The following is a 56420-nucleotide window of genomic DNA, read 5'->3' on the forward strand; positions in this document are numbered from 1 at the left end:
GCAGCGCCGAGCAGTGAGCCCTCGGCCGAGTCGCGGACGCAGACATAGGAGTAGCGGTCGGCCGAGTAGACCCGCACCCCGTCCGTACGGCACTGCCGCATCAGGACCTCGCCCCACTCCTCCGAGACGTCGGCGAAGCCGAGCTCGGTGAGGACCTGGCGGCGGGCCAGGACGGTGCCGCCGGCCACCTCGGGGAGGAACCGGTGCTCGGTCTCCGGCTGGCGCAGCAGGGTCGCGCCGGTCGCCGGCAGGTGGGCGTAGAACGACGCCTTCCCCAGCACCTCGGCGTCGGTGGAGGCGAAGTGGCGGACGAGGTCGGCCAGGTAGTGCTCGCCGTACAGGTCCCTGGCGTCGAGCACGGCCACGTAGTCGCCGTCGGCGAGCCGGACCGCGCGGTCGAGGGCGGCCCCCCGGGTGACCGGCTCCCCCGTGGCGCGGACCACGACGTCGAGGTCCGGGCACGACTGGCGGACCGTCTTGTCCACCAGGCCCGCGTCCAGGCCGTCCGCCACGATCACGATCTGCCCGGGCCGTTCGATCTGACGGGTGATCTGGGCGAGCAGGCGGTCCAGCTCCGCCGGCTCGGAGACGGCGGTGATCGCCGTGATCACGCCGCTGTTCCGTACGCTCGGCACGCCGAGGGTGTCGAGGATCGGGTCGAGCAGCGGGGTGACACTGCCGCGGGCCCGCCAGGCGAGGTGGGCCTCCCTGGCCAGCCGTCCCGCGTCGGCCATGAGGATCTCGGCCGCCGCGAGGACCTCCTCGCCCTTGGCCCCGGCCCGCACCTGGAGCACCGGGGTGCCGCAGGCCGCGACCTCCCCTATCACCCTCGGCTCGGCGTCGGCGCCCGCGATCAGCAGGGCCGGCCGCCGGTAGGCCGTCAGCACGTCGTCGTACGACGTCGGGTCGTCGCCCTGCCCGGCCAGCGGCTGCCAGTCCGCACCGCCGGCCGGCGGGGTGACCGTGCCGAGGGTGACGATCTCCCCGGTCCTGCCGCCCTCGGCGGGGATGGGGTTGTGCACCCGGGGCTGGATCGCGAGCGGGAGCACGCCGACCCGCTCGTGGCGCAGCGCGGAGCGCCACTCGCGGGCGCGGGCCTCGGTGGTGGCCAGCACGTATTCGAAGTGCTCGGCCGCCGGGAACGCCCGCGACACCGCGCCGCTCGAGTGCCAGAAGACCGTCTTGATCCCCCGCTTGCGACAGGCCGCCACCAGGTCGCGCACCGCGCGCGTCTCGCCGGCCAGCGCCTCCAGCCAGCGCCCGCCGTTGCCCTGCCGGGGCCCGGGCCGTACGGACTCGACGAACAGCACGTGCGGCTGCTGCTGGTCGAGCATGGCCTCCCAGTTGTCGGGACCGAAGTTGGTCACCAGCCGCCACTCATACCGCAGCAGCGCCTCGGTCTGCCGGTCCACGATGGCGGCCACGGTCATGTACGGCCGGGCCGTCGGGCCCTTGGGAACCGTGAACGACTCGGCGAGCGGCGCAGAGACCTGCGGGGCCTTGGGCTCGGGCGCGGCGGGGGCCGCCTTCACCTCGGGGACGGTGGGAATCTGCGGCTTGAAGTCCGAGCGCTTGGGCGCGGGGCGCTTCCTGACCGGCGCCTTGAGCGTCCTGGCCACCGTGCCGGGCTTCTTGCTGTGGATCGCGTCGCCGAGCTTGCTCCACCGGCTGTCCTGGAGCGAGGCGAGCTTCCAGTTGGCGACCTCGGTCTGGTACTTCTGCTCCGCGAGCTGCTTGGCGAGCTGCGCGTTCTGCCGCTCTGCCGTCTTCAGCCGCGCCTCGGCCTCGCGCGTCTTCGTCAGCGCCTCGGCCTCCGAGCGCGCCACCTCCTCCAGCCGCCGCTGGTAGTCCGTGATCAGCCGGGCCAGCTCCGCCGCCCCGGAGGCCCGCTCCACCGCCTCCGCCAGCGCCTGCCGCAGCGCCGCCGGGTCGCTCCACTCGGGCTGTCCGGCTGCCGGCTCGCTTACCTCGCTCATAGGGGGTGACTCCGCGGTAGACCTTCAGGACCAGAGTCACAATATTCGCAGAACGCCCTGATCGCTCTCAGCCGGAGCCGAGACCTCGTCCACCTCCCCCGCCCCATCCCCCGGCGACCGGCCGTTCACGGACCCCGCGACCAAACCTCCGGACACCCCGGTCGTCCGCCAAGCCGCGGAGGAGGATCCCTCGGGCTTCGTGGCGTTCCCCGATCTGATGGTGATCGACGAGATCCAGCGCGTACCCGAGCTCATGCTGTCCATCAAGGAACAGGTGGACACCGACCCCCGGCCAGGGCGGTTCCCGCTCACTGGATCGGCGCGAGTGCTCGGCCTGCGGGCCCTCCCCGACGCATTGCCGGGACGCATGGAGACGATCGAGTTGTGGCCGTTCTCCCAAGGAGAGATCGACGGCACTCCCGATCGGTTCGTAGACGCGATCTTCGCCGAAGGCGAGGGCCTCCATCACACGTCCTCGTCGTCGCGCGCCGACTACGCCGAGCGCGTCGTCCGCGGGGGATTTCCGGAGGCGGTGGCCCGGACGAACCCGCGCAGACGCGAGCGCTTCTTCGACTCGTACGTCTCGGACATGATCGCGCGAGACGTGAGCCGGCTGTCCGAGATCGAGCGGACGGCCGAGATGCGCGCCCTGGTGCGGTCGGTGGCCGCCCGTTCGGGACAGTTGCTCGTGACCGGCGCGCTCGGGGCGGGCATCGGGCTGTCCTACGGCACCGCGAATCGCTACCTCGGCCTGCTCGAAGAGGTGTTCCTGATCAAGCGCATCCCCGCCTGGTCACGCAACCTCAGCAACCGAGCGGTCGGCACCCCCAAGGTGGCCTTCGTCGACTCGGGCGTGGCCGCCAACCTACTGGGCGCCGACGCCAGGAGCCTGGTGCGGCCCGACGGCCAGTTCGGACCGTTGCTGGAGGGATTCGTCCTGATGGAGCTCGCCCGCCAGCTCACCTGGTCGGACGAGCGCGTGGAGCTCTTCCACTACCGAACCAAGGACAAGGTCGAGGTCGACGCGGTGCTGGAGAACCGGCAGGGCCGCGTCGTCGGCGTCGAGGTCAAGGCGTCCTCCACGGTCCGCGGCGACGACTTCCGAGGCCTGCGTCACCTCGCCGGCCGCCTGGGCGACTACTTCGTGGCCGGCATCGTCCTCTACACCGGCACCCAGACCCTCCCCTTCGGCCCCCGCCTGCGCGCCATGCCTGTCAGCGCCCTATGGCAGGTCTGACGGGCAAGTCGTGCGCATAGGCGGCCAGGGCGGGCCCGCACTGTCTCAAGGCCGTGCGCTCAGGCGCTGCCGCACGGCCGTGGCGCAGGTGATCGGCGCGACGGTCCCGGGCCACGACTAACCGCGCATTTTTGCCGTCGGCGCCCACATAATCGCCGGCGTTCAACACACCGGCATCCGGCGGCGTTCTTGCGGGCCGCTGTGGCAGACTCCGGTCCCCCTGCCGGCCCCGAGGTCCGTAGACTCGGCTGGGGTTCAAGGGAGGGCAAACCGTGCGCAAGGGTGAGTGGCCGCGATTCCAGGCCAGGCCGTACGTCTGCGGGGCCGTCGGGCCCTTCGAGCAGGCGACGCTCGACCTGCTGGCACGGTCGGGGCCGGCCGTGCAGGCCGTGCACACCGCCCCGGAGGCCGCGCTGCTCGCGTCGGCCCCCCTGGCGCCGTACGCCACGGGAGCCCGGGCGACCGCGTACGCCTGGGGCGACCGGCGGCCCGAGACCGGGGGCGAGCCCCGGGCGAACGCGTGGCTGCGGGTCGCGGAGACGTACGAGACCCCGGGCCTGGTGGACGAGCTCGACACGGTGAGCCTGCACACGGGCGGTCTCGGCCTGGTCGACGTCTACTACCTCCAGGACGGCGACGCCGTCTACTTCTCCTCGCTGATCGAGCCGCTCCTCGCGCTCGCCCGGCGGCCCTACGAGGTGAACTGGGACGCGTGGGCGGCGATCCTCACGCTCACCTACCCGCTCCTCGAGGACACGCCGTACCGCCAGATCCGGCGCCTGCCCGGCGCGACCGCGCTGACCTGGTCGCGGCGCGAGCGCAGGCTGAGGGTGGACCGGCGGGCCCCGCGCTGGGTGCGGGAGGAGCCGGTGGACCGGGGTGTGACGGCCGGCGACCTGGTCGCGCTGCTGCACGACGCGCTCAAGCCGTACGAGCGGGTGCTGGTGCCGGTGAGCGGCGGGTACGACTCGCGACTGCTGGCCAGCGTGGCGGTGGCCAGGAAGATGGACGTCGAGTCGTGGACCACCAGCCCCGACGACGGCCTGGACAACGACATCGACTTCGCCCGCTACATCACCCGCGAGCTGGGCATCCCGCACCGGATCATGCCGCAGGACCCCGCCGCCTACCCGCAGGAGGCGCTGTGGGCGGCCCGGCGCCTGGAGTTCCTCACCAGCCACCACGCCTGGTACTCCCCCTTCGCCCGTGAGGTGCACGGCGCGGGCCGGGCCCTGGTCGACGGCCTGGCGGGCGGCCCGCTGATGAAGAACTTCCTGATCACGGCGGACGCCGTCGGCGCGGGGACGGGCGCGTCCCGCCGCGAGGCGCTGCTGAAGGCCCTGGCGACCGGCGACGCCCACATCCCCGTGCTCGGCGAGGCCGCCGCCGCGTTCATGGGCGACCGGGTCCGCGCGGCGTTCACCCGGGCGACCTCCATGCTGCACGGACACCGGGCCGAGCTGCCGTTGAGCGTGCTCCACACCCGGACCGTGCGGGGCATCGCCAGGTCCCCGGTCAACCTCGTCGGCCCCGAGGCGACCCCGGTCTTCGCGTTCCTGCACCCGGAGTTCTTCGACGCGGCGCTGTCGGTGCCGGTCGTCCGCAAGGAGGGCGGGAAGTTCTACCGGGAGGTCCTGCGGGCCGCCAACCCCCGCGTGGCGGCGCTGCCCTCGACCAACACCCCGCTGCTGCCGAACCGCCGGGTGCCGCTGCGCTCGAACGGGCCGCTCGCCCGCGAGTGGAACCACCCGATGCTGGTCAGGGCCGCGCGGATCCCGGGGCTGATGTCGCCCCAGATGCTGGACGCGATCGCCGGCGGGCCGGACGCCCTCACCGCCTTCGGGTCGTGGAACTCGCGGTTCTGGCTGCGTGCCCTGGTGGCGTTCGGGGCGTGGCTGGCCGACTACGAGGACGTGCTCGGCGACCTCACCCCGCCCTGGCCTGCGCCGTAGGGCGGGTAGTCCGCACAGTCCTAGGGCGCGTCTGTGCGGTAGCACTCCGTGATCACTCGAAAACAGGTAAAAACTGCATGTCAGACCGGCGTCAGCCTTTTCGGTCAGACCACTTCTAGTGGTAGTTTTGGTCAAATAGAGCCAAACATCTTGGCGAGAGCTTCAAAGCTCGGGTGTGACCTGACAACACGCTCCTCCTTCCTCAAGCGAGAACCAGATGAACGCTGCTGCGCCCTGCCCTGACCCGGTTTCCGGGTCGTTCGGCGCCACCACCGGTGCGTACTCCGGCGATCTGCCGGAGATCACCGATTTCACCTCACAGGACCCCCGCTGGTACAAGCGCGCGGTCTTCTACGAGGTACTGGTCCGCGGCTTCAAGGATTCCAACGGCGACGGCACCGGCGACCTGCGCGGGCTGATCGAGAAGCTCGACTACCTCAAGTGGCTCGGGGTCGACTGCCTCTGGCTGCTGCCGCTCTACGAGTCCCCGCTCAAGGACGGCGGCTACGACATCTCCGACTACCTGAAGATCCTTCCGGAGTTCGGCGACCTCGGCGACTTCGTGAAGCTGATCGAGGCCGCGCACGAGCGCGGCCTGCGGGTCATCACCGACCTGGTCATGAACCACACCAGCGACCAGCACCCGTGGTTCCAGGCGTCCCGCACCGACCCGGACGGTCCGTACGGAGACTTCTACGTCTGGTCGGACGACCCGGACAAATACTCGGGCGTCCCCATCGTCTTCGTGGGCTCCGAGGACTCGAACTGGACCTTCGACCCGGTGCGCAAGCAGTACTACTGGCACCGGTTCTTCCACCACCAGCCCGACCTGAACTACGACAACCCGGACGTCCAGGACGCGATGATGGAGGTCATCCGTTTCTGGCTCGATCTCGGTGTGGACGGGTTCCGGCTGGACGCGGTGCCCTACCTGTTCGAGCGCGAGGGCACCTCCTGCTCCGGGCTGCCGGAGACGCACGACTATCTCAGGAAGATCCGCGCCGAGGTGGACCGGCTCTACCCCGACCGGGTGCTGCTCGCCGAGGCCAACGGCTGGCCGGAGGACGTGGTCGAGTACTTCGGCGACCCCACCAAGGGGGGCGACGAGTGCCACATGGCCTTCCACTTCCCGCTGATGCCGCGCATCTTCATGGCCGTACGCCGGCAGAGCCGCGAGCCGATCTCCGAGATCATGTCGCGCACCCCTAAGCTGCCGGAAAGCGCCCAGTGGGGCATCTTCCTCCGCAATCACGACGAGCTGACGCTCGAGACCGTGACGGAGGAGGAGCGCGACTACATGCACGCGGAGTACGCCAAGGACCCGCGCATGCGCGCCTACCTCGGCATCCGCCGGCGCCTGGCTCCCCTGCTGGAGAACGACAGGGACCAGATCGAGCTGTTCACCGCGCTGCTGCTCAGCATGCCGGGCTCGCCGGTCATGTACTACGGCGACGAGATCGGCATGGGCGACAACATCTGGCTGGAGGACCGCGACGCGGTGCGCACGCCGATGCAGTGGACCCCGGACCGCAACGCCGGATTCTCCGAGGCCGACCCCGGCCGGCTCTACCTGCCGGTGGTCATGGACCCGGTGTACGGCTACCAGTCGGTCAACGTCGAGGCCCAGACCAAGAGCGAGTCGTCGCTGCTGCACTTCACCCGGCGGATGCTGCAGATCAGGCGGGAGCACTCGATCTTCGGCACCGGCGACTACACCGAGCTGTGGTCGCCGAACCCGAGCGTGCTGGCCTTCCTGCGGGAGGAGGGCGACGACGTCGTCCTGTGCGTCAACAACCTGTCGCGCTTCGCCCAGCCGGTCGAGCTCGACCTGCGGCGCTTCACCGGGGTGACTCCGGTCGAGTGCCGGGGCGGCGTCCCCTTCCCGACGGTCGGCGACCTGCCCTACCTGCTCACGCTGCCGGGCTACGGCTTCTACTGGCTGTCCCTGCGGCAGTCGTCCTGATCCGGCCGCCCCGGCACACCCCTTCCTCGGGACGTTCGGCACGCCCCGTCCTCGGGCCCTTCGCGGGCCCCTGGGCGGGGCGTCGTCGTACGCCAGACTTGACGCCGTCTTGGCCCACCCCTTTCGCCTGACGTGCCTACCGTGGCGTGGACGGGCGGATTGCTCGCACCGGCGAGAGGGGGAGCCTCATGCCCCGGCATACCTACCTGTCCCTGGCCGCCGCGTTGGTCGCGGGGGCGGCCGTCTCCGGGATCGCCACGGCGCAGACGCCGGCGGCGCCCCGCGACGCCGACGCCTCCGCGACTCTCACGAACGCGCAGGGTCAGAACGTCGGGACGGTCCACGTGGAGAACGACGAGAACGGCGGGACCGAGGTGACGATCAGGACCACCGCGCTGCCGCCCGGATTCCACGGCGTGCACGTCCACGACAAGGGCGTGTGCGACCCGAACTCGAAGGACCCGGCGACCGGCAGCCCCTTCTTCAGCGCGGGCTCTCACCTGGGCTCGGGCTCGCACCCCGGGCACACGGGGGATCTGCCCGATCTCCTGGTCCGCGGCGACGGCGTGGGCCAGGCCTCCGTCGTCACCGACCGGTTCAGGGTGGAGGACCTGCTGGCCGGCGGCGGCAGGTCGATCGTCGTCCACGCCAAGCCCGACAACCAGGCGAACGTCCCCGACCGCTACAGCCGTTCGGGCACGGCCGGGCCCGACGCCGAGACGCTCAAGGCCGGCGACTCGGGCGCCCGGATCGCCTGCGGCGTGTTCAGGAGGGACTGACCGGCGTTCTCACGCGGGACCGAACGGCACCGGCCGCGGAAGACCAGCGGGCCCCGGCCACGTCGGCTCAGGCCGGACGCTCGACGCACTCCGCCGTTCCCTCAGCGGGCGGTGAGGGGCACCTGCGCCCGCGCCGCCCGCCTGGCGGGGATCAGCGCCACCAGCAACGCCGCGCCGATCGCGATGAGGAGGGTCGCGACGAGCATGCCGGAGGTCGGGGCGCGGCCGATGCCGGCGCCGACGCCGCTGCCGCGGCCCTCCAGGTCGATCAGCCACCGTGACCAGGCCGCCCCCGCCGCGGCCCCCAGCACGACCCCGACCGCCGCGGGCAGGCCGGTCGCGGTCACCAGCGTGGCCATCACCTGGCGCGGGGTCAGGCCCATTGCCTTGAGCACGGCCAGGTCGAGGACGTGGTCGCGCAGCCCGAGCGCGCTCGCCGTCAGCAGGCTGGCCAGCCCGATCAGGGCCAGCACGGCGACCAGCGCGACGATGATCACCCGGATGACCGAGAGCCGGTCGGCCGGGTTCACGGCCTGGGCCACCTCCAGCCCCTCCCCCTGCAGGCGGGCCCGCACCTGGGCGGCGTCGGCGCCGGGCCGCAGCACCAGGGCGTAGAACTGGGGCGGCAGCGCGTCCTTGGCGGCCAGGCTGTCCATCCCGAACGACAGCACCTCACCGTCCTGCTCGGGCTCGACCACCCGGCCCACGATCCGGACGATCAGCGGGGTGCCCCCGATCGTCACGCGGACCCGGTCGCCGATCCCCACGCCGAGGAGGTCGAGCAGTCCCTGCCCGGCGACCGCCTCGCCCCGGTCCGCGAACATCCGGCCCTCGACGACCGGAAAGGGATAGGGGTCGGACGACAGGCCGAGGGCCCTGGTCCGCACGGTCCTGGTCTGCCAGGGGACGAGCGCGTCGAGTTCGGCGCCCGGGTAGGCCGCGACCACGTCCTGGTCGGCCATCGCCCGCTGGCGCGCCTCCTCGGCGGTCAGCTCGCCCGGCCGGACGGTCAGGGCCGCCGCCTGCCCCACGCTCTCGGGGTGGCGGATGAAGTCGTCCAGGGTCGTCCAGCAGCCGAGCCCGATCGTGATCATCATCATCGGGATGGCGACGCCGCACAGCGTGAGCGCGGCGGGCGTCCTGCGGGTGAACGCGTCCCTGGCGCCGAGGACGAGCGCGGGCGGCAGCCGTACGAGCAGGGCGACCCGGGCCAGCCGCGACAGGTGCCCGCGTGGCGGCGCCGCCGGGGTGGCCGGGATCGGCGGGGTGCGCCCGCCGCGCCAGGCCGGGATCAGCACCGCGACCAGCACCATCAGCGACGTGCCCACGATGATCGCGGCGAGCGGGCCGGCCGACAGCGGGACGGCGACCGTCTCCCCCATGGCGTACGTCGTGATCAGCCGGGCGACGACCGCGCCGGCGGCGATGCCGAGCAGCCCGAGCGTGCCGTGCTCGGTGACGAGCATCCGGACCACCTGGCCCCGGGTGAACCCGAGCGACTTGAGCGTCGCGATGTCGCGCAACTGCATGAGCACCCGGCCACCGGCGGCGTTGGCGAGCGCCAGCGCGGCCGCGATCAGGCCCGCGCCGCCGAACAGCGCGAGCAGCAGGCCGAGCAGCCGGTTGTCCAGTTCCATGGAGGCCCGCACCTCGCGCCAGGTCGTCACCCGCTGCACCTGGTTGCGCATCGTGAAGACGGCCCTCTGGACGACGAGATCGGTGGTGGCGGGATCGGCCAGCCGCAGCCCCGTCACGGTCTCGGTGCGGCCGGGCGCGGGCTCGACCACGTTCAGCGTCTGCGCGAGCGTCCAGGCCAGGCCGGGGGTCCACTCCGGGTAGAACCCCTGGTCACCGCTTTCCGCCAGCCCGGCGACGGTCAGCGCGTGGGTCGCGCCGTTCAGCCCGGTGACGGTGAACGGGCTGCCCGGCCGCAGGCCGAGCGCGCGGGCGAAGGACCGTTCGACGACCACGCCGTTCGGGGTGCGCACGTCGAGCCACCGGCCCTCACGCAGGAGCGGGCGGGCCACGGCGGGGATGGCCGCCGGCGTCTCCTGCAGGGTGATCGGCACCCGCCGGCCGCGCGCGACCAGCGTGGCGGGCGCGCTGCGGAAGGGCCCGGCGACGTCGGTCACGCCGTTCAGGCTGCGCAGCGCGGACACGTCGGGCACGTCCTTGCTGTGGATCCAGATGTGCGCGCTGTTGCTGCGCTGGAACAGGCCGCGCCAGGGATTGGTGCCGTCCTCCAGCAGCGTGGCCGCGATGATCAGAGCGGTGACGATCCCCGCCACCGCGAGGACCGTGAGCACGGCCTGGCCCCGGCGCGCTCGCAGGTCCGCGCGGATCCACCGCAGCTCCGCGGTCCTCGTCGTGATCAAGCGGCCCCCTCGCGCCGGTCCGGGCTCTCCGGACTCTGCGGACGGGTGGCCGGGGAGGCATGGCGGCCGGACGATCTCAACTGCGCCGATCTCAACTGCGCAGCTCCACGACGTCTCCGGCCCCTCCCAGGGGGCGCCGGCGCGACTTCGGGATCGCGCCGTCGTCGACGATCTGGCCGTCCAGCAGGCTGACGACGCGGTCGGCCATGCTCGCCACCCGCGCGTCGTGGGTGACCAGCGCGATCGTCTGGCCCTGCCCGTGCACCTGGCCGAGCAGGCGCAGCACGTCGCGGGTGTTGCGGCTGTCGAGGTTGCCGGTCGGCTCGTCGGCCAGCAGCAGCCGGGGCTGGTTCGCCAGGGCGCGGGCCAGCGCGACCCGCTGCTGCTCGCCCCCGCTGAGCTGCGCGGGCGACGCCCCGGCGCGATCGGTCAGGCCGAGCTCGCCGAGGAGATACTCACGCCGTTCCCTGGCCTGCCGGGGCGAGACGCCGCCGAGCAGCGCGGGAAGCTCGACGTTGTCGGCCACGGTCATGTTGGCGACCAGGTTGAAGAACTGGAAGACGAAGCCGATCTTCTCCCGGCGGAGCACCGCCCACCCGCTCTCGGAGAGCGTGTCCGCCCGCCTGCCGTCCAGCCAGATCTCGCCGCTGGTGCGCGTGTCCAAACCGCCCAGCATGTGCACGAGGGTGGACTTGCCCGACCCGGACGGGCCCATGATGGCGACGAACTCTCCCGCCTCGACGGTCAGGTCGACCCCGCGTACGGCGGGCACCGGCAGCCCGCCGGTCTGGTAGATCTTCACCAGGTTGACGGCCCGTACGACGGGGGCGTCGCCGCTCATGCCACCCCCTCGCCTGACGGCTCGGGGGCGCATAAGCACAGCACCCTGTGTCTGCCGATTCGCTCGCTCATGGCAGGTCCTCCTGACAACGTTCGAGCCAGTCGAGGTCGGCCTGCAGGTGGAGCATGGCTCCTTCGATGAGCAGCAGCGCGACGCGGTTGGCCGGGTCGGTGCGCTCGGCCAGCTCGCGGAGGTCTCTCATGAGCGCAAGGTAGTGCCGTCGCTGCCGGTTCACCAACGCCATGCGGTCGGAGAGGCCGGTCATCGGAGCCAGCACGAGCTTCATGAAGAACTCGTCACGCACCCGCGGGCCCTCGGTGGGCTCCTCGACCCAGTTCTCCAGCGCCTCCCTGCCGGTGGCGGTGATGTAATAGACCTTCTTGTTCGGCCGGTTGGCCTGCTCGACGTCGACCGACCGGACGTGCCCGTCCTTCTCCAGCCGGCCCAGCGTCACGTAGATCTGGCCGATGTTGGGCGACGGGTAGGCGCCACCGAAGATCGTTTCGAGTGCCTGTTTCAGCTCGTATCCGTGGGCAGGTTCCTTCGCAAGGAGCGCCAGCAGCGACTGCCGCACGCGCCCACCCCCAAGCCGTATCGAGCAGTTATCGGAGCGTTACGAGCTCATCCGTTGACGCTCACATTATCGCTATGCATAACATGCATGCACCTACCTAACACGTATGTAACCGGCTTTTCATACGGAGGCCACATGGTTCGCCGAGCCCTCGCCGCACTTGCCACCCTCCTGGTGGCCGGCTGCGCAGGGCTCGCCGACAGCGGCACCCGGTCCACCGTGGGCAGCGACGGCACCGGGCCGATCACACTGGCGATCGGCAGGGACACCACCGCGTACCTCCGCCCGCTGCTGGACCGATGGAACCAGGCGCACCCGGATGAGCCGGTGTCGCTGCTCGAACTGCCCGAGGCGGCCGACGAGCAGCGCGCCCAGATGGTGGCCAACCTGCAGGCGCACAACGACGTCTACGACGTGCTCGCGCTCGACGTGATGTGGACGGCGGAGTTCGCCGACGCCGGCTGGATCGCGCCGCTCGACCGCAGCCTGTTCCCCCTGAACAAGCTGCTCAAGGGCGTCGCGGACACCGCCATCTACCGGGACAGGCTGTGGGCCGCGCCGTACACCAGCAACGCCGGCCTGCTCTACTACCGGTCGGACATCCTGAAGAAGGAGCACCTCAATCCGCCCAAGACCTGGGCGGAGCTGCGCGAGCAGGCCACGCGTCTGAGCGCGAAGTATCACATCGGGGGATATGCCGGTCAGTTCCTGCCGTACGAGGGACTGACCGTCAACTTCGCCGAGGCCGTCCAGTCGGCGGGCGGGTCGATCCTCAGCCCGGACGCCCGCACGGTCACGATGGACCTCGGCAGCGCACGGGCCGCGCTCGACTTCCTCGTCGGCGGCGTCAAGGAGGGGTGGATCCCCCGCGAGGCGCTGACGTACAAGGAGGAGGAGTCCCGGCTCGCCTTCCAGGAGGGGCGGCTGCTGTTCGCCCGCAACTGGCCCCACGCGTACGGACCGGCCGCCCACTCGAAACTGGCCGGGAAGTTCTCGGTGACCCGGCTGCCCGGCCTGAACGGGCCCGGATCGAGTTCGCTGGGCGGCTACAACCTCGCCATCAGCGCCTTCTCGAAGCGGCAGAAGTCGGCGCTCGACTTCATCCGCTACTTCACCGGCCTCGACAACGAGCGGCTCGTGCTTACCGAGGGCTCGTTCCCGCCGGTGTGGGCGGAGCTGTACGACGACCCGGAGCTCATCAAGCGGTTCCCCTATCTGCCCGCGCTCAAGGAGGCGATCGTCTCGGCCCGGCCCAGGCCGGTCACCGCCGACTACAACCAGATCAGCCTGCTGATCTCCAGCGCCGTCTCCGGCGCGCTCACTCTCGACAAACCCGTAGACGAGACCGTCGCCGACCTGAAGCAGGGGCTCGGCGAGGTCATCCAGTTCGGAGGATAGATAGATATGCGCAAACTTCCCCCCATCATGGTCGCGTGCCTCGCTCTCGCCGCCGCCGCCGCGTGCGGCAGCGACACCGGCAGCGAGCCCGCGGCCTCGGCCAGCGCCCCGGCCGCGGACGGCGGCGCGGCCAAGCCTCTGGAGGGTACGAAGGTCGAGGTCGCCGCGAAGTGGACCGGCGACGAGCAGGCCAACTTCGAGAAGGTGCTCAAGGCGTTCGAGGAGAAGACCGGTGCCACGGTCACCTACGCCTCCACCGGTGAGGACACCGGCGCCTACCTCGGCCCCCGCATCCAGGGCGGCAATCCTCCGGACGTCGCGATCCTGCCGCAGCCGGGCCTGGTGCAGCAGTACGCCGACGAGAACGCGCTCAAGCCCCTGGCACCCGAGGTGCAGACGCAGATCGACCAGAACTACACCCCGTACTGGAAGGAGCTCGGCTCCGCCAAGGGCCAGGTGTACGGCGTGCTCGTCAAGGCGGCGCACAAGTCGCTCGTCTGGTACCGCCAGTCCGCCTTCGACGACGCCGGCGCACAGCCCGCGTCCACCTGGGACGACCTGATCAAGAACGCCCAGACGCTGTCCGACTCCGGCGTCTCGCCGTTCGCGCTGTGCGCCGCCTCCGGCTGGACGCTGACCGACCTGTTCGAGAACGTCTACCTGTCCACCGCGGGCCCGGAGAACTACGACAAGCTCTCCAAGCACGAGATCCCGTGGACCGACGCCACGGTCAAGACCGCCCTGGAGAAGCTGGCGCAGATCTTCGGCAAGAAGGAGTTCATGCTCGGCGGCTCGTCCGGCGCGCTGCAGACCGACTTCCCGACCTGCGTCACCCAGGTGTACGCCCAGAAGAAGGCCGCGATGGTCATCGAGGCCGACTTCGTCGCCGCCTCCCTCGGCCAGTCGGGCGCCAAGGTCGGCGAGGAAGCCAAGATCATGCCGTTCCCGAAGGCCGGTGACACCGCTCCGGTCATCCTCGGCGGCGACGTCGCCGTGGTGATGAAGGACAACAAGGGCGCGCAGGCGCTGGTGGAGTACCTCGCTTCCAAGGAGGGCGGCGAGGTCTGGGCCAAGCAGCCCGGCTACCTGTCCCCCAACCGCAACGTCTCCCCCGACAACTACCCGGACGACCTGACCAAGCAGCTCGCCCAGACGATCATCTCGGCCGGTGAGTCGGTGCGGTACGACATGTCCGACCTCGCCCCCAGCGCCTTCGGCGGCACCGACGGCAAGGGCGAGTGGAAGGACCTGCAGGACTTCCTCCGCAACCCGTCCGACGTGAAGGGCGCACAGGAGAAGCTCGAGGCGGACGCCGCCAAGGCCTTCAAGTAAAGGAAAACGGCCGTGACCGATCGGTTGGACGGCCCGCAGGCCACCGGCGGCGGAGAGTCCGCCGCCGGGGCCTCCTCCGGCCCGCGAGAAACACCCGCAGATCCTTCCACCGACTCCCCCCAGCCGGGAGCGGCCCTCTCCGATTCCGGGGCCGACGCCCCGGCCACCTCGGACTCCCTGACCGTTTCCGAGTCCCCGACAGACGATTCCCCGACCGACCCTGTGGCCGGTTCCGTGACCGATTCCGACGAGCCGCCGGCTGGTCCGGCGGCGGCGGGGTACGCGACGGCGGCCCCGCCCGGCGCGGTCGCCACGGCGGGCGCCGCGCAGGCGGCCCCGCGCCTCGGCCCGTCGCCGAGACTGGCGGTGATGTTCCTGCTGCCCGCGCTGCTGCTGCTCGCCGCGTGGGTCATCTATCCGATCGTCTACTCCATCTGGCGCAGCCTCTACGACTCGGCGGGCGACCGCTTCGTCGGGCTGGGCAACTACCTGTCGATCTTCACCGACTCCTCGACGCTCACCACGATCAGGAACAACATCATCTGGGTCGTGGTGGCCCCGATCATCGTCACCGCGCTCGGCCTGATCTTCGCGGTGCTCACCGAGCGCATCCGGTGGTCGACGGCGTTCAAGCTCGTGCTGTTCATGCCGATGGCCGTCTCCCTGCTCGCCGCCGGGGTCATCTTCCGCCTCGTGTACGAGCAGGACCCCGACAAGGGCGTGGCCAACGCCATCATCACGAGCGTCCACGACGCCTTCTCCTCCAGCGCGAGCTACCCCGGAGCCCGGCCGCGGGAGAACGACCAGGCGCCCGCGGTCGCGCAGGGCGGCGCCGTGGTGACGAAGCAGCAGGTGCAGGCGGGCACTCCGGTGCTGATCCCGCTCGTCGGACTGAACCACGACACGGTGAAGGACGCCCCGGCCGCCAAGGCCGCCCCCGGCGGCGACGGCCTGAGCGGCACGGTCTGGCTCGACGTCGTCCGCGGCGGCGGAGGCACGCTGAACCAGATCGACCCGCAGGAGAAGGGCCTGGGCGGTATCACGGTCGAGGCGGTCTCCGGCGGCGCGGTCAAGGCGACGACCGAGACGGCCGCCGACGGCACGTTCCGCTTCTCCGGCCTCCCGGCCGGCTCCTACGTCGTACGGCTGCCGCAGTCGAACTTCACGGCGCCCTTCAACGGGCTCACCTGGCTGGGGCCGGCGTTGATCACCCCCGCGATCATCGGCGCGTACATCTGGGTGTGGGCCGGATTCGCGATGGTGCTGATCGCGGCCGGGTTGTCGGCGATCCCCCGTGACGCCCTCGAGGCGGCCAGGATCGACGGCGCGACCGAGTGGCAGGTGTTCCGGCGGATCACCGTGCCGCTGCTGTCGCCGGTGCTGCTCGTCGTCTTCGTCACAATGATCATCAATGTGCTGAAGGTCTTCGACCTGGTGTTCATCATCGCCCCCGGCTCGGTGCAGCCGCAGGCCAACGTGATCGCGCTGGAGATGTGGCGCGTGTCGTTCGGCGGCGGCGGCAACCAGGGCCTGGGAAGCGCGCTGTCGATCTTCCTGCTCGTGCTGGTGGTGCCGTTCATGATCTTCAACATCCGCCGGTTCAGGAGGGACGAGGGATGACGACCCTGGCCGAACCCCGGCACGCGCAGCCGCTCGAGCGCAACCTGTTCGGACGGGTGGCCGACCGCCTCGGCGGCGGCCTGGTCCAGGTCTTCATGGTCCTGGTCGCGCTCTTCTGGCTGCTCCCGACCCTCGGGCTCCTCGTCGTCTCGCTACGCGGCGAGACCGAGAACAACTCCTCCGGCTGGTGGACGCTGTTCACCAAACCCGCGCAGCTCACGTTCGACAACTACTCGAACCTGCTCGCGTCGGGCTTCGGCTCGTCGTTCTGGAACACCGTGCTCATCACGGTGCCGGCGACGTTGCTGGTGATCGGCATCGCGGCCATGGCGGCGTACGCGTTCGCCTGGATCGAGTTCCCCGGCAGGGACCTGGTGTTCCTCGTGGTCATCGCCCTGCTGGTCGTCCCGGTGCAGATCGCGCTGATCCCGATCGCCAAGCTGTACGGATTCCTCGGGATCTTCGGCTCGATTCTCGGGGTCGTGCTGTTCCATGTGGCGTTCGGCCTGCCGTTCGCCATCTTCCTGCTGCGCAACTTCTTCGTGGGCATTCCGCGCGAGCTGCTCGAGGCGGCGCGGATGGACGGCGCGCCGGAGTGGCGGATCTTCGCCACCGTGGTGTTCCCGCTGGCCAAGCCCGCGATCGCGTCGCTCGGCATCTTCCAGTTCCTGTGGGTGTGGAACGACCTGCTCGTCGCGCTGGTGTTCGCCGACACCGAGAACCAGCCGATGACGAAGGCACTGCAATCCCAGATGCGGCAGTTCGGCACGAACGTGGACATCCTCGCGCCGGGCGCGTTCCTGTCGCTCATCATCCCGCTGGTGCTGTTCTTCGCCTTCCAGCGGTATTTCGTACAGGGCATGCTCGCGGGCTCGGTCAAGTGACCGGCCGGAGGCCCCGGATCGTCCGGGGCCTCCGGCATCACCGCGGCCGACCCGGGAAATGTCCCGTGTATGGCACAGCATGCCGAAAGGACGTCGGATGCCCGCTTCACGGGGGTAAGCGGGCATCCGATCTTTCCGCTGCCGGGCCGTACGGGGGCGGAAAAGCCGATAGAGTGCGCGGACATGTCAGGACGTCCGTTGCACGAACTCGTGGAAGCCGGGTGGGCCGAGGCCCTCGCACCCGTGGCCGGGCGGATCGCCGCCATGGGCGACTTCCTCAGGCAGGAGATCGCGGAAGGCCGCCAGTACCTCCCGGCGGGGGACAACGTCCTCCGCGCCTTCCAGCAGCCGCTGAGCGAGGTCCGGGTGCTGATCGTCGGCCAGGATCCCTACCCCACCCCCGGGCACCCGGTCGGGCTGAGCTTCTCCGTGGCCCCCGACGTACGGCCGCTTCCGGGCAGCCTGGTCAACATCTTCAAGGAGTACATGGCCGACCTCGGCCACCCCACCCCGCCCTCGAACGGCGACCTCACCCCCTGGACCGAGCAGGGAGTGCTCCTGCTCAACAGGGTGCTGACGGTGATGCCGGGCAAGCCCGCCTCCCACCGGGGCAAGGGCTGGGAAGAGGTGACCGAGCAGGCCATCAAGGCGCTGGTCGAGCGGGGCGGGCCGCTCGTGGCGATCCTGTGGGGCCGCGACGCCCGCAACCTGCGGCCGATGCTGGGCGACGTGCCGTGCATCGAGTCGGCCCACCCCAGCCCGCTGTCGGCGCGCAGCGGGTTCTTCGGCTCCCGTCCGTTCAGCCGGGCCAACGCCCTGCTGGAGCAGCAGGGCGGGGCGCCGGTCGAGTGGAAACTGCCGTGACGGCTTGCCGATAGGATCACCACCATGAGCGATGGAACGGACACCGGTCGCTACCTGCGGCTCACCGTCGACCTGGTGGTCGAGGTCCTCGATGTCGACGCGCTGCAGGCGGCGGCGCTCGCCGAGATCCGCGACCCCCAGGCCGAACTGGACGACGCCGAGCGGCAGGAGCAGATCGAGCTGGTCAACTCCGATGAGACGGGCGCGGCGGCCCTGCAGTGGCTGATCGAGCCCGACCACGTGCTGGGCCTGGTCGAGCACGTGGCCGAGGTCGAGCCGCGAGAGGCGATGCTCGGCGTGGAGCCGTCAGAGGGCGTCCTGGAGGACGAGGACGACCACGAGCACGACCACAACGAGCCGGGCCACATCCACTGAGGCCGAGCCTGTCAGAGGCCCGGCCACAATCACTGGGGCCGGGTCTGCTCAGGCCGACCCACATCTACCGCGCGGCGAGAAAGGCCGGCGCCTGATCGAGACACTTCGCCCGGAACGCCTGCACGACGAAGAGGTGCGGGGCCAGGGCCGGAACCGCGGGTGAGCGCCACGGGACCGCGGGCAGGCGCCGGCACCGCTCACACCGGCCGAAGAGGCTGATGCGATCCGGCCGGGGGCTCCACACGTATGGCATCGCCGGGCCGGACCTCGCCGCCCGCGATGACGATGCCCATGACCCCGGCCTTGCGCACCAGGTTGCCCTCCTCGTCCCGGTCCAGCACGGCCTTCAGCAGCCCGTCCTGGAAACCGTCGAGTTGCACGCAGGGGTTGCGCAGGCCGGTCACCTCGACGACGGCCGTCTCACCGAGGCGCAGCCGCGTCCCGGTGGGCAACGCGAGCAGATCGACGCCTCTGGTGGTGACGTTCTCTCCCATGTCCCCCTCCCGTACGGCGAAGCCCGCCGCGCGCAGTTCGTCGTGCAACTCCGCGTGGACCAGGTGCACCTGGCGCAGGTTCGGCTGGCTGGGATCGCGGGCGACCCGCGACCGGTGCTTCACGGTCACTCCGGCGTGCGCGTCCCCCTCGACGCCCAGGCCGGGCAGCAGCCGGATCGACTCCAGCGGAGTCTTGCTGAAGGTGTGGGTGGCGCTGCGGCTCACCGCCGTCACTCTGCTCGTCATGCCTTCTCCTCTCCGGGCGATCGATCCATTCCGCGCACGAGGGCGAGAAGGCGGTCAAGTAGATATTCGTCACACGGGGCCTGCTCGCTGACCCACGCGATCGCGTTGACCAGCGTGAGGAGGTCGGCGATCTCGATGTCGCCGGGCACCCCGCCGTCCCGTTGCGCGCGTTCGAGCAGGGCGGAGCCGGTGGCCCGGATCCGCTCGTGGCACGCCGCGAGCGCCGCGTCGGCGTCCGGCGCGGGCGGTACGGCCATCCGGGCGGCCACCAGGCCTCGCATCGCGGTCGCGTGCTCGGCCACGGCCCTCAGCCAGGTGCGCAGCGCCTCCGCCGGCGACGGGTGTCCGAGCAGGTCACGTCCTTTCTCGCACAGCGCCGCCACGTCGTCCCCGATGATCGCCACGAGCAGGGCTCCGAGGGTGGGGAAATGGCGATACAACGTGCCGGGGCCCACCCCCGCACTCTGCGCGATCTTGTTGAGCGACGCCTGAGCCCCCTGCTCGGCGAAGGCGGCTCTGGCGGCGCGAAGCACGCGTTCGCGGTTGTCCCGCGCGTCGGCCCGCATCCGCCGGCCCCCGGGAGCGCCAACCGGCGAGCCCGCGCCCGCCGGCCCAGCGGCCGATGAAGCCGCATCGCCCACCGGCCGAGCGACCGATGAACCCCGATCGTCCACCGGCGCGGCGGCCGGTGACCTCACGTCGCTCGCCGTCTGGTCCGCCTGCCGCCGGCGCGCCTCGGCACTCTCAATCGTCACTTCCACCCTCACATTGCCATCCGGAGAGGTTCTCCGTATTCTAACCGCACCCCAACCGGAGAAGTTCTCCGGTTGAGCGTGTGGAGGTGGGACCTTCAATGAAGATCGGTGTTCTCGTCGGTGAGGTGCGGGGGGCCGTGACGGCCGAGCAGTTCGCCGGCCAGGTGCGTGCGGCGGCGGACGCCGGTTTCGCCACCGCCTGGACGGCCCAGGCGCTCGGATGGGACGCGCTGACCGCGCTGGCGATGGCCGGCGCGCAGGTGCCGGGCATCGCGCTCGGCTCTTCCGTGGTGCCGGTGCCCGCACGTCATCCGCTGGTGCTGGCGAGCCAGGCCCTGAGCGTCCAGGCGGCGAGCGGGAACCGGCTCACCCTCGGCATCGGTGCCGGGATCGCGATGATGACGCGGACGATGTTCGGCCTGTCCGCCGAGCGGCCTGTCGCCCGGATGCGTGAATACCTGTCGGTGCTCCGTCCCTTGCTCAGGGGCGAGCACGTGAGCCATCGAGGCGAGGCGTTCACCGTGGAGAGCGCCGTGCACGTTCCCGGCGCCGCGCCGCCGCCCGTGCTGCTGGCCGCGCTCGGCCCGGCCATGCTGCGCCTGGCGGGCGAGCACGCGGACGGCGTGGTGACCTGGATGACCGGTCCTCGCACCCTGGCCGGCCACATCGTCCCGACGGTCACGCGGGCCGCCCATGCTGCCGGGCGTCCCTCTCCCCGCGTCGTCGCGGGGCTGATCGTCTGCGTGACGGACGACGAGGAGGGCGTCCGGCGGCGGATCGCCGGGGAGTTCGGGCTGGCGGGCCAGGTGCCCGAATATCGTGCGGTGCTCGACCGGGAGGGCGCGGACGGCCCGGAAGACGTCGTGATCGTCGGTGACGAACCGGCGGTTGTGCGCCGGATCCGGCGGCTCGCCGAGGCGGGGGTCACCGAGTTCGCCGCGTCGCCCTACGGTGACGCGCGCGAGCAGGAACGCACCCTCGCGGTGCTCGCCGGCCTCGCCGGATCGGCCGGCCACTCGACGTGAGACCCCCGGCCGCTCGGACCACGCAGAGCCGGCCCACGGTGCCGGCGACTTCCCGACCGATCTGGCCGGACGGGACCGGTCAGGAGCCCAGGACCTCCTCGCGCCGCCGGGCGAGGGACTCCTGCTGACGGCTGAGCTCACCACAGCGGTCGGAGACCTGGTTGACCATCGCCGCGACCCACTCGGCCACCTCGCGGACGGCCTCCGCCGTGCGGGCGATCCGCTGGTGCTTGATGGCGTCGGTGATGATGTTGTCGAAGAAGACGTCGGCGAACCAGCGCGTGTCCACCTTCGGCAACTGGGGCGCGGCGCGGACGCCGATGTCGGCCAGCTCGCGGGAGAACCGGTCGAGCGCTCCCTGCGCGTGCCAGGCCGCCTCGTCGGCCTGGCGCAGGTGCCCGTGCTCGACCATATCGGCGAAGCCGCCGCCGCTGCTGAACATGTCCCAGGTCGAGGCGCCGCGGGCGCTGCCCAGATGCCGCATGACGTAGCCGACCGCCTGGCCCGCGGCGACCCCGGCCTGCTGCGCCTCCTGGTGCTCACGCAGGTCGGCGCCGACGTTCGCCAGCCGGGCGGCGATGTCGGCCAGCTCCCGCCCACGCGGATCCCCCGATTCGACCAGCATCCGTTCCTTGCGGGCGAGCAGCACCTCCAGCTCCTGATGTGGGTTGCCGAGCTCCGCGAGGGCCTGGTCGGTGGTCCGCAGATCGCCGCTGAGCCACTCCAGGCGGGTGCGCTGGCCGGTGACCCGCTGACGGGCCGCCGCCGCCTCGGCCCGTTCCCGCGCCAGGCGCTCCTCCTTGCCGCCGGTCAGACCCGCCAGGAGGGCGGAGAAGCCGCCCTGTTCCAGCTTGGCGACGTCGCGATCCTCCTTGGCGAGCTGCCGCTCCAGATCCGCGAGCATGCCACGGACCTCCTCGATCTGAGTCAGGAGAGTGGCACGCTGCCGGGTGAGCTGGTCCCGGCGCCTGGCGCGGTCCCGCGCGTCCCGGATCTCGTCGTCGATAGCAGCAAATGGGGTCACACTTCACAGACGTGCGGTAGACCCCCAAACGTTCCCGTGGCGCTGCCCGATCACGTGGTCAGGTGACCAGCACGATCGTGCCGCTGGTTCTGCCGGGCTGCCCCTGAGTCCGACTCAGGCGACCAGCAGGCCGGGGGTGTGGTGCGGGTGGGGGTTCCCTCCGTGACCGCCGGGCAGGCGGAGCTTGAGGCAGGAGCGGGCGGCGGCGGCCGGCGTGAGGCGCACGCGCAGGAGTCCGTTCTCCAGGCCGGGGGTACCGGGCGGGGACCCGTGCTCGGCGCCGGGGGCGCGGACGGACCCGCTCTGCGGGTCCGCTCCGCCGGACAGCACGGCGAAGTCGATCCCCGCCAGCCGGAGGCGGCGGGCGACGCCGCGCCAGGGCGGCGGCGTTTCGGCCCGCCACTGGGGGCCGACTGTCCACCGGGAGCCGGTGGACAGCCAGGCGAAGTGACCCGCGAGCAACGACTCGGCCACGGCCCGCAGCACGGTGACCGCGCACAGGCTGTGTGCGCAGGCGAGGCCGGTCAACGCGATCTCCGGCAGACCGAAACGCCGCAGGCCGCGCGAGGTCGTCACGAGGCACGAACAGTCCCCGCCGCCATCGGCTCCCGCAGGTGCGGCAGCGCCCAGGTCACACGCGTCGTCCTCGTCGGCGCACGACACCCTCCAGCCCAGCCAGTCGTCTCCGAGGTCGAAGTCGCGCCGCTCCCCCGGGCACTCGGCGCAGTGGTAGACGGCCGCCCCGGTGAGCGGGTCGTACAACGTACCGCGGTAGGCCTCCGCGATCCCGCGCGCGGCCGCCCTGGCGACCTGGGCGGCCTCGGGTTGTTCCTCGACGGGGGCGGTGCTCGTCACCACCACATGATGGCGGGCCCGTCTCACCCGTTTGAGGTCCTCGGCGCTCAGGTCCATGCGCCGCCATGGAGACCGCGCCGACCGGAACGCCTCCAGCTTCAGCCGTGGCGTGCCGAGCGCGTCCCTGGCGGCGCGCCGGTGGGACGGCCCCATTCGCCAGGGGACGATCGACGAGAGATCGGTCGGCGTACGGTCCGTGGCGACGACGAAGACCGACGAGGTCTGCGCGGGCACGGGATAGGTGATTCGCATGGCTCCTCCTCCGCGACGTGCTGCATCTACAACCGCCGAAGCGGCCGCGGGAGGTGCCGCGGGAGCAGGCGGCCCCGCGCCTACCGCTCCCCGCACTCCCGCAGGGCCACAGCCTGCGCGAATCCACCGTCGTCCGGCCCAACCGAACGCCACTCTGTGGACAGCCGACGAACAGAACGGGCGAATCTCCGCGCCGCATCGCCCCGGTCCACAGGTCACGGGTCAACGGCCTGTCCGGCGACCGTCTAACCGGCCCTGCCGAAGATCAGGAGCCGATGGGCCTCCAGGGTCCCCTCCGGCAGGTTGTCGGGCGTGCACCACCGCGCCTCCAGGATCTCCCTGGGGTCGAGCTTCATCGTGCCGCCCACGAACTCGGCCTCGTACGCCACCTCGACCCGCAGCCGGTAGCCGCTTTTGAGCTGGACGAGCTCACCGACGCGCACCTTCAGACCGGTCTCTTCGCGCACCTCCCGGACGACCGTGTCCTGGAACGTCTCCCTCTTCTTGGCGCAGCCGGTGGGCAACCCCCATTGCCGGCCTTCCGGCCACAACCGGTGCCGGAGCAACAGAACCCGCCCGTCTCCGTCGCGAACGATCCCCGTGACGCCGACCATGAACTTCGCCTCCGAAATCCACAGCAGTCGCCACTGCATCGAGCCGCCGATGCTCCGCCACAGCCGGGCGACCAGATCGTCCACGTGATTCCTTTCATCCGCGACACGGCAAAAGGACATCATCACAGGCCCGGCCGCCGGCTCCGCGTCACTTCCCGCCAGAGGGACGCCCATTGGCCGGCGGTCAGGTCCTTGGGCAGCGCGTGCGGCGCCACCCCCGCCTCACGCGCCCAGACGCGTACGGCCCTGCGGTCCAGGCAACCGATGCGTTCGAGGATCTCCGCGAGGCCGCGCCCGCGCCCGGTGAAGACCCGGCGCACGAGATCCTGGTACGGCCCTCGCTCGGCGACGAGAGGTACGGCTCTGCGCGTCATCGTGAGCAGGCCGCCGTCGACCGAGGGGGCGGGCCGGAACGAGCGGGCGGGCACCCGCGCATGCACCTCGAACGCATACCACGGCCACCATGCGGCGGTCAGCATGCTGGCGCCGCCGACGCCGGCCCGCCGCCGGGCGACCTCCCACTGGACCAGCAGCACCGCCGTCCTCCAGCCGGACGCCGCGAGGAGCCGCCGCATGATCGAGGTCGTGAGATGGAACGGCAGGTTTCCGACGACCACGTGAGGATGCCGGGGAAACCGGAACCGCAGGATGTCGGCGGCGACGACGGTGACGTTGGCCGGGACGCGCCGGGCCAACCGGCGTGCCCGCCCGGGATCGACCTCGACGGCCGTCACCGGCCTGCCGTACCGGCTCAGGGGAAGCGTGAGCGCCCCGTCCCCCGCGCCGACCTCGACGATCGGGCCCGTCGTCCTGGCGACGAGTTCCCCTACGCGTGCGACGACCGTGCGGTCGACGAGAAAGTTCTGGCCGAGCTCGTGCCGTCCGCCCTGATGAACCATGGAAGTGCTCCGCGAGTGCGCGATCGGAGCCGGGCAGCGCGAAGCGCCGCACCGGCGAGGACACCGATGGCGGCGGAGCCGTACGAGAGGAAGGATCCGCCGCTACGAGCGGCGGATCTTCGTGAAGCATGCGAAGCAGCACATGGGCGTCACCCTAGCGAGCACGACGGGGGGACCCGCAAACCATTTCCCGCAACATGTCTTCCGCACCCGCTGCCACCCGCGCGGCGGCGGCCGTCCTACTGGGAGGCGTTCTCATTCCAGGTCATGTCGATGCGCTGCCCGATGACCTCGTATCCGGCGCGGAGGAACGCCCGGGCCATGGGGACGTTCCCGACGTCCGTGGCGGCGCGGACACGCGGGACACCCTCCCCGGCGAGGATCCGCGTCCCCTCGGCCAGCAGGTCGTCGATGTGGCCCCTGCCCCGGTGGGCGGGCACGACCCCGATGTACGCGATCATCGCGTTGTAGGCGTTACGCGCCGGGATGACGAATCCCACGGGTTCGCCCTCGGGTGAGGTGCCGATCCGCCACCATTCCCGTGGGCTCGGGTAGTGGGCGAGCTCGTCGTCGTAGTGCTGGGCCGCGGCCCGCTCGGCGGGCATGTGAACGAGCTCGGCGCGGCTGTGGGCGTCGAGCGTGCCGTCGAGGACGAGGGTCATCAACGCGACCAGTTCCTGCCTGCCGGTCACGGGACGGAAGGCCAGCCGCCCGCTCGGCGGCGCGATGGGCGTGCCCGGCCGCCACTCCAGCCGCAGCCGTTCGACGAGCAGCCGGGCGCCGGCCCGCTCCAGCACGGCGACGCGGTCCTCGACGGCACGCCTCGCCTCCGCCTCGTCACGCCACCGCGGGGGGACGAACACGTTGTATTCCGGCGGACGCACCCCCACCGGCAGCACCGCGGCGCTCGCGGTCTCATACAGCCGGACCCCGGCGTCGATGCTCGCCGGACCGGGCGTGGTGTCGTCGAGGTCGAGGATGTCCAGCAGCGCCGGCGCCTCGCCCGCGCGCGGGGCCCACCAGGCCAGCCTGGCGACGAGGCGGTCGCCGCGCAGCGCCATCCACATCCACTCGGGCCGCCGGCGGCCGGAGGCGAGGTCGTCGTCCAGCTCGTCGTTCAGTACGTAGGGCAGGCGGCGAAAAAGGTCGAGTTCCGCACGCCCCGCGATGGGGCGCATGATCAGGTTGTCGGGGTTCACTGCACTTCCTCAGGTGAGGCGTGCCGCTCGCGCCCAGGGGTCAGCGTCCGGCTGTGCCCCGGGAAGGAACCGGCACGACGTTCTCGGCATACATCGGCTCGTCCCTCCTCTCGTCGTCGAAGATCCGCCCTGTTCTATCGGACATGTGGGCCGGCCCGCCAATCGTTTTCGGCCGGCGAGACCGCCGGCCGGTGGCCCGGCCCGTCCACCGAGTGCCGCAGGGGCCGCCGGGCGGTCCCTGCGGCCGGCCCTACCGGGCCGCGGCCCAGACGTCCGGGGTCAGCTGCAGTTGCCCCACGTCAGGCGGCCACCGCTCGCGATCTCCCCGTCCACGCGCGTGTCGGCGACCGTGCCGTAGTACTTCACGCACTTGCCCTTGGCGTTCAGCTTCACCGGGCCCGCGTAGTACTTGTACTTCTTCAGGTGGTCGATCTTCTCGGCCGTCCTCCCGTTGGCCAGCCGCACCATGAGCTGGGCGGAGGTCCTCGTGGGAGTGCCGACGTACGCCGACTTGATGGTGACGACGCAGTTCTGCCCGGTCGAGCGGTTGTAGAGCAGGTAGACGCGCCCGAAGACCTGCCCCGACGGGGTCTTCACCGCCCGGCTGCCGTCGTGGGTGACCCGGCCGAAGCCGGAGCCGCACACCCCCTCGGGGGTGTAGCCGGCGGAGATCGCGTATGCCGGGTTGGCGACGAGCCCTCCGACGGCCAGCGCCGCTGCGACGACGACCGTACTCGCGGACCTGCGCATACGTTGTCCTTTCCCAACCGCCGCCCTCCGTCCGGGCGGCGTCCTGGCGATCATCCTTGCGGATCATCAACCAGGAGATGACCGAAACAGTCAAATTTGGGCAAGGCCAATCACTTCGACGCTGCGAGTACGGCCTCCGCGAGCGCCCGCGCGGCCAGGGCGGGACGGGCGCCGGGACGGGTGACGGCGTGGGCGAGCACGCCGTCGATGAGCACGAGGAGCTGGTCGGCGCCCGCGTCGGGAGCGGGGTGCCCGTGGCGGGTCAGCTCCGCCGCCATCAGCCGGTGCAGCCCCTCCTTGAAGGCCCGCACCTCCGCGTGCGCCGGATGCGCGGGGTCGGTGAGCGTGAGCTCGGCCGCGGTGTAACGGCAGCCGCGGAAGGCCGGCTGCGAGGTGATCGCGTCGAGCTCGTCGAACACGGCCAGCACCCGCTCGCGCGGATCGTCCCCCGCCTCGTTCATGACCTGGCGGTAGCGGTCCAGCCCGCCGTCACTGCGCAGCACCTCGGCCACGAGGCCGTCCTTGCCGCCGAAGTGCTGGTAGAGCGAGCGTCTCGCGACATCCGCCTGCTTGAGTATCGCGTCGACGCCCACCTGCACGCCCTGGCTGTAGGTGAGCTCTCTGGCGGCGTCGAGCAGCCGCTCGCGGGGGCCGGGTCTCGTCGTCACGTGACGATTCTGGCACGCGCTTGACAGTAGATCAATCGGTCTATCTAATTAGGCGGCGTATACCGATCGTTCTATTCACCCTGGGAGTGCGAATGGCCCGCGCGGGGACTCTCCCCACCGTGCTGACCGGCGTCTTCGTCGCGATCCTCGATTTCTTCATCGTCAACGTGGCCATCCCCACCATGCAGCGGGACCTGCGCGCCGGACCCGCCGCCGTCGAGTGGGTGGTCGCCGGATACGCCCTGGCGTACGGCTCCGGGCTGGTCCTGGGCGGACGCCTGGGCGACGTGTTCGGCCGGCGCCGGATGTTCGCCCTCGGCCTCGCCCTGTTCACGCTCGCGTCGGTCGCCTGCGGACTGGCCCCCGACGCGGGTTCGCTCGTGGTCGCCCGCGTCGTCCAGGGGGCCGCGGCCGCCGTGCTCGCCCCGCAGGTGCTCGCCGTCATCCGCACCGCCTACAGCGGCGCCGCCCAGGCCAGAGCCGTCAACGCGTACGCGTTGACCATGGGGCTCGCGGCCGTGTTCGGCCAGTTGGCCGGGGGCCTGCTCATCCAGGCCGACCTGTTCGGCCTCGGCTGGCGGGCCTGCTTCCTGATCAACCTCCCGATCGGCGTCGTCGCGCTCGCCGCGACCTGGCGGGTGATCCCGGAGAGCCGGGCGGCCGGCGCCGTACGACTGGACCCCGGCGGGGCCGCCCTGGTCACGCTCGCGCTGGCGGCCACGCTGCTGCCGCTGATCGAGGGCCGCGAGCAGGGGTGGCCGGTGTGGACCTGGGTGTCGTTCGCCCTGGCGGTCGCCCTGCTGCTGGCCTACGCCCGGCGGCGGCACGACTCACCGCTGATCGACCTCGCCCTGTTCCGCGAGCGCGCCGTCACGGCGGGGCTGCTCACCAACCTCGCGTTCTCGATGGGCATGGCGGCGTACTTCCTGATCTTCGCCATGTACTCCCAGGAGGGCCGGGGCCTGGACGCCCTGCAGGCGGGTCTGGTCTTCACGCCGATCGGCGCGGGCTACCTCGCGGCATCGCTGGCGGCGCCGCGCCTGGCCGCGCGCTTCGGCCGCCAGATCATCGCGTTCGGCGGCCTGACCAGGGCGGTGAGCCTGGCCGTCCTGCTGGTCGCGGTCGCGGGGAACGCGCCGATCGGCTGGCTGGTGCCCGTGCTCGCCGTCGACGGAGCCGGCATGGGGCTGGTGCTGTCGCCCATCATGGGGACCGTCCTGTCGAGGGTCGCCCCGCACCACGCCGGCGGCGCCGCGGGCGCCCTGACCACGGCCCAGCAGGTCGGCGGCGCACTGGGCGTCGGCATCATCGGCATCGTCTTCTACAGCGCCCTGTCCGGCGGCGTCACCGTGGCGTTCCAGCACGGGCTCGTCTACCTCATCGTCATCACCCTGGCCATCGCCGCTCTCGTCCAGTGGCTTCCCCGCGCCAGGGCCGCAGCCTGACCGTCATCAGCGAGGAGAACCATGAACGACCTCAACGACCTGGCCCGCCGCTACGTCGCCGTGTGGAACGAGCCCGACGCCGCCGTGCGCCGCGAGATGATCGACCGGCTGTTCGCCCCCGACGCCGCCCACTACACCCCATCCCTGGAGGCCCACGGCCACGCGGAGCTGGAGGTGCGCATCGCCGCGTCGTATGACAAGTGGGTGGCTCCGGGCGCGTACGTCTTCCGGGCCGTGGAGAACGCGAGCGGGCACCACGGCGCGGTCCGCTTCAACTGGGAGATGGTGCGGACCGCCTCCGGCGAGGTGGACTCGGTCGGGTTCGACTTCCTCTCCCTCGGCGAGGACGGCCGGATCAGGACCGACCACCAGTTCATCGAGAGCTGACCGCACCGCTCGGCCCTCGCGTACGGATCACCCCACGACGCGAGGGCCGCTCACCCGGCCGCCGGAAGGCGTCCGGCGACGCCGGAAGGCCAGGGGCGTCACGAGGTCAGCGGAGGCGCCTTCCTGGCGGAGCCGCGATAGGTCTCGGGATCGTAGCGGCGCTCGCTGTCGTCCAGCTTGGCATGCGCGGCCTCGACGAGGTCGACGCCCAGCGCGTCGGCCAGCCTGACCAGATACAACGTCACATCCCCGAGCTCGGCGCGAACCCTGCGCAGGGCGTCCTCGTCGAGCTCGCGCGACTCCTCGGCCGTCAGCCACTGGAACTCGGCGACCAGCTCCCCCGCCTCTCCGGCGAGGGCCATCGCCAGGTTCTTGGGCGTGTGGAACCTCTCCCAGTCCCGCTCGCGGACGAACTCGCGCAGCCGGGCGGTCAGGTGCTCCAGTTCCCCGCTCACGTCAGCCGACCCTACTCGGCGGCCGTACGGCGCCGTGGGCGAGGCCGTCGGCCACCAGCCTGGCCAGGTCCTCTCCGAGCATCGCCGCCTCTCGCAGGGCCGACCGGAAGCCGGCCAGGCGCCGGAACGCCTCGCCGTAACGGCGTTGCTCCTCCATCGGCAGCAGCGGCAGCTCCGCACGCCGTACGTCCACCCGGTAGCGCGAGGACATGGAGGTGTAGTGGCGGACGTTCACGGACGCGCAGAGGAAACCGGCGAGGAAGTCGGGGTCGAGCACCTCGGGATCGGGCCGCAGCAGGGACAGGAAGGGGCCGAGCAGGGCGTCGCCCTTCGTCACCACTCGCGCGACCGGGACGGTCACGACCTGCGGCACGACGACGTCGCCGGGCCGCGTGACGATCGGCCTCGCTCCGGCCTGCTCCCAGGATCCCGTCGCGGGCCGGTCCTCGAGCACGTCCTCGACGGTGAGCACCGGCGCCCCCCGAAGGGGCTTCTCCCCCGGCCGGGCCGGCGTCTGCTGCTCGACCACGAGCATGCCGCGCCGCACCAGCTCGGGCAGCGGGACCAGGGCGAGCTCGTCCGCCGGCACCGCCGCGACGGACGGCAGCAGCCCGGCGACGGTCCGCAGCAGCTCGTCGAGCCGGGAGCGGGCCCCGGCGATCCGCTCCGGTGACAGGTCGTCGGCGGCCGTGGACAGGTAGCGGGCGGGAGTGAGGTCCACGTCCTCGTCGAGCAGATCGACGAGCGGGACCGACCTGCTGACACCCGGCTCGTCCAGCTCACGCCCCTCGCCGAACTCGCGCCAGGCCGCGGCGGCCACCGCGGCGTAGTCGTCCGGCCTGCCGGAGGTGTCGACCATCAGCACACTGCTCGGCGTGCCGCCCTCCGGCGGCTGGCACAGGATCCACAGCGTCAGGCCGACCGCCACGTTGGGCACGGCGCCCTGCGGGAGCGCGATGACCGCGCGCAGCGCGCCGCGCCGCAGCAGCTGGGACCTGATCCGCCGGCCCGACCTGCGGCTGGCGACGGCCGGAGGCATGAGGAGCACGGCCACACCTCCCGGCGCCAGGTGGGCGAGCGCGTGCTGCACCCAGGCCAGCTCGGGCTCCACGCGCGGCGGCAGACCGTACTCCCACCGGGCGTCGGCCGTCAGCTCCTCGTAACCCCAGTTGCGGTCGTTGAACGGCGGGTTGCACACCACCGCGTCCACCAGCTCGCCGGGGAAGGCGTCCGCGCGCAGGGAGTCTCCCGGCCTGATCCGCGCGTTGTCGCAGTGCAGCGCGAGCCGTACGGCGGCGAGCCGCGCGGCGACGGGATCGACGTCCTGGCCGAGCAGCCGGGCCCCCGGCGAGCGCTGGAGCGCGCGGCCGAGGATGCGGCCAGATCCGCAGGCCGGGTCGAGCAGGGAGCCGAACCCGTCGCCCACGAGGTCGAGCGTCAGTGTGACGATCTCGGCGGGGGTGGAGTAGACGCGCCGGGTGTGCACCTCGAAGTACCGCTCGCGCAGGAACTCGAAGGTGTCGCGGGCGCCGCGTTCCGCGGCCAGCCGGGCGATCGAGCGGACCAGCGGCACGCGGGCCGCCGGAACGGTCTCGGGGAACGCCTCCGCGCTGACGGTCTCCACGCACGCCGCGCGCACCCGGGCCGGTAACTCGCGCGCCACCTCCTCGTCCGTCCCGGCCGAGAGCCTGCCCCACTCGTCCGCCTCGTGCTGCACGTACACCAGGAAGGCCCCGAGGTCGGCGATCAGGTCGGCGAGGTCGTCGTCGTCGACGGTGGTGCGCAGGTCCTGCCAGAGCCACTCGTCCGGTGGGAGGTCCCTGCCCTCGGCGTGGCCGCGCAGCCACTCCCGGATCTCCGTGAGGGAGAACGCCGGGCTGGTGGACGTGCCTCCCACGGGCTCGGGGAAGTCGTCGTGCCTGCGCCGCCAGTTGCTGACCGCCGCACGTCCCACGCCGGCCAAGCGGGCGATGTCCGCCGCGGTGACGTGTACGTCTCGCCGCACGCCGCTCCGCCTTCCGCCAGTACTTGGATCCGACCGGACCATATCCGATGCCTCGGACATGGGCAACGTCGCATCAAGGTCTGGTTGATTGTGTCAACACATGCTCTAATGGACGCCAGGAGTCGTCATGGAAGGGAGCAAGGATCGTGAGCACCCCCATCACTCGCCTCAGGTCACTGCGTCGCGGGCGCGCGATCCATCTCCTGGACATCGAGAACCTGACCGGAAGCCCTCTCCCGAGTACCCACGACGTACGGCGGGTGATGACCGCCTACCAGCGGACGGTGCCGGTGGGGCCGCTGGACCAGTTCATCGTGGCGGTCAACCACAACGCGCTCGTCTCCGTGGGGATCGCGCTGCACGGGGTGCAGTTGCTGGCCCGCTCGGGCCCGGACGGCGCCGACCACGCCCTCGACGACGCGGCCCGTACGGCCCGGGTCGACCTGCGGTTCGAGCGGGCGGTGATCGGATCGGGCGACGGCTACTTCGCCGACCTCGCCCTCTGGCTGGCCGGCCGCGGCCTGCACGTGACCGTCGTCGCCCAGCGCACCTGCCTGAGCTGGCGGCTCTACACCGCCGTCCCCGACACCGTCACCTTCGAGCTGCCTGCCGCCCAGGCCGCCTGAGGCCTACCCTCGCCCGAGCGGCGCGGGCAGGATGGGGACATGATCGACTATGTGGTGATCGGGGCCGGGTCGGCCGGATGCGTCCTGGCGAACCGGCTGTCGGAGGATCCCGCCGTCCGCGTGCTGCTCGTCGAGGCGGGCGGCGCCGACCGCCACCCGCTCTACCAGGTGCCCAAGGGATTCGGGAAGCTGTTCGACGATCCGGGGAAGGTCTGGCACTACCGGACACAGCCGTTCGGTCCCGACGGGCAGGCCGAGATCTGGCCGCGCGGCCGGGTTCTCGGCGGGTCGAGCTCCATCAACGGCATGGTCTACAACCGCGGTCACCGCGCCGACTACGACGAGCTCGTACGGCTCGGCAACCCCGGGTGGGGCTGGGACACGATTCTGCCGATCTTCCGGGCTATGGAGGACAACGCCCTGGGCGCCACGGCGACGCGCGGGGCGGGCGGGCCGCTGCACGTGTCCCCTCCGCGCGACCCCGATCCGCTCTGCGACGAGATGATCGCATCCGGAGCCGCGCTCGGCCTGACCGCGATGGCGGACGTCAACGAGTCCGACGGCGAACGCGTCGGCCACGCGATGGCGACCATCAAGGACGGGCGGCGGTTCAGCGCGGCCCGGGCCTTCCTGCACCCCGTACGCCACCGGAGCAACCTCACCGTCGTGACCGGGACGACGGTGACCGGGCTGCTGTTCGACGGCGACAAGGTCGTCGGGGTCACCGCCCGGGACGCCGGCGGCGCCACCGTCGAATACCGGGCGGCCCGGGAGGTCGTCCTGTCCCTGGGCAGCCTGGGCACGCCGAAGCTGCTGCAGTCGTCCGGCATCGGCCCAGCGGAGGTGCTGCGGGCGGCCGGTGTGGAGGTCCGGCTTGACCGGCCGATGGTCGGCGCCCGCATGCGCGAGCACCGGTGCCTGGCACTGAAGTTCCGGCTGAAGGACGACCTGGGCTACAACCGCATGCTGTCCACACCGCTGCGGCAGGGCGTCACCGCGCTGCGCTACCTGCTCAACCACAAGGGACCGCTGGCCGCGCCGGCCTACGACGTGATCGCCTTCCTCAAGACCCGGCCAGAACTGGACCGGCCGGACGCCCAACTGCTGATGGGGCCGTGGTCGGTGGCGACGTACCGGGCGGGCGAGACGGTCACGGTCGAGCGGCAACCCGGGGTCTCGGTCGTCGCCGAGATCCTCCGCCCGACCGCGGAGGGCAGCGTGGCCATCACCTCCGCCGACCCGGACGCGCCGCTCCACATCGAGCCCGACTACTTCGGTTCCGAGCACGACCGGCGCGTCGGCGTCGACCTGTTCCGCCGCATGCGCGAGTACTTCGCCCAGGAGCCGATCGCGGGACGGCTGGCGTCCGAGACGTTCCCCGGTCCCGGGATCGGCTCGGACGAGGAGATCATCGACGCGGCGCTCGGCGGCGGCTACTGCGGCTACCACGCGCTGGGCACCTGCGGCATGGGACCGCACGACGACGACGTGGTCGACTCGCGGCTGCGCGTGAGAGGGCTCGACAACCTGCGCATCGTCGACTGCTCGGTGCTGCCCACCATGATCTCGGGCAACCTGAACGGCCCCATCATGGCGATGGCCTGGCACGCCGCCGACCTCATCCTCGACAGGGCCTGACCGCTCAGACCTCCGCGATGGCCAGGGAGCGGGCGGGGAGGTCGAGGACGTGACCGGTCAGGCGGGCCGACTCGTCGGAGGCGAGCAGGAGCCGTGACGCGGCCAGCCGTACGGGCACCGGGCCCTCGGCGAAGTTGGCGGCGATCCGCAGCGCACCGCGTTCGATCACCACGACGCGCTGGTCCTCGTCCACCTGGACGCGCACCCGGTCGAGGCGGGGATCGGTGAGGTCGGGATGGGCCTTGCGGAGCGCGAGCAGGTCCCGATACCAGCCCAGCAGCGAGGCGTGCTCGCCCTTGGCCGGCTCCTCCCAGTCGAGCTTGGAGCGCAGGAAGGTCGTCTCCTCGCCCGGCTCGGGAGCCTTCCAGTCGTAGCCGAAGCCTTCGAACTCCTTCCTGCGCCGTTCGCCCTCGCCCTCCGCCAGGTGCGGCTCGAAGTGGTCGGTGAAGAAGTAGAAGGGGGTGGTCGCCCCCCACTCCTCGCCCATGAACAGCATCGGGGTGAACGGCGAGGTCAGCAGCAGCCCGGAGGCGAGGCGGAGCTGCTCGGGCCGCATGCGGTCGCCCTCGGGCCGGTTGCCGATCTGGTCGTGGTTCTGCGCGCAGCAGACGAACCGGTAGCCGGGAACCCCGGTCGCCGGCCTGCCGTGGGAGCGGCCGCGGAACGACGAGTAGGCGCCGTCGTGGAAATAGCCCGATGTCAGCACCTTGGCCAGGGACGACAGCGTGGCGAAGTCGCCGTAGTAGGCGTTGGCCTCCCCCGTGACGTTCGCGTGGATGGCGTGGTGGACGTCGTCGTTCCAGCTCGCGTGCATGCCGAGGCCGCCGGCCTCGCGCGGGGTGACCATGCGCGGATCGTTGAGGTCCGACTCGGCGATGAGCGTCAGCGGGCGGCCCACAGCGGCGGACAGCGCGTCGACCTCGGCCGACAGCTCCTCCAGGAAGTGGACGGCGCGCTTGTCGTGCAGGGCGTGCACGGCGTCGAGGCGCAGCCCGTCGACGTGGTAGTCGCGCAGCCACTGCAGGGCGTTCTCGATGAAGTAGCGCCGCACCCCGTCCGAGCCGGGCCCGTCCAGGTTGACCGCGTCGCCCCAGTAGGACCCCTTCGCGTCGTGGAAGTAAGGCCCGAACCTGGCCAGGTAGTTCCCGGACGGCCCGAGGTGGTTGTAGACGACGTCGAGGATCACGCCGAGACCGGCCCGGTGGCAGGCGTCCACCAGGCTCTTGAGGCCGTCGGGCCCGCCGTACTCCTCGAAGACCGCGTAGAGCTCGACGCCGTCGTAGCCCCAGTTGCGCTTTCCCGGCACGGGCGGCACCGGCATGATCTCGACGAAGTCGACCCCGAGGCCGGTCAGGTGGCCGAGCCGGTCGGCCACCCCCTGGAAGGTGCCCTCGGGCGAGAACGTGCCGACGTGCAGCTCGTAGATCACCCCGCCGCGCAGGTCGCGCCCGTGCCAGCCCTGGTCGGTCCAGGCGAACCTGTCGTGGTGGTAGACCCGGCTCGGGCCGTTCACGCCGTACGGCTGGCGCCGCGTCCGGGGATCGGGGAACGGCCCGTCGCCGTCCACGTAGAAGGCGTAGTCGAGGTCGTGCTCGTCGCCGGAGGCGGTCCACCGGCCGTCCTCGCCCCGCGACATCTCGTGCCGGGCGCCCCCGTGCTCGACCTCGACCCGCGCCGCCCCGGGCGCCCAGACCTCGAACATGCGTCGTCTCCCCCCCACTGATCAGGCTTCGAGAATCGCGACCGGATACGCCGACAGCAGGCCGGCCATCCGCACCTCGCCGGCGTGCTCGGCGCCGGTGAGCAGGTCGCGCCAGCGCCCCGGCGGCAGCGTGATCGTCTCACTCCCCCAGCCGCCCCTGCGCTCCAGCCCGACCGGCAGCCGGGTCGCGACCACGACGGCGGCGGTCCCCTGCCCGCGGAAACCCCGCGTGAACGCCACCGCGTGCTCCCCCGCCTCGACCGGCGCGTACGGCGCCTCGGGGTCGAGCCGCCGCCGCAGATCGAGCGCGGCGGCGGTGACGCGGATCTTCTGGCCGTCCCAGCTGTCGTCGGGCTCGGCGAGCAGCCGGCGGCGCCGCTCGAAGTCGACCGGCCGCCGGTTGTCCGGGTCGACGAGCGAGAAGTCCGTGATCTCGTTGCCCTGGTAGACGTCCGGGATGCCCGGCATGAGGAGCTGGACGGCCTTCTGCCCCAGCGAGTTGACCCGGGCATAGCGGTCCACGACCTCGGTGAACGCGGCGACCGAGTAGCCGCAGGCGTCGATGGCCCGCCGGGCGAAGTCCCTGATGCCCTCCTCGTACGCCGGGTCGGGGTTCAGCCAGGAGATCGCCGTCTTGGCTTCGCGCGCCGCCTTGAGCAGGTAGTCGGTGAAGCGGTCGAGGGGAATCGGCCAGGCCGCCATCAGCGACTGCCAGGCGAGGTAGTCGAGCTTGGGGTCGAACGACACGGCCGCGGCCCAGGAGTCGACGGCCATCGCCCACTCCTCGGGCAGCTCCGAAAGCACGGCGAGCCGGGCGCGCACGTCCTCCGATCGCTTGGTGTCGTGGGTGGACAGCGTGGTCATCGTCCGCGGCGGCAGCCCGGCGCAGAACTCGTGGAACTCGGCGGGCGGCACCCCGAACCTGTCGGGCTCCCCGCCCACCTCGTTGAGGCAGGCCAGCGGATACCACCGGTAGAGCGCGGTGTCCTCCACGCCCTTGGCCATCACCGGCCCGCAGGTCTGCTGGAAGCGGGTGACCGCCTCCGGCGGGCCGTACAGCACGAGATTGGCGGCCTTGGCCACCGCGTCGGGGCCGGTCCTGGTGGCCGCGAGACCGGCCGCCTCCTGGACGATCGCCTCGGACTCGGTGGACGGCTGCTCGCCCGGGTTCACGTACGCCCGGTAGACGGGCATCGCGGCCAGCAGCTCCACGACGGCCTCGCGCAGCTCCGGATCACCGAGATCGTCGGTCAGCCAGTCGATCTCTCCGGAGAAGAACAGGTCGATCACGTGCTTCTTGGCGTCGTGGCGCACGGTCTCGTAGTCGTCGCGGACGCCGGTGTGGCGGCCGAACGTCTCGATCAGAGGGTCGCGGCCGGCCGGGTCGACGAACAGCCGGGTGACCATGTTGAGCGCGTCATAGCCGGTGGTGCCGTCGCACGGCCAGTCGGCGGGCAGCCGTTCGCCGTCGATGAGGATCTTCTCCACCCACAGCGGTCCGGGCACGTGCGGGCGCAGCCGCCGGAGGTAGCCGCGGGGGTCGGCCAGGCCGTCGGGGTGGTCGACGCGCAGCCCGTGGATCAGCCCCTCGTCGATGAGGCGGAAGGTGACGGCGTGGGTGGCCTCGAAGACCTCGGGGTCCTCCACGCGCAGCCCCATCAGCGACGACACGTCGAAGAACCGCCGATAGCCGGGGCTCTCCCTCCAGTGGGCCAGCCGGTAGTGCTGGGCCTCCAGCAGTTCCGGCAGCGGCAGGTGCCCGGTGCCGGGCCTGATCGGGAACGCGTGGTCGTGGTAGCGCAGCACCTGACCGTCCACGCCGTCGGCCACACGCAGCGCCTCGTCGGCGTCGTCGCCGAGCAGCGGCAGGGTGACCGGCCACTGGAAGTCGAACCACCGGGAGGCCGGTGACCCCGGCCCGTCCCGCAGCGCCGCCCACAGCTGGGCGTTGTCCCACTCCGGCACCGGCACGGTCATGTGGTTGGGCACGATGTCGGAGACCAGCGGCATGCCCTCGGCCGCCAGCGCCCGCAGGCCCTCCTCGCCGCCGAACTCCTCGCGTACGCGGCCGTGGTCGGTCACGTCGTACCCGTGCTGCGAGTCCCGGCAGGCCTGGAGGATCGGCGACAGGTAGAGGTGGCCGACCCCCAGGTCACGGAGGTATCCGACGAGGCCCGCGGCCTGGGCGAATCCGAAGTCGGGCGTCAGCTGCACCCGATAGGTAGAAGTCACCGAACCGCCTTTCGCAGCGCGTTCCCGGAGGTCGTGTTCATAGTGCACGTCACGGACGCGCCCCGGCCAGCACCGCGACGGGCAGGAGGAGCGCCGGACCGGCTCCCCTCCTGCCCGGTGTGCCGCGCACTGACGCCGAAGCGCACTCTATTCGGGCATCGGTGCTGGTCAGACACTCCCTAGCACCGGCCGGACCCTGCGCAGCACCCGCACCGACCGGCCGCTCACGGGCACGGCCTCGCCGGCCCGGCACACGCGCGACTCGCTCAGCACCGGCATCGCCGTGTCCAGCTCGGTCGCCCACAGCTCGCCGTAGTCGTCCGGGATCGTGAACTTGATGACCTCGTGGTGGGCGTTGAACAGCAGCAGGAACGAGTCGTCGCTGATCCGCCGGCCGCGCCGGTCGGGCTCGGTGATGGCGTCGCCGTTCAGGAAGACCGCCAGCGCCTTGGCATAGCCGTTCGTCCAGTCGGCGTCGGCCATCTCCGTGCCGGACGGCGTGAGCCAGGCGATGTCGCTCAGCTCGTCGTGCGATCCGCGTACGGGCCTGCCGTAGAAGAAGCGGCGGCGGCGGAAGACCGGGTGGTCGCGGCGCAGCCGGGCCAGGCGCCGGGTGAAGTCGAGGAGCTGGCGCCTCTCCCTGGTTCCCGCCTCGTCCCTCGCATTGGCGTCCAGGATCGCGCCCCAGTCGACCCAGCTGATCTCGTTGTCCTGGCAGTAGGCGTTGTTGTTGCCCTGCTGGGTGCGGCCGATCTCGTCGCCGTGCGACAGCATCGGCACGCCCTGCGACAGGAACAGCGTGGCCAGGAAGTTGCGCTTCTGCCGCTCGCGGAGCTGGGCGACCGGGCCGGTGGCCGGGCCCTCCACCCCGCAGTTCCAGGAGCGGTTGTCGTCGGCGCCGTCGCGGTTGTCCTCGCCGTTGGCTTCGTTGTGCTTGTCGTTGTACGACACGAGGTCCTGGAGCGTGAACCCGTCGTGGCAGGTGACGAAGTTGATCGACGCGGCCGGGCGGCGGCTGTCGTCCTGGTAGAGGTCGCTCGACCCGGTGAGGCGGCCGGCGAACTCCGGGAGCGCGGCGGGCTCGCCCCGCCACAGGTCGCGGATCGTGTCGCGATAACGGCCGTTCCACTCGGTCCAGCGGGCCGGGAAGTTGCCGACCTGGTAACCGCCGGGGCCGACGTCCCACGGCTCGGCGATGAGCTTGACCTGCGACAGCACCGGGTCCTGCTGGACGAGGTCGAAGAACGCGCTCAGCCGGTCGACCTCGTGCAGCTCACGGGCGAGGGAGGCCGCGAGGTCGAAGCGGAAGCCGTCCACGTGCATGTCGCGCACCCAGTAGCGCAGCGAGTCCATGATCAGCTGCAGCGCGTGCGGGCTGCGCATCAGCAGGCTGTTGCCGGTGCCGGTGGTGTCCATGTAGTAGCGCCGGTCGTCCTCGACCAGCCGGTAGTAGTTGGCGTTGTCGATGCCCCGCATGGACAGGGTCGGGCCCAGGTGGTTGCCCTCCGCCGTGTGGTTGTAGACGACGTCGAGGATCACCTCGATGCCGGCCTCGTGCAGGGCCTTCACCATCGCCTTGAACTCCAGCACCTGCCCGCCGCGCTGCCCCGAGCTGGAGTACGCGTTGTGCGGCGCGAAGAAGCCGATCGTGTTGTAGCCCCAGTAGTTGGACAGGCCCCGCTTCTCCAGCATGTGGTCGGTCACGAACTGGTGGACCGGCATGAGCTCGATCGCGGTGACGCCGAGCGAGGTGAGGTGGTCGACGATCTCCGGGTGGCCCAGGGCCGCGTACGTGCCCCGGATCCGCTCGGGGATCTTCGGGTGGCTGATCGTGAGCCCCCGCACGTGTGCCTCGTAGATCACCGTGTCGTGGTACGGCGTGGCCGGCGGCCGGTCGTGTCCCCAGCCGAAGAAGGGGTTGACGACGACCGACCTCGGCACGTACGGCGCCGAGTCGCTGTCGTCCCGGCTGTCCGGCTCGCCGAAGCGGTAGCCGTACACCGCCTGGTCCCAGTTGACCGAGCCCTCCACGGCTTTGGCGTACGGGTCGATCAGCAGCTTGCTGGGGTTGCAGCGCAGGCCCTCGCCGGGCGAGTAGGGCCCGTGGACGCGGTAGCCGTACCGTTGGCCCGGCCCGACGCCGGGCAGGTAGCAGTGCCAGACGAAGCCGTCCACCTCGCTCAGCGTGACGCGCTCCTCGTTGCCCTCGTCGTCGAACAGGCACAGCTCGACGCGCTCGGCCACCTCGGAGAAGAGTGCGAAGTTGGTGCCCGCGCCGTCGTACGTCGCCCCGAGCGGATAGGAATCCCCCGGCCAGATCTCCCTCACTGGACCTCCTCGCCCTCCGGCTCGGCGGTCACGCCGGGAAGGTCCCGGAGCCCACCGGCTCTATGGTCGCGCTCGCTCACGGCCCGGCCCCTCCCGGGAACCCCGCGCGCGAGATCGTGGTGCTGAATGTCGTTCACAAGACATCGTGCCTGCCCAGAAAAGGCTTCGACAGTCTCGCCACGTTAACTGCGTGTATGGCAACGGGTTGAACCGCCCATCGGCGAGCAAAGCGCCGGTGACCTGGACCGACTCGCCGCGAACGGACGCCGGCGTCCGTCCCGTCCGTCACGGACCGCAGCCGCCCGGTCGTGACTCGTTCCGGGTCGCCGGTCAGCGTGCCTCGTGGCGCTCCCGGGCGGCGACGACGTCGGGCATGCGCTCCTCCGTCCAGGCGATGAGGGGAAGCAGGCGCTCGGCGGCCTCGCGGCCGAGCGGGGTGAGGCTGTATTCGACCCGGGGCGGGATCGTGTGCTCGGCCTCCCGCAGCACCATGCCGTCGCGCTCCAGTGCCTGGAGGGTCTGGGACAGCATCTTCTCGCTCACCCCGTCGACCCGGCGGCGCAGCGCGTTGAAGCGGTACGGCCCTTCGTGCAGGGCCGCAAGCGCCAGGATCGCCCACCGGCCGGTGATGGTCTCCAGCACGGTGCGCGAGGTGCACTTCCGTGAGAAGACGTCGGCGACGAGCTCCTCGAACTCCTCCATGGCCGTCAGCTTACGCTCTCGAAGTACTTTCTGATAGAAAGCACTTACCAAAGGAAAGCACTGCGGAGGAGAAACCATGATCGTCGTGACCGGAGCCACCGGACACCTCGGCCGGCTGGCCGTCGAGGAACTCGCCGGGCGCGTGCCCGCCTCGCGGATCGTCGCGGCGGTGCGCAGCCCGCAGAAGGCGGCCGACCTGGCCGAGCGCGGCATCCAGGTGCGCGAGGCGGACTACGACCGTCCCGACACGCTGGGACCGGCGTTCAAGGGCGCCACCCGGGTCCTGCTCGTCTCCGGCAGCGAGCCCGGCCGGCGCGTCGACCAGCACAGGGCCGTGGTGGACGCCGCCCGGACGGCGGGCGTAGAGCTGCTCGCCTACACGAGCATCCCGCGCGCCGACACCACACCGCTGGGCCTCGCGCCCGACCACAAAGCGACCGAGGAGTACATCCGCGCGAGCGGGCTACCCTTCGCGTTCCTGCGCAACGGCTGGTATCACGAGAACTACATCGCGGCGGCCGGGCAGGGCGCGCAGAGCGGCGTCATCGCGGGCAGCGCCCGCGACGGCCGCGTCGCCTCGGCGGCGCGCGCCGACTTCGCCGCCGCCGCGGCCGCCGTACTGACGGGTGAAGGGCACCGGAACGCGGTGTACGAGCTGACGGGCGACGTCGCCTGGAGCATGCCCGAGCTGGCCGCCGTGGTCTCCGAGCTGTCCGGCAGGCCGGTCGAGTATCGGGACCTGCCCGTCGCGGAGTACGCCAAGGCGCTGGAGGCGAACGGCCTGCCCGAACCGGTCGCGGCCCTGTTCGCCCAGGTCGACGCCGACATCGCGGACGGCTGGCTCGGCGACACCCCCGGCGACCTGTCCCGCCTCATCGGCCGGCCGACCACGCCGCTGCGCGACACCCTCGCGGAAGCCCTGCGGAACGGATGATCATCCGCGTCTCGTGGAGGGCGCCCGGAGCGTAGAAGTTCTCCGACGCGTGGCGGGCGATTCACGGCACAAGGTCAGTGGCGGGAGCCGTGGGCGCGGGTGCGCCGCAGCAGACGGCGACGCGGGCCGGCGGCCCGGCCGTCGGTGTGCAGCCACAGGTTGACGCCGGTCCCCCCGAGCGCCGAGGGCTCGATGCGCACCCCGCCGCCCGTCGACTCGGCCAGGCGCCTGGCGATGTCGAGGCCGAGCCCGGTCGAGCCGGCCCCGCTGTTGCCCCGCCGCAGCGCCTTCTCGGGATCGGGAATGCCCGGGCCCGCGTCGGCGACGAGGATGCCCACCATGCCGCTCCCCCGGTGCAGTGTGACGCGGAAGGCCGTGCCCTGCGGCGTGTGGCGGAAGACGTTGCCGAGCAGCGCGTCGACCACCGCCCCGAGATCGGCCGCGGCGACCGGCACCGGGCTGGGCTCCTCCGCGCCGACGAGCTGCCACGGCCGCGCCTGGTCCTCGGCCAGCGCCGACCAGAAGGCGAGCCGTTCCCGGAGCACGAGCGCGGCGTCGCAGCGCGCCGGCACGGCTCGGGACGGACGCCGGGAGGCTTCGATGATCTCGTCGACGGCCCGTTCGAGCCGGTCGATGGCGAGCCTGCGCTGCTCGGCCTCGGGACCGGTGCCGCCCAGGTTGAGCCGCAGCGCGGTCAGCGGGGTGCGCAGCCGGTGCGACAGGTCGGCGGCGAGCTCGCGCTCGGCCGCGAGCAGTGCCGCCACCTGGTCGGCCATCGCGTTGAACGCGCGCCCGGCGGCCACCAGCTCGGGCGGGCCGTCGGGAACGATGCGCACCGTCAGGTCGCCCGCGCCGAGGGCCGCGGCCGCCTGCCCGAGCCTGCGGGCCGCCCGGACCACCCGGGCCCCGAGCCGGTCGGCCACCACCACCGACCCCACCACCAGGGTGACCGCGACGCCGGTCAGCACGGCCCAGGACGTGGACACCCCCTTCCTCGCGTCCGCCTCGGGTGCGTACGCCTCGATGACGGCCCACCGCCCGCCGCCCAGCGCGACCGGCCTGAGCAGCACGTATCCCTTCCTGACCGGCACGGTCCTGGCGCTTTCCGCCGCGCTCGCGACGTCGGCCGCCGTGACCCGGGAGCGGCCCACCGTCCGCCCGCCGGGAAGGTGGACGGCCAGGCGCGAGGTCCCCACCGGGGTGCTGGCCAGCGCGCGCTCCAGCGCGGCGGCATCGTCGGTCACCACCAGGGCGGGCACGATCGTGGCGGCCTGACGCTCGGCGTCCGCGAGCGCGCGGCTCTCGGCGATCTCCTTCACCGCCACGGCCAGCGGGATGAGGAAGGCCAGCGCGACCATCGCCGTCACGGCCACCGCCACCAGGGCCAGGCTCCGTCTCACCGCCGCTCCCGCTTGGGGGCCAGTGCCGTCATCGCGGTTCCCGCTTCGGGGGTCAGCCCTCGGCAGGGGGGCTGAGGCGCACGCCGACGCCCCGCACCGTGTGCAGATACCGCGGGCGGGAGGCGCTCTCGCCGAGCTTGCGCCGCAGCCAGGACAGGTGGACGTCGATCGTCTGATCGTCCCCGTACGACTGCCGCCACACCTCGGACAGCAGTTCCCTGCGCGAGATCACACGGTCGGGACGGGCGGCGAGGTAGGCCAGCAGGTCGAACTCCCGGCGGGTGAGGTCGAGAGGCGCGCCGTCCAGGCACGCTTCCCTGCGGTCGGCGTCGACGACCAGTCCGCCGACCCTCGCGACCGACGACGGCGCCCCGGGCCTGGCCCGGCGCAGCACGGCCTCCAGGCGGGCGTTGAGGTGGTCGCCGGAGAACGGCTTGACCAGGTAGTCGTCCGCGCCGTCGCGCAGCAGGCGGACGATCTCGGCCTCGTCGTCCCGGGCGGTGGCCACGATGACCGGCACGTCGGAGATCGCCCGGAGCATCTTCAGCGCCTCCGCGCCGTCGAGGTCGGGCAGCCCCAGATCGAGGACGACCACGTCGGGGGCGACGTGGGCGATCTCCCGCAGGGCGTCGAGCGCGCGGCCCGCGCTGCGGACCGCGTGGCTGCGCCCGGTCAGGTCGCGAATGATCGCGGATCGGACGAACTCGTCGTCCTCAACCACCAGAACGGTCGCCATGGGGCAGAAACGTACACTCCCGCCCGGTACGGCGTCCCGGGAAGAGCGATCCGAAACACGCGGATTTATTGCCATTTAAGGCATGCACAAATCGGTAGAGGTTGACCGAAAAGGACCGGGTGCCAATTCGGGGCAAGGGATAGAGTGATCGGCCACATGAGAAGGACCGCCGGTTACTTGATCGCCTGGTGCGGGGCCACCGCGCTCGCCGTCGGCGTGTCCTGGCTCGGCGTCCGCGACGTGTTGCGCAGCGCGATCCTGGACGAGGCGCCCCTCGCTCCCGTGGTGGCCGTCGCCGCGCCCCTGTCCGCCTCGCCGGACGCCTCCGCCCCTGCCCCGCGAAGCACCCCGGACGGCGGAGCCTCCGGCGGCACGTCCGAGGAGCCGTCCGGGGAGCCGTCCGGGCCGCGGCCCTCCGGCGGCGCGACACCCGGCCGCCCGTCCCCCTCCCGGCCCGCCGCCACTCCGGTGCGGACCGCCCGGACCTCCCCGGCGCCGCGCCCGGCCCGCGCCACCCGCCCGGCGCGATCGGCGGAGTCCTCACCAGCGGCTCGGCAGCCCAAGGCCGCCGGCGGGGAGCGCCTGCACACGTTCACACTGAAGGGCGGCCGGGCGACGATCGCGGTGACCTCCGCGGACTGCCGCGTGGTGACGGCGACCCCGAACGACGGCTACGAGGTCAAGGTCTGGGAGGCCGACCAGTGGCTGCGGGTCGCGTTCCTCAAGGACACCCGTGAGTCGTCCGCGTTCTGCACGTGGAACGCCCTGCCCCCCAGGCTCGACACGTACGAGAACTGAGGGGTCCCGGCCGCCGGCAGGAGAGCTCAGTCCATAGGAGGGCTCAGTCCAGGAGGGCCTGGTATTTCTTGAGCTCCTTGACCTCGGCGCCCAGCGAGGTGGTGGTGGCGACGGCCAGCGCCTTGGCTCCTTCGAAGGCGCCCTCGGCCTGCTCGGTCCGGGCGAGCTTGATCGCGCCGTTGTCGTGCTTGATCATCAGCGCCACGTACTTCTGATCGAAGGACGGGCCGCTCAGCTTGGCGAGCGCCTCGATCTCGGCCCGCGTCTGCGCGCCCGGCATCGCGTGGTCGCGCGGCAGGGGCTCCGCGCCCCACATGTCGAGCCAGCCCTTGAACGTACGGATGTCGGTGTCGCGGGCCGTGGCGACCTTCGCCGCGAACTGCCCGACCCACGGGTCGCCCGCCCGTGTCTGCGCGAGCCTGGCCATCTCCAGGGCCTGAAGGTGATGCGGGACCATCTGCCGGGCGAACGCCACGTCGGCGGCCTTGCTCCCGCCGGACGGCTGCGCCGTGCCGGTCTCGTCCGGTGTGGGGTTGTCCGCGGCCTCGGAGGTCCCGGTGGCCTCGGCGCTCGGAGTGGCCTCCGGCGTGAGCTCCGTGCCAGGGGTGGTGGCGGACGAGGCGGCCGCCTGGCCCACCGGAGCGGGCGAGGGGGCCCCGCCTGTCAGGTCCGGCGTGCCGCATCCGGCGAGCAGGGCCGCCGCGAGCATGCCCGTTAACGCTCCCGTCACACGACCCGTGGCGGCGGGGAGCCGGCGGAGAGTGGTCGTCACTACAAGGCCTTTCCGGTTCTGGCTCGGGGACGGCCTCGACGTCCGCAGGGGACTGACGCCATCGGGTCCGTCCGTGGTCCCTTGCCGCAGGACCCTACCGCCGGGCAGCTCCGGCCGCCCCCACGCGGCGTTTCGGCATATTTACGGTGATTATCGGACAAGCTGGGCATCGCGTGTCAAAATTCCCATTCACTTCCCTTGATCACCCCTGTGCTCTAGCCTCCAACTGTGGCAAAGCGGAGCGAAACTCTACGAAAGGTTTCACACCGAGGAAACCTCTGTTGACACGAGCGAAACAGTGATACTTTCGCTTGGGAGCGCTCCCAAGCCGTGTGAACCTTCGGGCCGAGGAGACCGGATGGCCGATCTTCCCACCCTCGCAGAGGTAGCCGCCGCAGCCGGCGTCTCCCCGGCAACAGCTTCCCGGGTCTTGACCGGCTCGGTACGCGTGACCACGTCGACCCGCCGACAAGTTCACGACGCGATGTCGCGTCTGGGCTATGTTCGGCGCCGCGCCCCCAGGGGATCCGCGGGCAGGCGGGCCGAGCAGATCATCGCCGCGGTCGTCTGCGAGCACAGTCCACGCCTCTTTACCGAGCCGTTCTACGCCAGGCTCCTGTCTGCCTGCGAGGAGGTGCTGACGACGCATGGGGTCCCGATGGTCGTGATGACCGCGACCCCTGCGACCGCCTCCATCGCCGCTCCGCCGCTGGTCGCGGGCGCCGTCGACGGCGTCCTGTTGATCGGGGCGCGTGCGCGGCACCCCCTCGCGGTCACGCTGGCGGCCTCGGGCGTCCCGGTGCGCTGTGCCGGGCGGCCGCCAGACGGCATCGACCTCCCGTTCGTCGACATGGACAACCGTGACGGCGGACGGCAGGCGGCCGAGCACCTGCTGCTCAACAACCGCAAGCACATCGCCACGATCGCCGGGCCGCCGACCCTGCCGGCCGCCCGCGACCGGCTGGAGGGCTTCCGGCAGACGCTTCGCGACGCCGGTGTGCTCGACATGCCGGTGGCGTACGGCGACTTCACCCATGCGTCGGGCGCGCACGCCATGCAGTGGCTGCTGCAACGGGCGCCGCACCTCGACGCCGTGTTCGCGGCGTCGGACGTGATGGCGGCCGGGGCGATGCAGACACTGCGCCGCGCCGGGCGGAAGGTGCCGGACGACGTGGCCGTCATCGGTTACGACGACGCGCCCGTGGCCAGGCACACCTCGCCGACGCTGACCACCGTAAGACAGCCCGTCGAGGAAATGGCCACGCTCGCCGCACGACTGCTTCTCATGACACTCGGGGACGGGGACAATCCCAAGGGCAATCCGGTGCTGCCCACGGAACTGGTGGTTCGTGAATCGGCCTGAGCTTCAAGAAGGCGACGTCCTGACCCGTCGTTATCTGCTCCAGGAGCGGATAGCGACGGGCGGGATGTCGGTCATCTGGCGTGCCTTCGATCAGTCACTTCAGCGCTCGGTCGCGATCAAGGTGCTGGACGGCTCGCTCGACGACGACAACCCCGGACGGGAACTCATGCGCCGGGAGGCCAGGGCCACCGCCCGGTTGATCCACCCGGACGCGATCGAGGTCTACGACTACGGCGAGACGGTCACGAACGGCGGCAGGCTGGCGTCCTTCGTGGTCATGCGCCTGCTGGAGGGCCGGTCGCTGGCCGACCGGATCATCGAGGGGCCGCTGCCCTGGGCCGAGGCGGTGGAGATCGCCGTCGGGCTGGCGAAGGTGCTGGCCGCGGCCCACGACCGGGGCATCGTCCACCGGGACGTCACCCCGGAGAACGTGCTGCTCGCCGACGACGGGCCCAAGCTGCTCGACTTCGGGATCGCCGCGTTCATCGGCGAGGCCGACGACCAGCTCGTCGCCGACTTCGGCACCCCGCCGTACGTCGCGCCGGAGCGACTGAAGGGGACGACGGCCGACCCGGCCGTGGACGTCTACGCGCTCGGCGTGCTGCTGTTCGAGATGCTCACGGGCGCCCTGCCCTACCCGGAGAAGACCTGGGAGGCCATCGAGGCGGCCCGGCGGGAAGGACCGCCGCCGGCGCCCGAAGGGGTGCCGGGCCTGCCGCAGGAGGTCGCCGACCTGTGCCGGCGCTGCCTGTGCCCCGACCCGGTGGACCGGCCGAGCGCACGGGCCGTCGCCGCCGCGCTGACCTCGGTGAAGAAGCCGCCAGGCCCTCGCGGGGCCGGCTGGGGCGCCGCCGCCGTCGGGGCCGCGGCCCTGGGCGGCATCCTCTGGTTCACCCAGACGCACAGCCCCGAGGTCGCGGCCGTCACCGTACTGCCCAGCCCTTCGCCGGCGCACGCGCAGGCCACCGCCTCGCCGCCGCCGCAGCAGGCAGGAGCCGTAGCAGAACCCCTGCATACGGTCGCCCCCGTCGCCGACCCCGTGCGGACGACCGCGCCGGTCAGGCGGCACCACCCCTCCCCCTCGGTCAGGGTCAAGGCCGTCAAGAAGGACCGCCACACCACGGACACCGTCAGGCCGCCGAAGACCTCGGCCACCGTCAAGTCCGACGTGGCGCCGCTGCCGCTGGCCACCACGGCCGCGCCGCTGCGGGTCGACACCGCGGTCCGGCAGTTCAACCTGCTCGTGGACGGCGCGGAGGCCACCCACGACATCGACGACGACGTCGCGCTCGACCTCAAGCAGGTGCTGCGCAACCTCGTCGGCAACGGTCAGGGGCTGTCGGCCATGCGCACCAAGATCGAGGTCCGGTATCAGGAGGGGCGGCTGCCCCTCACGCTGAAGGGGGAACTGCTGGCCGCGCTCGACCGGGTTGAAGCCGCTCTCACCGAGGCCAGCGATACCTAAAGTGGGAGCGCTCCCAGAACAACAGTCTGTTGAGTTCGGTCAGGACCTAAAGTCCAGCCGCGTCCGTTAAGCGGTCAGTCCGCGACCGAAATTATCTTCTACTGCCGTGGGGCCGGCCGATGACGCCCAGCCCCGACAGGCGATCAGGTTCGTCTGATTTGCGCGAGCCACGCCGGTGCGCCGTCGTCGTGATATCTCGTATGAACCCGATCCGGTTCGACGGACACGACATTCCATCCGCCGCCGGCGGCGAACGCCCCCCTCAGCTCTTCCTCACTGACAGGATGCGGGCCGGTGTCGGGACCGCCGTCGCTGAAGCACAGCACGTACAGGGTGCCGCCGTGTTCGGTCACCGAGGCCAGACTCGTCACATACCCGAGGCGCTCGTCGCCGTCGAAGGTGTGGAACAGCCCGCAGTCCAGCACCGTCTCGAACCCGCGCCCCAAAAGCTCCAGATTGAGGGCGTCGGCCACGGCGAACTCGGCCTCGATCCCCCGGTCACGGGCCTTCGCCCGCGCTCTCGCCAATGCCGTCTCGGCCACGTCGACGCCCAGAACCGGCAGTCCCAGCGAGGCGACGTGGAGGGCATTCTCCCCGCTCCCGCAGCCCGCGTCCAGCACCGGGCCGGCGAATCGGCCTTCGGCCGCCAGGCGCACGATCGCCGGCTGCGGACCTTCGATGTCCCATGGTGCGGGGCCGTCGTGATAGGACGCGTCCCACGGCAGCCCGGTCATCCGTTCATGACTGGTCGGACGCCGCCCACCGAACCAATCACCGGCGGGGCTTTCCGATTGTCCGGGCACCTACTTCCCCTTCCCGGCTCGATCTTTTGCAGGTCGGTCCGGGTAACACCCTTGCATAGGGAAGGTAAAACCGGATAGGTCGTTGCCCCATGAGCGGATTCAAGAAGTTCCTCATGCGGGGCAACCTGGTGGAGCTCGCCGTCGCCGTGGTCGTGGGCGCGACGTTCAGCGGGCTCATCCAGGCCCTCGTACAGGACCTGATCACCCCCCTGATCGCGGCCGTCACCGGCGGGAGGCAACCCGACTTCTCCAGCTACAAGTTCACCGTCAACGGCGCGGTGTTCAAGTATGGCGACTTCATCAACCACCTGCTGACGTTCCTCATCGTCGCCGCCGTGGTCTATTGGGTGGTCGTCCTGCCCATGACCCGTTTCCTGAGCCTCTTCGACACCAAGAAGGAGGCCGCCGAGAAGAAGTGCCCCGAGTGCCTGTCGGACATCCCCGTCGGCGCCAGGCGCTGCGCCTTCTGCACGGCCGAGCTGTCCACCGTCGCAGCCGCCGAGAAGCCCCCTGCCTGACCTCTCCGCGAGCCGTCCTCCTCGTCAGGGCCGGAACCGGGTGAGCGTCCGTTCCCCGGTTTCCGCCGGCTCCCCGGGAACGGGGCGGCCGGCGCGCCGCAGCACGTCGACGATGACGACCGACGTCCGGTGCGGGTCCCTGGCGATCCGCACCTCGTGGGCCAGCCAGCACGCGGCGGCGATCATGTCCCGGGCCCGTTCGAGGTCGCCCGGACTGGTCCCCGCCCTGCACCACACCCACAGGCGCTCGCCGAACGGTTCCGGCCTCGTACGGAGGATCACGGGCAGCTTGCCCCGCCGGCTGACGATCAACGCCTCGGCGCAGGCCTTCCGTACGCGGTGGGGGGTCACCACGCACCAGAAGCGGCCTGCCACCTCCCTGCGGGCCTGCGGCCACAGCAGGACCAGCAGGCCGACCAGAGATCCGGCGACGATCGTGACGGCCGGACCCGCCGCCCGCACGGCGACGCCCACGACCGCCGGCCCTCCCACCAGCAGCGTCGCCTCGTAACGCCACCTCCACAGCACCACCAGCGGTCCCGGCCGCGCGACGGGAGAGGTCTCCCGCTCGATGAGACGCAGGACCAGGTGGGGATTCCGCCTGACGGAGTGCCTCATGCCCGGCCGCCCGTGGGGCGCCCCGGCCTGCGGGAGGCCGGTGATTCGAGCAGGTTCACCCGCCCGGTGCCCCGGCATCGGCGGCACGGCAGCCCCGTGGGGCACCGTCCTTTCGCGGAGCAGACCGTGCAGGCGGCGAGCGCGTCGAACCGCGTGTCACGGTAGGTGTGCGTGTGCCATGTACGCCGGATCTCCCAGCGCTGCACCCACGCGAACGCGTCGATCTCGGCGAACGCCTCCTCGCCCACCCTCCAGAGGAGGGCGACGATGCGCATCCGTAACCCGGCGAGGGAAGGAGCGCGCATGTTCTTGCTGTTAAAGTGCATGGGATCATCCCTTTGCTGAGCAGGCAGGTTGGATGGTCGTCTGCGCTGGGTCGATGTGCCACCATCGGCCCAGCAGCGCCTTTCAGAAGAAAGGGGCCGGAAGACGGGCCCCTGATTCGCATCGCCTCCCTCCGGGAACCGGCCGGTCCAGCCGCCACGTTGAGGCTTGTGTCGGGTTGTTACCCGTTTCTTGCCATTGGCAATCTGCTCATTGGCAAATTACCACTGTCGTTTTGCCACCCTTGACCGGTCGACGGTGCTAGCCTTCGCCGAGGAGAGGGTGAAACCACATGCCCGGGACATACCTGACGCTCCGCCAGCGCCAGCTCGCACGGCACCTGCGAGAGTTGCGCCACGCCGCGGAAATGACCGTCGAACAGGTCGCCCAGGAGTTGTTGTGCAGTCCCGCGAAGATCAGCCGGATGGAGACGGGACAACGCGGCGTCAGCCTCAGGGACGTCCGCGACCTGTGCCGGATTTACGGCATCTCCGACGAGGCCGTCGTCGCGAAGCTCATGACACTCGCCCGCGAGGCGCGGCAGCCGGGATTCAAGCAGGAATGGGGCAAGTTCAGCGACTCCCTGTCGACCCACATCGACCTGGAGTCCGCGGCGAAGTCGATCAGTGAGTTCCAAACGGCGTACATTCCATCACTCCTCCAAACCGAGGACTACGCCCGCGCGCTCATCCGGCGCATGCTGCCGCGCATCTCGCCCGAGACCCTCGATCGCCGAGTGGAGGCCCGCGTCAAGCGGCAGAAGCGGCTCACCGAGCCCGAACCGCCGCGTTACTGGGCCTTCATCGACGAGGCAGCCCTCCATCGGGTGGTAGGTGGCGCTAAGACCATGCGTGCGCAACTGGAGCGGGTGGTCGAGGCAGCCGACCTGCCGAACGTGACCGTGCAGGTGATCCCGTTCAGCGTCGGGGCGTACATGTGCGCCGACAACCCCTTCGTCTTCTTCGACATCGGCGACCCGACGACCCCGGCGGTGGTCTACGTCGAACTCCTCATCCGGGGCGAGTATCTGGAGAAAGCAGAGGAGATCGCAGGCTACCGGGAGGCCGTCGACCGCATCCGTGCGGTAGGGCTGGATCCCCAGGCGTCCGCTGACCGTATCGCCGAGGCGAGCCGGGCCTACCTCGATTGATTCGGACTTTCAACAATAATTGGGATAGAAAGGACTCACGCCACAACCAAAACGGCCGCATGCAGCCGCACCATCGATCACAGGAATTATGGCAATGCGGACCAGGAGTTTCAATGGAATCACCGCAAGGTGCGGGCCGTCCGGCACTGGAGTGGCGCACCTCCTCTCGCTGCACGGGGGGCGACTGCGTGCAGGTCGCGTTCACCGATGACGGCGTCGTCATGCGCGACTCGAAGAATCCGGAGCGCGGCTCGCTGTTTTATTCGCGAGACGAGTGGCGTGCGTTCGTCGCGATGACGAAGGCAAACTTCCACGACCTGCCCTGATTGGCGTGGCGGGGCCAGGCCGAGCGGACTGGCCCCGCACCCACTATTCAAGAAGGACATATAACTGTAAATTTGACGATAAGTGCGGCGTTTGATAGAGCCTGCCGCAGGAGGGGTGCATGGCGGACCGACCGACATTCCGGGGCGTGGTGTGGCGCCGGGCGTGCACGGGCGGCGAATGCGTCGAGGTCGCGTACGAGGACGAATGGGTCGGAGTGCGGGACGGCAAGCAGGGCGACGATGGTCCTGTGCTGGCCTTCACCGCGGAGGAATGGCGAGTTTTCGTCGAGGGCGTCAAAGGCGGGCGTTTCGACCCGGCCTGAGACGGCGGACGACGAAACGGCCCTCCCCGGCCGGCGGCCGGGGAGGGCCCTCGTATTTCCGTCAGTGGCCCGGCGTCACCAGGGGGACGGGGCGGGTGGGGGGACGACCGGGGGGCGGTCGTCGCAGGTGATGGTGTTGGGCAGCATCCAGGGAGCGAGCCAGCCACCGTCGTTGCCGCCGAGGTCGGTCAGGGAGAACTCCGACCCCGTGGGCGGGAAGTTGAAGGACCCGCAGTTGTTGACGCCCACCGCGCCCACGTTGCGGGCGTCCACGTTCTCGAAGGACGCCGAGCCCTTCACGCGGGCGCTGACCACGGAGGTGCCCGTGCCGTCGACCCGGACGTCCTTGAAGCGGACCTTCGGGATCGCGTACTGGTCCTTCACCGACCACTCGCTGACCAGCATGATCGCGTTGTACGTGCTGTCCAGGTAGTGGTCGCCGCTGACCTCGATGTCGGCGTCGATGTCCTTCTCCAGCGCGTAGAACCAGATGGCCCCCAGGCCGATGTTCCAGTTCAGCTCGTACGTGCCGGCGCGGGCAGTGGTGTTGCCGGTGATGCGGAGCCTGCCGGCGAACGGCTCGGCGCCGAACCGGGAGCCGACCTGGATGGCGCTGCCCTCCCTGATCGGGTCGGCGATCAGGTTGTTCGAGACCGTGTTGTCCCTGCCACCGTAGATCGCGATGCCGTTGGCCAGCACGGGCGTCTGGATCGTGTTGTGGTCGATCGTGTTGCTCGCGTCGGCGGTCTTCTCCGACCACAGGGCGAGGGCGTCGTCACCGGTGTTGCGGAAGAAGTTGTTCGACACGACGGAGCCGGTCACGCCCGTGTGGAAGTTGAGCCCGTCCGCGATCTGGTCGACGATCACGTTGTTGGTGATCTTGATGTTGCGCATCGGGCCGTCGAACCACATGCCGACCTTCGTGTGGTGGATGTAGAGCCCGTCGATCGTCGAGTCGCTCATCGCGCCGCCGACGCCGTTGACCTGGTCGGTGTCGATGCGCTCCCGTACGTCGCCCTCGATGGCGAAGCCGGACAGGTGCACGTTGCGGCTGCCGCCCGCCGCGGCGTCCTTGCCGTAGAACCCGACACCGGTGTGCACCGAGCCGTCCGGGGCGGGGGTGGCCAGGTCGACCTGACGGCCCTTGATGATCGTGTACCAGCTTCCGGCACCGGTGATCGTCACGTCGTCCACGACGATGTGGCGGTTCACCTGGTAGGTGCCCGGCGGGATGTAGACCTTCAGGTGCGTGCGCTTCGCGAACGCGATCGCCTTGTCGATCGCCTCTGCGGAGTCGCGCTTACCCGTCGGGTCGGCGCCGAAGAGCAGCACGTTCGCCGCCAGGACCTCGACGCGCGGCAGCCCGACGAGGTGCGAGTCGAGCAGGTCGACGACCGTCCACGCCGCCTTGCTCCCCGCCGGGACCGTCAGCCGCACCGTGTCGCCCGCCCGGTACGTACGGCCGAGCAGGAGGCGCTGCTCGTCATAGAAGTGGTTCGGGCGGAACGGCTTGGCGATCTCCGGCGCCGGCGTGGTGGCGTCCGGCACGCAGGAGCACTCGGTGATCCACCAGTCGGGGTGCAGCAGCCCGGCGTTCGGGTCGTTGGAGAACGGATATTGGTTGTAGAGCCACGCGTACTGCGACGTGAGGGTCATGGTGGCCCGCTTGTGGCCGTTGACCGCGACGTCGAGCGGCGCGGTGATGCCGCCGCCCTCGGGAGCGTCCGGGACGCTGTACCGCACGGTGATCGCGTTGGCCGCCTTGGGCAGCGTGAACTCGACGTACTGCCCGGGGGTCAGCTTGACCGCCTTGCGGCCGGACGCCTCGGCGGGCAGCGTGTACGCGTCGCGGCCGGGGCCGATGACCGTGCCGTTCGTCGTGCCGTTCTCCGCCTCCTGTTCGGCGAAGTCGACGTCGGCTCCGCGTCCGGCGACGAGCGCCGGGTCGAGGGCGGCCCGCGTCACGACGGGGGGCTTCACCGTGGCGGACGCGGGCGTCGCCAAGACCGCGAGCCCGGTGGCGGCCAGGGCCGCCGCCAGCAGGATTCTCATCGGGCCTCCATGATCCAGACCGCGGTGTCGGACGGGAGCAGGCCGCCGTCGAGGGGGCCGCTGGCCAGCAGCACCGAACCCGTCTCCGGCAGCGCGACCGGCTCGGCGCCGAGGTTGACCAGGCAGACCAGACCGGAGTCGCGGCGGAACGCGATCGCCTCGTCCCCGTACGGCAGCCAGGTCAGCGCGCCGTCGCCGAGCAGCTCACGGCGCAGACGCAAGCCCGAGCGGTAGAGGCAGAGCATCGAGCTCTCATCGGCCTCCTGAGCCTCCACGGTGAGGTCGCGCCAGCCGGCCGGCTGCGGCAGCCAGGGCTCGCCCGTGCTGTAGCCGAAGGGCGGCTCGGCGCCCGACCACGGCAGCGGCACCCGGCAGCCGTCACGGCCGCGGACCGTGTGGCCGGAGCGCTCCCACATCGGGTCGTCGATGAGCTCCTCGGGGATGTCCTCGACCTCGTTGAGGCCGAGCTCCTCCCCCTGGTAGACGTAGACGCTCCCGGGGAGCGCCATCGCGAGCAGCGCCGCCGCGCGCGCCCGGCGGCGGCCGAGCTCCAGGTCGGACGGCATGCCGTCCCGGCGTTCCGCGTTGTCCCACGACGTGACGGCCCGGCCATAGCGGGTGACCGGACGGGCGACGTCGTGGTTGGACAGCACCCAGGTCGCGGGCGCGCCGATCGGCACGTGGGTGGCGAGGGTCAGGTCGATGCTGGCGCGCAGCGCCGCCGGCTCCCACGCGCTCGACAGGAAGTCGAAGTTGAACGCGGTGTGGAGCTCGTCGGGGCGCAGGTAGTTGGCGAACCGCTCCTGGTCGGGCAGCCACACCTCGCCGATGAGGATCCGCCCGCCGTAGGAGTCGGACACCCGCCGCCACTCGCGGTAGATCTCGTGGACTCCGTCGTGGTCGGTGTACGACTCCTCCACGCTGTCGAGGTCCTTGACGAGCACGGCGGCCGAGTCGATGCGCACGCCGTCCACCCCCCGGTCGAACCAGAACCGCAGCACGTCCAGGAACTCCTGACGTACGGCCGGGTTGTTCCAGTTGAAGTCGGGCTGTTCGGGAGCGAACAGGTGCAGGTACCACTCGCCGTCCGGCACCTGTGTCCAGGCCGGGCCGCCGAAGATCGACTGCCAGCCGTTGGGCGGGCCGTCGCCGACGCCGGGGCGGAACCAGAACCGCTCCCGGGCCTCCGAACCGGGACCGGCCGCCAGGGCTTCCTGGAACCAGGCGTTCTGGTCGGACGCGTGGTTGGGGACGACGTCGATGATCGTACGGATGCCCAGCTCGTGGGCTTCCTCGATCAGCTTCTCCGCCTCCGCCAGGGTGCCGAAGACCGGCTCGATGCTGCGGTAGTCGGCGACGTCGTAGCCGCCGTCGGCCATGGGCGAGGGATACCACGGGTTCAGCCAGATGGCGTCGACGCCGAGATCCGCCAGGTACGGCAGGCGTGACCGCAGCCCCGCCAGGTCACCCGTCCCGTCGCCGTTCCCGTCGGCGAAGCTGCGCAGGTAGACCTGGTAGATCGCGGCCCCGCGCCACCAATCGGGGGTCGAGGTGTTGCCGGGCATGCTGAATACAACTCCTTACGGATGACGAGGGAAAAGCGACGGGGAGGGGTGTCAGCCCTTGAGGCTGCCGGCGGTGAGGCCGGCCATGATGTGCCGCTGGAACAGGAAGAACACGACGATGGTCGGGATGCTCGCGATCACCAGGGAGGCGACCAGCACGTTCTGCGGCATCTGCGAGGAGAGGGAGGCGATGCCGATGCTCACCGACATCTTGTCGCTGTCCGGCAGGACCAGCAGGGGCCAGACGAAGTCACGCCAGACGTTGACGACGGTGAGGATGGAGACCACGCCGAGGATGGGCCGGGAGATCGGTATCACCACCGACCACAGGATGCGGCCCGGCGACGCGCCGTCGATCTCGGCGGCTTCGAGCAGCTCCCTGGGGATCGAGTCGAAGAACCGCTTGAGCAGGAAGACGTTGAAGCCGTTGGCCGCGGCCGGCAGCCAGATCGCCCACGGCGTGTTGAGCAGGTTCCAGCCGAAGATCGGCACTTCCTTCACCGTCAGGTACGCCGGGAGCATGATGACCATGGGCGGGATCATCAGCGTCGACAGCATCAGGGCCAGCACGACCTTGCCCAGCGCCGGGCGGAGCTTCGACAGGGCGTAGGCCGCCGAGACGTCCACCGCGAGCGTCAGCAGCCAGGCGCCCCCCGCGTACAGGGCGGTGTTGCCGAGCAGCGTGCCCAGGCCCAGCAGGTCCCACGCCTCCAGGTAGCCGTCCAGGGAGAAGTGCGACGGCAGGAAGGTCGGCGGGATCGCGTTGAGTTCCTCGGTGGACTTCATCGCACCGGTGACCATC

Annotated in this window: 51 protein-coding genes (2 of these 51 running past the window's edge); 23 read left to right on the forward strand and 28 right to left on the reverse strand. The window is 71.2% G+C overall.

Features of this window, described 5'->3' with window-relative positions; translation table 11 throughout:
* On the reverse strand, positions 1-1976 hold the 5' portion of the coding sequence (locus ACIBK1_RS18355; protein WP_396736282.1) for a glycosyltransferase. It extends 46 nt beyond the left edge of the window; only the first 1976 of its 2022 coding nucleotides appear in the window; its start codon is at positions 1974-1976; its stop codon lies beyond the left edge, outside the window.
* 199 nt (positions 1977-2175) lie between these two features.
* On the opposite strand from ACIBK1_RS18355, the gene ACIBK1_RS18360 reads away from it, so the two are divergent.
* The 4 genes from ACIBK1_RS18360 (at position 2176) to ACIBK1_RS18375 (ending at position 7907) form a co-directional block, all read left to right on the forward strand.
* On the forward strand, positions 2176-3213 hold the full coding sequence (locus ACIBK1_RS18360; RefSeq protein WP_396736285.1) for an ATP-binding protein: 1038 nt from the start codon (positions 2176-2178) through the stop codon (positions 3211-3213).
* 272 nt (positions 3214-3485) lie between these two features.
* Positions 3486-5165 (forward strand): asparagine synthetase B family protein, encoded by a 1680-nt coding sequence (locus ACIBK1_RS18365; protein ID WP_396736288.1) that lies wholly within the window; start codon positions 3486-3488, stop codon positions 5163-5165.
* Positions 5166-5382: 217 nt separating this feature from the next.
* On the forward strand, positions 5383-7128 hold the full coding sequence (treS, locus tag ACIBK1_RS18370) for a maltose alpha-D-glucosyltransferase (RefSeq protein WP_357321082.1): 1746 nt from the start codon (positions 5383-5385) through the stop codon (positions 7126-7128).
* Positions 7129-7316: 188 nt separating this feature from the next.
* A complete protein-coding gene (locus tag ACIBK1_RS18375; RefSeq protein WP_363535172.1) occupies positions 7317-7907 on the forward strand; it encodes a superoxide dismutase family protein in 591 nt (196 codons plus the stop codon).
* A gap of 101 nt (positions 7908-8008) precedes the next feature.
* Here the strand turns inward: ACIBK1_RS18375 and ACIBK1_RS18380 are convergent, their stop codons facing one another.
* From ACIBK1_RS18380 to ACIBK1_RS18390, 3 genes are all read right to left on the reverse strand, one after another.
* Positions 8009-10282: an ABC transporter permease gene (locus ACIBK1_RS18380; protein ID WP_396736291.1), complete on the reverse strand. Its 2274-nt coding sequence runs from the start codon at positions 10280-10282 to the stop codon at positions 8009-8011.
* A gap of 91 nt (positions 10283-10373) precedes the next feature.
* On the reverse strand, positions 10374-11123 hold the full coding sequence (locus ACIBK1_RS18385; protein WP_363537561.1) for an ABC transporter ATP-binding protein: 750 nt from the start codon (positions 11121-11123) through the stop codon (positions 10374-10376).
* Positions 11124-11190: 67 nt separating this feature from the next.
* A complete protein-coding gene (locus tag ACIBK1_RS18390; protein WP_030510524.1) occupies positions 11191-11697 on the reverse strand; it encodes a PadR family transcriptional regulator in 507 nt (168 codons plus the stop codon).
* A 135-nt stretch (positions 11698-11832) separates the two neighbouring features.
* Between ACIBK1_RS18390 and ACIBK1_RS18395 the strand changes: the two genes are divergently transcribed.
* The 6 genes from ACIBK1_RS18395 to ACIBK1_RS18420 all read left to right on the forward strand — a co-directional run bounded on the left by ACIBK1_RS18395 (position 11833) and on the right by ACIBK1_RS18420 (position 18170).
* Positions 11833-13095, forward strand: coding sequence for an ABC transporter substrate-binding protein (locus ACIBK1_RS18395; protein WP_396736295.1), 1263 nt, complete (start codon positions 11833-11835; stop codon positions 13093-13095).
* A gap of 6 nt (positions 13096-13101) precedes the next feature.
* Positions 13102-14427 carry an ABC transporter substrate-binding protein gene (locus tag ACIBK1_RS18400; RefSeq protein ID WP_030510526.1) on the forward strand — a complete coding sequence of 442 codons (1326 nt, stop codon included), beginning with the start codon at positions 13102-13104 and terminating at the stop codon, positions 14425-14427.
* Between the two features lie 234 nt (positions 14428-14661).
* The gene (locus ACIBK1_RS18405; protein ID WP_396736298.1) at positions 14662-16047 is read left to right on the forward strand and encodes an ABC transporter permease; all 1386 of its coding nucleotides are present in this window, start codon (positions 14662-14664) and stop codon (positions 16045-16047) included.
* Entirely contained in the window at positions 16044-16931 is an 888-nt protein-coding gene (locus ACIBK1_RS18410; RefSeq protein WP_030510528.1) for a carbohydrate ABC transporter permease, read from the forward strand. The genes ACIBK1_RS18405 and ACIBK1_RS18410 overlap by 4 nt, the downstream gene beginning before the upstream one ends.
* A gap of 183 nt (positions 16932-17114) precedes the next feature.
* On the forward strand, positions 17115-17795 hold the full coding sequence (locus tag ACIBK1_RS18415) for a uracil-DNA glycosylase (RefSeq protein ID WP_030510529.1): 681 nt from the start codon (positions 17115-17117) through the stop codon (positions 17793-17795).
* Positions 17796-17819: 24 nt separating this feature from the next.
* Positions 17820-18170 (forward strand): hypothetical protein, encoded by a 351-nt coding sequence (locus ACIBK1_RS18420; protein ID WP_030510530.1) that lies wholly within the window; start codon positions 17820-17822, stop codon positions 18168-18170.
* Between the two features lie 197 nt (positions 18171-18367).
* On the opposite strand, the gene ACIBK1_RS18425 is transcribed toward ACIBK1_RS18420, so the two are convergent.
* Both ACIBK1_RS18425 and ACIBK1_RS18430 read right to left on the reverse strand, forming a co-directional pair.
* Positions 18368-18910 carry an MOSC domain-containing protein gene (locus ACIBK1_RS18425; RefSeq protein ID WP_030510531.1) on the reverse strand — a complete coding sequence of 181 codons (543 nt, stop codon included), beginning with the start codon at positions 18908-18910 and terminating at the stop codon, positions 18368-18370.
* Complete coding sequence (locus ACIBK1_RS18430) at positions 18907-19476, reverse strand: TetR/AcrR family transcriptional regulator (RefSeq protein ID WP_396736303.1); 570 nt, start codon at positions 19474-19476, stop codon at positions 18907-18909. The genes ACIBK1_RS18425 and ACIBK1_RS18430 overlap by 4 nt, the downstream gene beginning before the upstream one ends.
* A 287-nt stretch (positions 19477-19763) precedes the next feature.
* Here ACIBK1_RS18430 and ACIBK1_RS18435 point away from each other — a divergent pair, with 287 nt between their 5' ends.
* On the forward strand, positions 19764-20690 hold the full coding sequence (locus tag ACIBK1_RS18435; protein ID WP_030510533.1) for a TIGR03564 family F420-dependent LLM class oxidoreductase: 927 nt from the start codon (positions 19764-19766) through the stop codon (positions 20688-20690).
* 79 nt (positions 20691-20769) lie between these two features.
* Here the strand turns inward: ACIBK1_RS18435 and ACIBK1_RS18440 are convergent, their stop codons facing one another.
* From ACIBK1_RS18440 to ACIBK1_RS18470, 7 genes are all read right to left on the reverse strand, one after another.
* Entirely contained in the window at positions 20770-21714 is a 945-nt protein-coding gene (locus tag ACIBK1_RS18440; RefSeq protein ID WP_396736307.1) for a hypothetical protein, read from the reverse strand.
* 114 nt (positions 21715-21828) lie between these two features.
* On the reverse strand, positions 21829-22821 hold the full coding sequence (locus ACIBK1_RS18445) for a hypothetical protein (protein WP_396736310.1): 993 nt from the start codon (positions 22819-22821) through the stop codon (positions 21829-21831).
* 245 nt (positions 22822-23066) lie between these two features.
* A complete protein-coding gene (locus ACIBK1_RS18450; protein WP_396736313.1) occupies positions 23067-23519 on the reverse strand; it encodes an NUDIX domain-containing protein in 453 nt (150 codons plus the stop codon).
* Positions 23520-23557: 38 nt separating this feature from the next.
* Positions 23558-24334, reverse strand: coding sequence for a 23S ribosomal RNA methyltransferase Erm (gene erm, locus ACIBK1_RS18455; protein ID WP_036408133.1), 777 nt, complete (start codon positions 24332-24334; stop codon positions 23558-23560).
* Between the two features lie 239 nt (positions 24335-24573).
* Entirely contained in the window at positions 24574-25533 is a 960-nt protein-coding gene (locus tag ACIBK1_RS18460; protein ID WP_396736316.1) for a GNAT family N-acetyltransferase, read from the reverse strand.
* Positions 25534-25812: 279 nt separating this feature from the next.
* Positions 25813-26283 (reverse strand): hypothetical protein, encoded by a 471-nt coding sequence (locus ACIBK1_RS18465; protein ID WP_030510539.1) that lies wholly within the window; start codon positions 26281-26283, stop codon positions 25813-25815.
* Between the two features lie 110 nt (positions 26284-26393).
* The gene (locus ACIBK1_RS18470) at positions 26394-26951 is read right to left on the reverse strand and encodes a TetR/AcrR family transcriptional regulator (protein WP_076434803.1); all 558 of its coding nucleotides are present in this window, start codon (positions 26949-26951) and stop codon (positions 26394-26396) included.
* 92 nt (positions 26952-27043) lie between these two features.
* On the opposite strand from ACIBK1_RS18470, the gene ACIBK1_RS18475 reads away from it, so the two are divergent.
* Both ACIBK1_RS18475 and ACIBK1_RS18480 read left to right on the forward strand, forming a co-directional pair.
* Positions 27044-28396 (forward strand): MFS transporter, encoded by a 1353-nt coding sequence (locus ACIBK1_RS18475; protein WP_396736319.1) that lies wholly within the window; start codon positions 27044-27046, stop codon positions 28394-28396.
* A 21-nt stretch (positions 28397-28417) separates the two neighbouring features.
* Positions 28418-28783 (forward strand): nuclear transport factor 2 family protein, encoded by a 366-nt coding sequence (locus ACIBK1_RS18480; protein WP_030510542.1) that lies wholly within the window; start codon positions 28418-28420, stop codon positions 28781-28783.
* 98 nt (positions 28784-28881) lie between these two features.
* Here ACIBK1_RS18480 and ACIBK1_RS18485 read toward each other — a convergent pair whose 3' ends face one another.
* Both ACIBK1_RS18485 and ACIBK1_RS18490 read right to left on the reverse strand, forming a co-directional pair.
* Positions 28882-29238 carry a nucleotide pyrophosphohydrolase gene (locus ACIBK1_RS18485; protein ID WP_357313952.1) on the reverse strand — a complete coding sequence of 119 codons (357 nt, stop codon included), beginning with the start codon at positions 29236-29238 and terminating at the stop codon, positions 28882-28884.
* A 1-nt stretch (position 29239) separates the two neighbouring features.
* On the reverse strand, positions 29240-31243 hold the full coding sequence (locus ACIBK1_RS18490; protein WP_396736323.1) for an N-6 DNA methylase: 2004 nt from the start codon (positions 31241-31243) through the stop codon (positions 29240-29242).
* A 146-nt stretch (positions 31244-31389) separates the two neighbouring features.
* On the opposite strand from ACIBK1_RS18490, the gene ACIBK1_RS18495 reads away from it, so the two are divergent.
* Both ACIBK1_RS18495 and ACIBK1_RS18500 read left to right on the forward strand, forming a co-directional pair.
* On the forward strand, positions 31390-31869 hold the full coding sequence (locus tag ACIBK1_RS18495) for a PIN domain-containing protein (protein ID WP_051762213.1): 480 nt from the start codon (positions 31390-31392) through the stop codon (positions 31867-31869).
* A gap of 39 nt (positions 31870-31908) precedes the next feature.
* Positions 31909-33507, forward strand: coding sequence for a GMC family oxidoreductase (locus ACIBK1_RS18500; RefSeq protein WP_396736326.1), 1599 nt, complete (start codon positions 31909-31911; stop codon positions 33505-33507).
* A 4-nt stretch (positions 33508-33511) separates the two neighbouring features.
* Here ACIBK1_RS18500 and treZ read toward each other — a convergent pair whose 3' ends face one another.
* The 4 genes from treZ to ACIBK1_RS18520 form a co-directional block, all read right to left on the reverse strand.
* On the reverse strand, positions 33512-35209 hold the full coding sequence (gene treZ, locus ACIBK1_RS18505; protein WP_396736329.1) for a malto-oligosyltrehalose trehalohydrolase: 1698 nt from the start codon (positions 35207-35209) through the stop codon (positions 33512-33514).
* A 21-nt stretch (positions 35210-35230) separates the two neighbouring features.
* Positions 35231-37441: a malto-oligosyltrehalose synthase gene (gene treY / locus ACIBK1_RS18510; RefSeq protein ID WP_396736332.1), complete on the reverse strand. Its 2211-nt coding sequence runs from the start codon at positions 37439-37441 to the stop codon at positions 35231-35233.
* Positions 37442-37609: 168 nt separating this feature from the next.
* Positions 37610-39769: a glycogen debranching protein GlgX gene (gene glgX, locus ACIBK1_RS18515; RefSeq protein WP_030510549.1), complete on the reverse strand. Its 2160-nt coding sequence runs from the start codon at positions 39767-39769 to the stop codon at positions 37610-37612.
* A gap of 330 nt (positions 39770-40099) precedes the next feature.
* Entirely contained in the window at positions 40100-40471 is a 372-nt protein-coding gene (locus ACIBK1_RS18520; RefSeq protein ID WP_030510550.1) for a winged helix-turn-helix transcriptional regulator, read from the reverse strand.
* Positions 40472-40547: 76 nt separating this feature from the next.
* Between ACIBK1_RS18520 and ACIBK1_RS18525 the strand changes: the two genes are divergently transcribed.
* Positions 40548-41405: an SDR family oxidoreductase gene (locus ACIBK1_RS18525; RefSeq protein WP_030510551.1), complete on the forward strand. Its 858-nt coding sequence runs from the start codon at positions 40548-40550 to the stop codon at positions 41403-41405.
* A gap of 74 nt (positions 41406-41479) precedes the next feature.
* Here ACIBK1_RS18525 and ACIBK1_RS18530 read toward each other — a convergent pair whose 3' ends face one another.
* Together ACIBK1_RS18530 and ACIBK1_RS18535 are read right to left on the reverse strand one after the other, a co-directional pair.
* The gene (locus ACIBK1_RS18530; RefSeq protein WP_357318315.1) at positions 41480-42805 is read right to left on the reverse strand and encodes a sensor histidine kinase; all 1326 of its coding nucleotides are present in this window, start codon (positions 42803-42805) and stop codon (positions 41480-41482) included.
* Between the two features lie 52 nt (positions 42806-42857).
* The gene (locus tag ACIBK1_RS18535) at positions 42858-43541 is read right to left on the reverse strand and encodes a response regulator transcription factor (RefSeq protein ID WP_396736336.1); all 684 of its coding nucleotides are present in this window, start codon (positions 43539-43541) and stop codon (positions 42858-42860) included.
* A 156-nt stretch (positions 43542-43697) separates the two neighbouring features.
* Here ACIBK1_RS18535 and ACIBK1_RS18540 point away from each other — a divergent pair, with 156 nt between their 5' ends.
* Complete coding sequence (locus ACIBK1_RS18540) at positions 43698-44339, forward strand: hypothetical protein (RefSeq protein WP_396736339.1); 642 nt, start codon at positions 43698-43700, stop codon at positions 44337-44339.
* Between the two features lie 43 nt (positions 44340-44382).
* Here the strand turns inward: ACIBK1_RS18540 and ACIBK1_RS18545 are convergent, their stop codons facing one another.
* The gene (locus ACIBK1_RS18545; protein WP_156081097.1) at positions 44383-45111 is read right to left on the reverse strand and encodes a DUF305 domain-containing protein; all 729 of its coding nucleotides are present in this window, start codon (positions 45109-45111) and stop codon (positions 44383-44385) included.
* A 358-nt stretch (positions 45112-45469) separates the two neighbouring features.
* On the opposite strand from ACIBK1_RS18545, the gene ACIBK1_RS18550 reads away from it, so the two are divergent.
* A complete protein-coding gene (locus ACIBK1_RS18550; RefSeq protein WP_030510556.1) occupies positions 45470-46474 on the forward strand; it encodes a LacI family DNA-binding transcriptional regulator in 1005 nt (334 codons plus the stop codon).
* Complete coding sequence (locus tag ACIBK1_RS18555; protein ID WP_396736343.1) at positions 46461-47939, forward strand: serine/threonine-protein kinase; 1479 nt, start codon at positions 46461-46463, stop codon at positions 47937-47939. Before ACIBK1_RS18550 ends, ACIBK1_RS18555 begins: the two co-directional genes overlap by 14 nt.
* Before the next feature lie 143 nt (positions 47940-48082).
* Here ACIBK1_RS18555 and ACIBK1_RS18560 read toward each other — a convergent pair whose 3' ends face one another.
* Positions 48083-48673 carry a class I SAM-dependent methyltransferase gene (locus ACIBK1_RS18560; protein WP_036408135.1) on the reverse strand — a complete coding sequence of 197 codons (591 nt, stop codon included), beginning with the start codon at positions 48671-48673 and terminating at the stop codon, positions 48083-48085.
* A 158-nt stretch (positions 48674-48831) separates the two neighbouring features.
* Here ACIBK1_RS18560 and mscL point away from each other — a divergent pair, with 158 nt between their 5' ends.
* Complete coding sequence (mscL, locus tag ACIBK1_RS18565; RefSeq protein ID WP_030510559.1) at positions 48832-49260, forward strand: large conductance mechanosensitive channel protein MscL; 429 nt, start codon at positions 48832-48834, stop codon at positions 49258-49260.
* Between the two features lie 24 nt (positions 49261-49284).
* Here mscL and ACIBK1_RS18570 read toward each other — a convergent pair whose 3' ends face one another.
* Together ACIBK1_RS18570 and ACIBK1_RS18575 are read right to left on the reverse strand one after the other, a co-directional pair.
* Positions 49285-49878, reverse strand: coding sequence for a hypothetical protein (locus ACIBK1_RS18570; protein ID WP_396736346.1), 594 nt, complete (start codon positions 49876-49878; stop codon positions 49285-49287).
* Complete coding sequence (locus ACIBK1_RS18575) at positions 49875-50204, reverse strand: hypothetical protein (protein WP_396736349.1); 330 nt, start codon at positions 50202-50204, stop codon at positions 49875-49877. Before ACIBK1_RS18575 ends, ACIBK1_RS18570 begins: the two co-directional genes overlap by 4 nt.
* Positions 50205-50494: 290 nt before the next feature.
* Between ACIBK1_RS18575 and ACIBK1_RS18580 the strand changes: the two genes are divergently transcribed.
* The 3 genes from ACIBK1_RS18580 to ACIBK1_RS18590 all read left to right on the forward strand — a co-directional run bounded on the left by ACIBK1_RS18580 (position 50495) and on the right by ACIBK1_RS18590 (position 52001).
* Positions 50495-51352 carry a helix-turn-helix domain-containing protein gene (locus ACIBK1_RS18580; RefSeq protein ID WP_030510562.1) on the forward strand — a complete coding sequence of 286 codons (858 nt, stop codon included), beginning with the start codon at positions 50495-50497 and terminating at the stop codon, positions 51350-51352.
* Positions 51353-51465: 113 nt separating this feature from the next.
* Positions 51466-51678, forward strand: coding sequence for a DUF397 domain-containing protein (locus ACIBK1_RS18585; protein ID WP_030510563.1), 213 nt, complete (start codon positions 51466-51468; stop codon positions 51676-51678).
* A gap of 119 nt (positions 51679-51797) precedes the next feature.
* Positions 51798-52001 (forward strand): DUF397 domain-containing protein, encoded by a 204-nt coding sequence (locus ACIBK1_RS18590; RefSeq protein ID WP_030510564.1) that lies wholly within the window; start codon positions 51798-51800, stop codon positions 51999-52001.
* A 75-nt stretch (positions 52002-52076) separates the two neighbouring features.
* Here the strand turns inward: ACIBK1_RS18590 and ACIBK1_RS18595 are convergent, their stop codons facing one another.
* The 3 genes in view from ACIBK1_RS18595 to ACIBK1_RS18605 are tightly spaced (at most 51 nt apart) and all read right to left on the reverse strand, a layout consistent with a single transcriptional unit that may run on beyond the window.
* Positions 52077-54053 (reverse strand): glycosyl hydrolase family 28-related protein, encoded by a 1977-nt coding sequence (locus tag ACIBK1_RS18595; RefSeq protein ID WP_396736353.1) that lies wholly within the window; start codon positions 54051-54053, stop codon positions 52077-52079.
* Positions 54050-55618 (reverse strand): glycoside hydrolase family 13 protein, encoded by a 1569-nt coding sequence (locus tag ACIBK1_RS18600; RefSeq protein WP_030510566.1) that lies wholly within the window; start codon positions 55616-55618, stop codon positions 54050-54052. The genes ACIBK1_RS18595 and ACIBK1_RS18600 overlap by 4 nt, the downstream gene beginning before the upstream one ends.
* Positions 55619-55669: 51 nt before the next feature.
* On the reverse strand, positions 55670-56420 hold the 3' portion of the coding sequence (locus ACIBK1_RS18605) for a carbohydrate ABC transporter permease (RefSeq protein WP_396736357.1). 227 nt of this gene lie beyond the right edge of the window; only the last 751 of its 978 coding nucleotides appear in the window; the start codon falls outside the window, past its right edge; its stop codon occupies positions 55670-55672.

The organism is Microbispora rosea, from assembly GCF_044460045.1.
Lineage (GTDB): Bacteria > Actinomycetota > Actinomycetes > Streptosporangiales > Streptosporangiaceae > Microbispora > Microbispora rosea.

Excerpts from the sequence above, each read along its gene's own strand:
- treS (WP_357321082.1), top strand. The coding sequence starts at position 5,383 with ATGAACGCTGCTGCGCCCTGCCCTGACCCGGTTTCCGGGTCGTTCGGC.
- ACIBK1_RS18375 (WP_363535172.1), top strand. The coding sequence starts at position 7,317 with ATGCCCCGGCATACCTACCTGTCCCTGGCCGCCGCGTTGGTCGCGGGG.
- ACIBK1_RS18385 (WP_363537561.1), bottom strand. The coding sequence starts at position 11,123 with ATGAGCGGCGACGCCCCCGTCGTACGGGCCGTCAACCTGGTGAAGATC.
- ACIBK1_RS18395 (WP_396736295.1), top strand. The coding sequence starts at position 11,833 with ATGGTTCGCCGAGCCCTCGCCGCACTTGCCACCCTCCTGGTGGCCGGC.
- ACIBK1_RS18400 (WP_030510526.1), top strand. The coding sequence starts at position 13,102 with ATGCGCAAACTTCCCCCCATCATGGTCGCGTGCCTCGCTCTCGCCGCC.
- ACIBK1_RS18410 (WP_030510528.1), top strand. The coding sequence starts at position 16,044 with ATGACGACCCTGGCCGAACCCCGGCACGCGCAGCCGCTCGAGCGCAAC.
- ACIBK1_RS18415 (WP_030510529.1), top strand. The coding sequence starts at position 17,115 with ATGTCAGGACGTCCGTTGCACGAACTCGTGGAAGCCGGGTGGGCCGAG.
- ACIBK1_RS18420 (WP_030510530.1), top strand. The coding sequence starts at position 17,820 with ATGAGCGATGGAACGGACACCGGTCGCTACCTGCGGCTCACCGTCGAC.
- ACIBK1_RS18425 (WP_030510531.1), bottom strand. The coding sequence starts at position 18,910 with ATGACGAGCAGAGTGACGGCGGTGAGCCGCAGCGCCACCCACACCTTC.
- ACIBK1_RS18430 (WP_396736303.1), bottom strand. The coding sequence starts at position 19,476 with ATGCGGGCCGACGCGCGGGACAACCGCGAACGCGTGCTTCGCGCCGCC.
- ACIBK1_RS18435 (WP_030510533.1), top strand. The coding sequence starts at position 19,764 with ATGAAGATCGGTGTTCTCGTCGGTGAGGTGCGGGGGGCCGTGACGGCC.
- ACIBK1_RS18445 (WP_396736310.1), bottom strand. The coding sequence starts at position 22,821 with ATGCGAATCACCTATCCCGTGCCCGCGCAGACCTCGTCGGTCTTCGTC.
- erm (WP_036408133.1), bottom strand. The coding sequence starts at position 24,334 with ATGGTTCATCAGGGCGGACGGCACGAGCTCGGCCAGAACTTTCTCGTC.
- ACIBK1_RS18465 (WP_030510539.1), bottom strand. The coding sequence starts at position 26,283 with ATGCGCAGGTCCGCGAGTACGGTCGTCGTCGCAGCGGCGCTGGCCGTC.
- ACIBK1_RS18475 (WP_396736319.1), top strand. The coding sequence starts at position 27,044 with ATGGCCCGCGCGGGGACTCTCCCCACCGTGCTGACCGGCGTCTTCGTC.
- ACIBK1_RS18480 (WP_030510542.1), top strand. The coding sequence starts at position 28,418 with ATGAACGACCTCAACGACCTGGCCCGCCGCTACGTCGCCGTGTGGAAC.
- ACIBK1_RS18500 (WP_396736326.1), top strand. The coding sequence starts at position 31,909 with ATGATCGACTATGTGGTGATCGGGGCCGGGTCGGCCGGATGCGTCCTG.
- treZ (WP_396736329.1), bottom strand. The coding sequence starts at position 35,209 with ATGTTCGAGGTCTGGGCGCCCGGGGCGGCGCGGGTCGAGGTCGAGCAC.
- ACIBK1_RS18520 (WP_030510550.1), bottom strand. The coding sequence starts at position 40,471 with ATGGAGGAGTTCGAGGAGCTCGTCGCCGACGTCTTCTCACGGAAGTGC.
- ACIBK1_RS18525 (WP_030510551.1), top strand. The coding sequence starts at position 40,548 with ATGATCGTCGTGACCGGAGCCACCGGACACCTCGGCCGGCTGGCCGTC.
- ACIBK1_RS18535 (WP_396736336.1), bottom strand. The coding sequence starts at position 43,541 with ATGGCGACCGTTCTGGTGGTTGAGGACGACGAGTTCGTCCGATCCGCG.
- ACIBK1_RS18540 (WP_396736339.1), top strand. The coding sequence starts at position 43,698 with ATGAGAAGGACCGCCGGTTACTTGATCGCCTGGTGCGGGGCCACCGCG.
- ACIBK1_RS18550 (WP_030510556.1), top strand. The coding sequence starts at position 45,470 with ATGGCCGATCTTCCCACCCTCGCAGAGGTAGCCGCCGCAGCCGGCGTC.
- ACIBK1_RS18560 (WP_036408135.1), bottom strand. The coding sequence starts at position 48,673 with ATGACCGGGCTGCCGTGGGACGCGTCCTATCACGACGGCCCCGCACCA.
- mscL (WP_030510559.1), top strand. The coding sequence starts at position 48,832 with ATGAGCGGATTCAAGAAGTTCCTCATGCGGGGCAACCTGGTGGAGCTC.
- ACIBK1_RS18570 (WP_396736346.1), bottom strand. The coding sequence starts at position 49,878 with ATGAGGCACTCCGTCAGGCGGAATCCCCACCTGGTCCTGCGTCTCATC.
- ACIBK1_RS18575 (WP_396736349.1), bottom strand. The coding sequence starts at position 50,204 with ATGCACTTTAACAGCAAGAACATGCGCGCTCCTTCCCTCGCCGGGTTA.
- ACIBK1_RS18580 (WP_030510562.1), top strand. The coding sequence starts at position 50,495 with ATGCCCGGGACATACCTGACGCTCCGCCAGCGCCAGCTCGCACGGCAC.
- ACIBK1_RS18585 (WP_030510563.1), top strand. The coding sequence starts at position 51,466 with ATGGAATCACCGCAAGGTGCGGGCCGTCCGGCACTGGAGTGGCGCACC.
- ACIBK1_RS18590 (WP_030510564.1), top strand. The coding sequence starts at position 51,798 with ATGGCGGACCGACCGACATTCCGGGGCGTGGTGTGGCGCCGGGCGTGC.
- ACIBK1_RS18595 (WP_396736353.1), bottom strand. The coding sequence starts at position 54,053 with ATGAGAATCCTGCTGGCGGCGGCCCTGGCCGCCACCGGGCTCGCGGTC.
- ACIBK1_RS18600 (WP_030510566.1), bottom strand. The coding sequence starts at position 55,618 with ATGCCCGGCAACACCTCGACCCCCGATTGGTGGCGCGGGGCCGCGATC.